The organism is Acidovorax sp. Root275, assembly GCF_001428965.1.
GTDB classification, from domain to species: Bacteria; Pseudomonadota; Gammaproteobacteria; order Burkholderiales; family Burkholderiaceae_C; genus Acidovorax; species Acidovorax radicis.
In genome coordinates, this window is sequence record NZ_LMJH01000010.1 from 283,245 (window position 1) to 339,220 (window position 55,976).

The window sequence follows — 55,976 nt, forward strand, 5'->3', positions numbered from 1 at the left end:
TTACCACGACGCGAAAGCCACCTTCCGGGTACGGGTTGCAGCCTTGCTCCAAAGCCAGCTGGGGCGCCAGCGCCATCATGCGCCCCAGAACCCCCGCATGCTCTGCGGTGACCTGCGCCATCGAAGGGATATGCAGCTTGGGAACCATCAGAAAGTGCACCGGCGCCCAGGGGTGGATGTCGTGGAAGGCGAAAATTTCTTCGTCTTCATAAACCTTCTTCGAAGGAATCTGGCCCGCGATGATCTTGCAGAAAAGGCAGTTCGGATCGTGCATGAGAAAAATGTCGGTACGAAGTTAACAGTTCACCGGTCGCTGCTCACCACCCCAAGCCGTCGAAACCGGCGAGCCTCAGGGCCAGCGCCACCGTGGAACTGGCTCCGCCAGGCCACGGGTGGCGTCCCCCTTGGGGGGAAGGCGCCGCAGGCGACACAGGGGGCTCACGCATTGTCAGCGATCTTGATGGTGGGCCGCACGCCCACATCCTTGCGGTGCGCGTGCAGCCACTCCTGCCCGGCCGTGCGGCCCAGGGCGAACAGTTTGCGCACAAAGGCCAGGTCCGCACGGGACTTGCTGTCGGCGCCAAAGGGCGCCAGCACCGCGCCACCGTCAATGCGGTGCATGCGCACGTTTTTGTAGCGGCGCGCATCCAGCTTGCCCTCGGCCAGCAGGCGGCGCACGAACTCGATGGCGCGCAGCTCGGCCAGCAGGCTGGCGTTGAAGGTGACTTCGTTCATGCGTTCCATGATTTCCTGGCCTGAATCGGGCAGTTCCAGGTGTTCGATGGGGTTGATCTGCACGAGCAGGATGTCGGAGGTTTCGGTCTGATAAATGAGCGGATGCAGCGCCGGGTTGCCCGAGTAGCCGCCGTCCCAGTAATGCTCGCCATCGATCTCCACCGCCTTGAACAGCAACGGCAGGCAGGCCGATGCCATGACGGCATCCGCGCTCAGCCGGGAGCCCGAGAAAATTTCACCGCGCCCGGTGCGCACGTTGGTGGCGCACACAAACACCTTGGGCCCGCCCGCCGCAGCGCTGGCGCGGCGTACGGTGCACAGCAGGTCAAAGTCCACCTCATGCTCCAGAAGGCGGCGCAGCGGGTTGATGTCGAGCGGATTGGTCTGGTAGGGCGACAGCCACTGGCGCATCAGGCCCATCATCGGGTTGGCAGCCGACAGGGGGGAGCCCCACATGAGGCTGCCCAGCGTGCCCACCCCCTCCCACAGCCGGGTGAGCGTTTCACGCGCCTGGGCACAACCGGCCAGGTGCGCTTCGTGCGGATCCTTGTGCTCCTGTGCGGCTTTGGCAAAGCCATGCGCCATGGCCACGGCATTCATCGCGCCAGCGCTGGTGCCGCTCACGCCATCAAACTGCCACTGGCCATCCTCCAGCAGCGCATCCAGCACACCCCAGGTGAGCGCACCGTGGGAGCCTCCGCCCTGCAGGGCCAGGTTCAGCCGTGGCAAGGAGGGCAAGTGCGGCCGGGGCGCTGTGGGTTCAGGCATCCACCGCCTGGTTCTTGCTCATGGCCAGCATGCCGCGCACGATGCGGTACAGGAACCACAAGGAAATGATGCCCCAGGCGATCCAGCCCGGCGCAATCAACAACAGCCACAGGGGCGAGGTCACCACATACAGCACACCGGCCCAGATCGTCGAGCGGATGCGCCACGAAAAATGATTGGCCTGCCAGGTGCCCTCGGCATCGCTGCGTTTGACCAGATCGATCACCAGCGCAATGACCAGCAGCAGGGCGCTGGCTTGCGCACCCGGCAGCACAGCCCCCACGGCCACGATGAGGTGCAGCACATAGCTGACCCAGCCGACGTTCTTGAGGCCCTGGGCCTTCTGCTCATTGCTTTGCACGTCGATGATGTCGTTCATGGAGCCCCTTCTTCGGCAGTGCGCGCAACGGCCTTGCGCAAGGCTTTTTCCTCGATGCCGCTGGTGCCCTCGCGGCGCTCCAGCTCGGTCAGCACATCAGCAGGCGTCAACCCGTAATGGGCCAACGCCACCATGGAGTGGAACCACAGGTCGGCCACTTCGTAGACCAGCTTGGACTTGTCGGCGCCGTGGTCCACGTCCTTGGCCGCCATGACGACTTCGGTGGCTTCCTCGCCGATCTTCTTCAAAAACGCATCAGGGCCCTTGTGCAGCAGGCGCGAGACGTAGCTCTTGTCCGGGTCACCGCCGTTGGCAGGCTTGCGGCTTTCAATGATGGCCGCCAGGCGCGCCAGAGAATCGTTGGAACTCATGGCTCTTACTTGTAGATGGATTCAGGGTCTTTCAAGACCGGGTCGATGGCACTCCAGGCACCATCCTTGAGCACACTGAAGAAGCAGCTGTGGCGGCCCGTGTGGCAGGCGATGCCGGGCTCGTGGCCAAGCTGGGTGACCTTGAGCAGCACCACATCGTTGTCGCAGTCCAGGCGGATCTCGTGCACGGTCTGCACGTGGCCGGATTCTTCGCCCTTGAACCACAGCTTCTTGCGCGAGCGGCTGAAGTACACGGCGCGGCCGAGTTCTGCCGTCTTGGCAAGGGCCTCACGGTTCATCCAGGCAAACATCAGCACGTCGCCCGTACCCTGCTCCTGCGCAATCACGGGCACCAGGCCCTGCGCGTCCCATTTCACTTCGTTGAGCCAGTTCATGGGCGGGATTGTCGGTGATTTGAAGGACCGGCCCGCCTGCCGGGCGAGCGGATTGAAGGTCATTTTTGCCTCTAGCGCTTATCCATCAAGCGCTAGCAGCTATCAAAATGAGAGTTCCATGAAAAACCAGACGCTCCATCGGGCAGCTTGCGTCCAGGTGAGGCACTGCGCAGTTTGCAATTTTCGCTACAAAAATAATAGCTATTGACGCTTTGCCATCAAGCGCCAGAACCAATTTTTATCAAAGATTTACTTCGCCACGGTCAAAAACACCCACTTGCGATCCCAGTTCTTGCGGCCCAGGTACTTGATGGCAAAGGCATAACGCCCCGGGGGCAGAAAATCCTGCGTGAGGGTTTCCTGCTGCGTCACCACGGGCTGGCCATTCACGCGCACGCTTTGCTGCGCCACCAGCTCCGACTCGCTCTCCAGGTCCTGGCCGTCGAGGGCATAGACGGTGACATCGGGCTCTTCCTTCTCATCGCCCACCAGCGGCAGACCCAGCGCGTTGGCGCGGGTTTCCACGTCCAGCGCCAGCGTGCCCAACACGGGTTCGCGCACGATCCAGTGCACGTCGCGCACATTGCTGTTCAGCGCCTGCAGCAGGGCCTTGAGCTTTTCGAATTCGGCCTTGTCGGCAATCACCTCCACCGGCTTGCCGCCGATGGTCGCATCAAAACACCGGCCAATGCGGTGCACACAGGGCAGTCGCTCGGAAAAACTCGCATACGACGGTGGCGGCACCTGCGCCGCAGCGGGCAGCGCCGTGGCGACGAGGGCCACCGCCAACGCCCAGCGCGCGCCTGTGAGCCGCGCCATCACAGGCGCACCGGAATGCCGCGCTCGGCCATGCGGGCCTTGGCCTGGCCCACGGTGTATTCGCCGTAATGGAAGATGCTGGCGGCCAGCACCGCGTCGGCGCCACCGGTCTGGATGCCGTCTGCCAGGTGGTCGAGATTGCCCACGCCGCCCGAGGCGATCACGGGCACGCTCACGGCGTCACTTACGGCGCGGGTCAGCTCCAGGTCAAAACCTGCCTTGGTGCCGTCGCGGTCCATGCTGGTCAGCAGGATTTCGCCCGCGCCGCGCTGCGCCATCTCGGTGGCCCAGGCAATGGCGTCCAGGCCCGTGTTCTTGCGCCCGCCGTGGCTGTAGACATCCCAGCCCGCGCCCACGGGCTGGCCGTGGGCGCCGATGCGCTGGGCATCCTCGGCCGAGCGGCGTTTGGCGTCAATGGCCACCACGATGCACTGCGCGCCGTACTTGGCCGACACGGCGTTGATCACCTCGGGGTTGGCGATGGCGGCCGAGTTGAAGCTGGTCTTGTCCGCACCCGCATTGAGCAGCCTGCGCACGTCTTCCACGGTGCGCACGCCGCCGCCCACGGTGAGGGGAATGAACACCTGGCTGGCCACGGCCTCGATGATGTGCAGGATCAGGTCGCGGCCATCGCTAGTGGCGGTGATGTCCAGAAACGTGAGTTCGTCGGCCCCCTGGGCGTTGTAGCGCGCAGCGATCTCGACGGGGTCGCCCGCGTCGCGCAGTTCGACAAAATTGACGCCCTTGACCACGCGGCCTCCGGTGACGTCGAGGCAGGGGATGATGCGTTTGGCGAGCATGTCGGTCAGTCAGTCAGCGATTCGTTGATGGGGCGCTGCCGAGGCCAGCAAACGCCGTGGAACTGGCTCCGCCAGGCCACTGGCGTCGGTCCCCCTGGGAGGAAGCGGCGCAGCCGCTCAGGGGGTCACCCGTTCAGTTCGTCAGCCCGCGCTTGCGCAGCTGCAAAGTCCAGGTCGCCACTGTAGATGGCGCGGCCGCAGATCACGCCTTCAACGCCCTCGCCTTCCACCGCGCACAGCTGCTCGATGTCGGCCATGTTGGACAGGCCGCCCGAGGCGATCACGGGGATGCTCAGCGCCTGCGCCAGCTTCACCGTGGCATCGATGTTGATGCCCGAAAGCATGCCGTCGCGGCCGATGTCGGTGTAGATGATGGATTCGACGCCCCAGTCCTCGAACTTCTTGGCGAGGTCCACCACTTCGTGGCCGGTGAGCTTGCTCCAGCCGTCGGTGGCGACCTTGCCGTCCTTGGCATCCAGGCCCACGATGATGTGGCCGCCAAAGGCACTGCACGCGTCCTTCAGGAACCCGGGGTTCTTGACCGCGGCCGTGCCGATGATCACGTAGCGCAGGCCGCCGTCGATGTATTTCTCGATGGTGTCCAGGTCGCGGATGCCGCCGCCGAGCTGCACGGGGATATCGTCGCCCACCTCTTGGAGGATGGACTTGATGGCGCTGTAGTTCTTGGGCACGCCCGCGAACGCGCCGTTCAGGTCCACCAGGTGCAGGCGGCGCGCGCCGGCATCCACCCACTTGCGCGCCATGGCGGCCGGGTCTTCGCCAAAGGTGGTGGATTGGTCCATATCGCCTTGTTTGAGGCGAACGCAGTGGCCGTCCTTGAGGTCGATGGCGGGGATGAGCAGCATGGTGGTGAAGTTCGGGAGGAAAAGGGCGAGGCAGGGCTCGGCCCGAACGGGTGGATGTTAAGAGATCAGGGGTTCCAGTGCAGAAAGTTGCGGTACAGGGCCAGGCCGTGCTCCGCACTTTTCTCCGGGTGAAACTGGGTGGCAAAAATATTATCGCGTGCAATGGCGGCGGCGAACAAACCGCCGTAGTCCGTTTGACCCGCGCAATGGACGGAATTCTGCGGCACAGCATAGAAACTGTGCACAAAGTAGAAGTAACTGTTGTCGGGCACCCCGGCCCACACCGGGTGCACGGCACCTGCATGGGGCATCTGCCGCACCTGGTTCCAGCCCATCTGGGGCACCTTGAAGCGGCTGCCGTCGGGCTGGGTGCGGCCTGCCAGGTCGAACTTGCGCACATCGCCGGGGATCAGGCCCAGGCCCGGGGTGTCCCCCTCGGCGCTGTGGTCCAGCAGCATCTGCATGCCCACACACACGCCGAACATCGGCTTGCTGGCAGCGGCTTCCAGCACCGACTCATGCAGGCCCGATTCGCGCAGCTCGCGCATGCAGTCGGGCATGGCGCCCTGCCCTGGCAGCACGATGCGCTGCGCCGCGCGCACGTCTTCTGGGCGCTGGGTAACGACCACGGTCCAGCCGGAGCCCTCGGCGGCGGCCTGCACAGCCTGCGACACCGAGCGCAGGTTGCCCATGCCGTAGTCCACGACGGCGACGGTTTTCACTTCCATATTCATAGCTGCTAGCGCTTATCCATCAAGCGCTAGCGCCTGATTTGATTCAAAAAACTCACAAGGAACCCTTGGTGGACGGGATGACGCCTACCGAGCGCGGGTCGCGCTCCAGCGCCGCGCGCAGCGTGCGCCCGAACGCCTTGAAGATGGTTTCGCACTGGTGGTGGGCGTTGATGCCCTTGAGGTTGTCGATGTGCAGCGTGACGCCCGCATGGTTCACGAAGCCCTGGAAAAACTCGTACACCAGCTGCGTATCGAGCTGGCCGATGCTGCCGGCCGTGAACTTCACGTCGATGTGCAGCCCCGGGCGGCCCGAAAAATCGACCACCACGCGCGACAGCGCTTCGTCGAGCGGCACGTAGGCGTGGCCGTAGCGGCGGATGCCCTTCTTGTCGCCCACGGCGCGCGCAAAGGCCTGGCCCAGCGTGATGCCCACGTCTTCGACCGTGTGGTGGCCGTCGATGTGCAGGTCGCCTTCGCAGTCGATGTCGAGGTCGATGAGCCCGTGGCGGGCGATCTGGTCGAGCATGTGGTCGAAGAAACCGATGCCGGTGTGCAGTTTGGCCAGCCCCGTGCCGTCGAGGTTGATGCGCACGCGGATGCGCGTCTCGGCGGTGTTGCGGCTGACTTCGGCGATGCGGTCGGCCATCGGATCGGGCGTGGCGCCGGACGGATTGGAGGTAACGAGTGCGGAGGAAGTCATAGGGAGGCTTGCAGGGCGGCCAGCATCTGCGCATTGTCATCGGCATTGCCCACCGTGAGACGCAGGCAGTTGGCCAGCATGGGGTGCATTGTAGAAACGTTCTTGACCAGGACCTTGCGGTTTTTCATCCCGTCATAGGCCTTGGCGGAATCCGCCACACGGATCAGGATCATGTTGGCCTGGCTGTCCCAGCATTTTTCGACACCGGGCATCTGGCGCAGGGCCGCCAGCACCTTCGTGCGCTCGGCGCGGATCTCGGCCGCCTGGGCCGCGAACACCTCGGCATGCTCCAGGGCGAACAGCGCGGCCTCGCAGTTGAGCACGCTCACGTTGTAGGGCGGGCGCACCTTGTCGATCTCGCTCACAAAGGCCGCGGGGCCGATGAGGTAGCCCAGGCGCACGCCCGCCAGGCCGAACTTGCTGAGCGTGCGCATGAGCAGCACGTGGGCATTGCGCGCAGGCTCGGCCCGCATGCGGTCGATGAAGGTGCGGCTGGCAAACGGCTGGTAGGCCTCGTCCATGACCACGATGCCGCCCTGCGCGCCCGCGGCGTCGATGATGCGCTGCACCGCGCCCTCGTCCCACAGCGTGGCCGTGGGGTTGTTGGGGTAGGCGATGTAGGTGATGGCGGGGTTGTGCTGCGCGATGGCAGCCAGCATGGCGGGCTCGTCCAGCTCGAAATCAGCGGTGAGCGGCACGCCGACAAAGTCCAGGCCCTGCAGCTGCGCCGACAGCGGGTACATCACAAAGCCCGGCATGGGCGCGAGCATGGTGGCGCGCTGGCCCGTGCCGGGTTGCGCGCAGGCCAGGGCCAGCAAGGTGATGAGTTCGTCCGAGCCGTTGCCCAGCACGATGCCGTAGCCCTCGGGCAGGCCGGCGTATTGGGCCAGCGCCGCCTTCAGGTCCAGCAGGCGGTCGCCGGGATAGCGGTTGAGCGCCACCGCGCCCAGGCGCTGGCCCAGCGCGGCCTGCAGATGCGCGGGCAGGCGGAACGGGTTCTCCATGGCGTCCATCTTGAGCATGCCGGTGGAGGGCTGCACGCCGTACGCGTGCATGGCGCGCACGTCGGGGCGGATACGGGCCAGGGCTTGGAGAGGAGACGACGCAGGAGTAGTCATTCGGTAGTGTCCAGTTCGTTGGGGGTGACAAGAAAAGGGTTGATGGGCCGCACCGCGTCCATCGGCTCACCATGCGGTAGCGCCTCGGTCAGCAGGTAGCGGCAGCCTTGCTGGTGGGCGGACGAAAGGATGAGCGCATCCCAGTAGCCCAGGCGGTAGCGGTCCTGCAGGTCCCAGGCGCCGTCCACGGTGTAGGAATCGAGGTGCGGCGGCAGCCACACGCGCAGGCGGCGCACCTGGGCACGCACCTGCTGCAGCACGTGGGGACCGTCAAAGCGCTGGATCGCCTGGTTGTACAGCTCGTTGAGCACCTGCGAGCTGATGCGGCCGCTGCGCGTCTGCCAGCAAAAGCTCATCCACTCACGGGCGCGCGCCTGGCGCTCGGCATCGCGGTCATCCACGCTGGCGAGCAGGATCTCGGTGTCGACAAAGATGGGAACGGTGCTCATGGGCTCTCTACCGTTCAGCGCAGAAACAAGGTTTCGCGGGGCACGTACGGCCCGGTGGACGCGCCCCAGGATTCAAAACCCAGCGCCTCGCGCATCGCCTGGGCATAGGCGTCTTCCTGGCGCATCTTTTCGGCCAGCCATTCACCGAGCAGGCGCGACACGCTGCTACCGCGCTTGGCGGCCTCCACGCGCACCCATTCGGCTACGGTGTCGTCCATGGTCACGGTGACATTTTTCATGGGATTGAGTTTACACGAACTTCGTGTGCCACGAAGTTCGTGTAATTTATTTTGTTATTCTGGCGGCGATTTCAGGCGGCCTGCCGCTGGCTTTGCAGCATCTGCGTGGCCATGTCGCCCACCGTGCGCAGCGCCTCCAGGTGGGCGGGCGACCAGTCGCCCCCCACCCCGATGCGCAGGCAGTTGCGAAAGCGCCCGCTGGTGCTGAACACCGTGCCCGGCGCGATCAGGATCTGCCGGGCCAGGCAAGCCTCGTGCAGCTGCACCGAATCGAGCGCGCGCGGCAACTCCAGCCACATCAGCAAGCCGCCGGGCGGGTCGCTCACCCGGGTGCCCTGCGGAAAGTGCGATGCGATCACGCGGCGCGCCTCGTCCATGCGCGCCGCCACGCCCGCGCGCAGCTGGCGCATGGCGGCGGCGTGGCCCGCCTGGGTGATGAGGTCGGCCAGCGCCAGTTCCAGCACGGCCGACTGGCCGCCCGCCTGCAGGTCCTTGATGCCGCGCACCTTCTCGGTCCAGCGCCCGGCCTCCAGCCAGCCCAGGCGCAGCCCCGGCGCCAGCGTCTTGGAGAACGAATCGCACAGCATCACGTGGCCCGTGGTGTCGTACGACTTCACGGTGCGGCGCATCTCGTCGACCTCGACCAGGTCGTTGTAGATCGCGTCCTCGATCACTGCCATGTCGTGCCGCGCCGCCATCTGCGCCAGCCGCTTGCGCTCGGCCTGCGGCATGCAGCTGCCCAGCGGGTTGCTGAGCGTGGGGACGATCATCACGGCCTTGACCGGCTGGGTGTCCAGCGCCAGCTGCAGCGCGTCCAGCGACAAACCGTGGCGCGGGTGCGTGGGGATCTCCAGCGCGCGCAGGTGCAGGCCCTGCAGCACCTCCAGAAACGAAAAATGCGTGGGCGACTCCAGCGCCACCACGTCCCCCGGCTGGGTCACGGCCCGCAGGCACAGCGCAATGGAGTCCATGCAGCCGCCGGTGATCACGATGTTCTCGGGGTCGAGGCTGCACCCCATGCCGACGGCATAGCGGGCCAGGGCGCGGCGGGCATCCTCGTGCCCCGCCGACGTGGGGTAGGTGCACAGCAGATTGCGATGGCGCTGCGCGGCGCGCACCACGGCGCGGCGCACGCGGTCGGGGTTGAACAGCTCAAAGCCTGGCGTGCCGCTGCTGAAGGAGATCATGTCCTCAGGCTGGTTGCGCCCCAGGATGCGCTGGCCCAGCCAGTCCACCGCCACCTCGCGCGGGCGGCGCATGGGGCGCGGCGTGCTGGGCTCGGGCAGGCTCACCGGCCGCGCCGCCACGAAGAAGCCGGAGCGCGGGCGCGCGGTGATCAGGCGCGCATCTTCGAGCCAGTGGTAGGCCTGCACCACCGTGGTCTGCGCCACGCCGTGCTGGCGGGCCAGCTCGCGCACCGACGGCAGCTTTTCGCCGCGCGCGAGCGTGCCATTGCGGATCAGCTGCGCGAGCTGTTCGGCGATCTGGAGGTAGAGCGGGGGTGCGTCGTCGGTGGAGGCCATGGCTGCATTCTGTACTGGCAGCCGCAAAAAAAGCCAGTACAGAGCAGGTGCACCCCGTACAGTACAGATGGCCAGTACAGCTCATCTGTACTGGCTCAGGTCGTGCGAGCCTGTCCGTGGCGCCGCGCGCCGCCTGGCCGCACAGTGAAGGCATGAACACGCTGCACACCCCCACCCCGCCGTCGCCCACGCTGCCGAGCCAGCTTGCGGTGCCCCTCACCCTGCAATGGAAGCGCCAGCCGCTTCCGCCGCTGCAGGCCGTCCAGGTGCTGGACTTCCGCGCGGGCGAGATCGCCTTGCTCGAAGTCGAACAAGGCCGTGTCTGGGTGACCTGCGACGGCCTGCTGGAAGACTATTTTCTGGAGGCCGGCCAGCGCCTGTCGTTCGCTGGGCCCGTGCGGCTGCGGGTGAGCGCCGAGGGGCACCGCCCTGCGCGGCTGAACTGGGCGCAGCACCGGGCACCCGAAGGCGCCGCGCACCCGCCCGCACCCGTGGCGGCACCACAGCCGATGGCGGTGGTGCCGCGCACCGCCCCATCGGGCGCCGCGCTGCCCCTGAACGCCGTCAGCGCGGCTTGAGCGGGGTCTTCAGGCGCATCTCAGCCGCCTGCGCGTGGGCCTGCAGGCCCTCGCCGTAGGCCAGCTCGGCGGCGATGGTGCCCAGCACCTGGGCACCGGCCTCGCTCACCTCGATGAGGCTGCTGCGCTTTTGGAAGTCGTACACGCCCAGCGGGGACGAGAAGCGCGCCGTGCCGCTGGTGGGCAGCACGTGGTTGGGTCCTGCGCAGTAGTCGCCCAGGCTTTCGGAGGTGTAGGCCCCCAGAAAAATCGCGCCGGCGTGGCGCAGCAACGGCTCCCAGCGGTGTGGGTCGGTGCTGCTCACTTCCAGATGCTCGGGTGCGATGCGGTTGCTGATCGCGCAGGCTTCTTCCATGTCCTTGGTGAGGATCAGCGCGCCCCGGCCATTGAGGCTCTTGGCGATGATCTCGGCGCGCGGCATGGTGGGCAGCAGGCGGTCGATCTCGCGCTGCACGGCGTCGAGGTAGACGGCGTCGGGGCACAGCAGGATGCTCTGGGCCAGCTCGTCGTGCTCGGCCTGGCTGAAGAGGTCCATCGCCACCCAGTCGGGCGGCGTGCTGCCGTCGGCCAGCACCAGGATTTCGCTGGGGCCCGCGATCATGTCGATGCCCACCGTGCCGAACACGCGCTTCTTGGCGCTGGCCACGTAGGCGTTGCCCGGGCCGGTGATCTTGTCCACCTTCGGAATCGTGGCCGTGCCGTAGGCCAGCGCGGCAACGGCCTGCGCGCCGCCGATGGTGAAGGCGCGCGTGACGCCCGCCACGTAGGCAGCCGCCAGCACCAGGTCATTGCGTTCGCCCTTGTCGGATGCAAGCTGCGCGCCCGAGCCCCCCGTGGCCACGCTGCCGCGCACGGGCGTGGGCACGACCATGATGATCTCCTGCACGCCGGCCACGTGGGCCGGGATGGCGTTCATCAACAGGCTGGACGGGTACGCCGCCTTGCCCCCGGGCACGTAAATGCCCACACGGTCCAGCGGCGTGACCTTCTGGCCCAGCAGGGTGCCGTCTTCGTCGCGGTAGCTCCAGCTTTCGCCAGAGGCTTTTTTCTGCGCCTCGTGGTAGCTGCGCACGCGCTTGGCAGCGGCCTGCAGGGCGTCGCGCTGGGCCTGCGGAATGGCGTCGAACGCGGCCTTGAAGTCGGCCTGGGTCAGCTCCAGCGCCGCCATGTCGGGGGCCGAGAGGCCGTCGAACCGGGCGGTGTACTCCAGCACGGCGGCATCGCCACGCTTTTGCACGTCGGCCAGGATGTCGGCCACGCGCTGCTCGATGGCGGCGTCGGTGTCGGCAGACCAGTGCAGGCGGGCTGCGAAATCAGCCTCAAAAGTGGCTGCAGCGGTGGACAGACGGGCGGGAGCAGCTACCAAAGTCATAGTGTCAGTCGGTCGATGGATCGGGTAAGGGTCAGTTCTTTTCCGCAGGAATCGCCGAGGCAAACGCATCGATGATGCGCCGCAGCGGCGCCTGCTTGAGCTTGAGCGCGGCCTGGTTGACCACGAGATACGAGCTGATGTCCATGATGCGCTCGACCTCCACCAGGTGGTTGGCCTTGAGCGTGTTCCCGGTGGACACCAGGTCGACGATGGCGTCGGACAGGCCGATGAGCGGCGCCAGCTCCATGCTGCCGTAGAGCTTGACCATGTCCACGTGCACGCCCTTGGTGGCAAAGAAGTCGCGCGCGATCGAGGTGTACTTGGTGGCCACCTTCAGGCGCGAGCCCTGCTTGACGGCCCGTTCGTAGTCGAAGTCGTTGCGCACGGCCACGCTCACGCGGCACTTGGCGATGCGCAGGTCCAGCGGCTGGTACAGGCCCTGGCCGCCGTGTTCGATGAGGGTGTCCTTGCCGGTCACGCCGATGTCGGCGCCGCCGTACTCCACGTAGGTCGGCACGTCAGTGGCGCGCACCAGCACCACGCGCACGTTTGGCTGGTTGGTGGGCAGGATGAGCTTGCGCGACTTCTCGGGGTCTTCCAGCACCTCGATGCCGGCGGCGGCCAGCAGGGGCAGGGTTTCGTCGAAGATGCGGCCCTTGGAAAGCGCCAAGGTGATCATGTTGCTGCTCATGCTTTTACTCGTTCAATGTCGGCGCCGATGCCGCGCAGTTTGGCTTCCATGCAGTCGTAGCCACGGTCCAGGTGGTAGATGCGGTCCACCACGGTTTCGCCGTCGGCCACCAGGCCGGCAATGACCAGGCTGGCCGAGGCGCGCAGGTCGGTGGCCATCACGGTGGCGCCCGACAGGCGGGGGGCACCCTCGATCACGGCCACCTTGCCATCGGTCTGGATCTTGGCACCCAGGCGCACCAGCTCGTTGACGTGCATGAAGCGGTTTTCAAAAATCGTCTCGGTCACCGTGGCCGTGCCCTGGGCGATGCAGTTGAGCGCCATGAACTGGGCCTGCATGTCGGTGGGGAAACCGGGGTACTCGGTGGTGCGAAAGCCCTGCGCCTTGAGCGTGGCGCCACCGGCGCTTTGCACACGGATGCCGCCGTCCACCGTTTGCACATGGGCACCGGCCTCGCGCAGCTTTTCGATGACGGCGTCCAGGTGGTCTGCACGCCCATGGCGCAACACCACATCGCCGCCCGTGGCCGCCACGGCGCACAAAAAGGTACCCGCCTCGATGCGGTCGGCCACCACGCGGTGGGTGCAGCCGTGCAGCTTTTCGACACCCTGGATGCGGATACGGCTGGTGCCATGGCCTTCGATCTTCGCGCCCATGGCGATCAGCATCTCGGCCAGGTCCGAAATTTCGGGCTCTTGCGCAGCGTTTTCGAGCACCGTCTCGCCCTCGGCCAGTGCGGCGGCCATGAGGAAGTTCTCGGTGCCCGTCACCGTGACCATGTCGGTGGTGATGCGGGTGCCTTTCAGGCGCGTCCACCCTGCGGGCAGCTTGGCGATCATGTAGCCGTGTTCGACCACGATCTCGGCGCCCATGGCCGTCAGGCCCTTGATGTGCTGGTCCACCGGCCGCGAGCCGATGGCGCAACCGCCGGGCAGCGACACCGTGGCCTCGCCAAAGCGCGCCAGCAGCGGGCCCAGCGCCAGCACCGAGGCGCGCATGGTCTTGACCAGCTCGTACGGCGCCTCGGGCGTGTTCAAGCCGCTGGCGTCAATGCACACCGTACCGTCATCGGCGCGCTCGGCCGCCACGCCCATGTTGCGAATGAGCTTGAGCATGGTGCTCACATCCTGCAGCTGGGGCACGTTGAGCAGGGTCACGGGTTCGGCCGTGAGCAGCGCCGCACACAACTCCGGCAAGGCGGCGTTCTTGGCGCCAGACACCAGCACCTCGCCTTGCAAGGTGCGTCCGCCGCGAATGAGGAGTTTGTCCATCTCTAACCACCAGAAATATGAATGAAAATGGCCTCTAGCGCTTATCCATTAAGCGCCAATAGCTATCAATAAATGAGTAATCAGGCAATCTGCATCACTGCGCCTGCGCCGCCCATTCGGCGGGGGTGAAGGTCTTCATCGACAGCGCGTGAACCTCATCCGTGTGCATTTTCGCGCCCAGCGTGGCGTACACGCGCTGGTGGCGCTGGATGGCGCGCTTGCCTTCGAACTCGGCCGAGACGATGGTGGCGTACCAATGGCGCCCATCGCCCTCCAGCGTGATGTGTTCGCAGGCCAGGCCGGCGGCGATGATGTCTTTGAGTTGGTCAGCAGTCATGTCAATTCCGAATTTTGTAGCCGGTGCGCAGCAGGTGCACGGCGAGAAAGCTCACGGCCAACCAGGCGATGCCCACGATACCGAGGCTGAGCCAGGGCGAGGTATCGCTCTGGCCAAAGAAGCCATAGCGAAACCCGTCAATCATGTAGAAAAACGGGTTGAGGTGGCTCACGGTCTGCCAGAACGGTGGCAGCGACTGGATGGAATAGAACACGCCCGAGAGGAACGTCATGGGCACCACCACGAAGTTCTGGAACGCGGCGAGCTGGTCAAACTTGTCGGCCCACAGCCCCGCAATCAGCCCCAGCGTGGCCAGCAGGCCCGCCCCCAGCACCGCAAACGCCACGATCCACAGTGGCGCCGCAAACTCTGGCCGCGCAAAGGCCAGCGTGACCACAAACACCCCCAGACCCACCACCAGCCCACGCACCATGGACGAGCCCACATAGGCCACAAACCACGCCCAGTGCGATAGCGGCGTGAGCAGCACGAACACCAGGCTGCCCATGATCTTGCTCTGGATCAGGCTCGACGAGCTGTTGGCAAAGGCGTTCTGCAGCACGCTCATCATCACGAGGCCTGGCACCAGGAAGGCGGTGTAGCTGATGCGGTCATACACCTTCACATGGTCTTCGAGCACATGGCCGAAGATCAGCAGATACAGCACGGCGGTGAGCACGGGCGCGGCCACGGTCTGGAAGCTGACCTTCCAGAAACGGAGCACTTCCTTGTAAAAAAGAGTCTGCCAGCCGGTCATCGTTGTGCCCCCCCGCTCGACACTGCCGTGTCCTCGCTGCCCCCCAAGGGGGCCGCGCCTTTCTTGGGGCGGCCCGGCGCGGCGGCGGACGTCACCTCCGACATGGGAATGTTGGACACCGAGGTGCCAGACATCACCTGCAGGAACACGTCCTCCAGGTCAGGCCGGCGAATCTCCATGTCATGCACGTCCACGCCCGCTACACGCAGCGCGGCCAGGTGGCTTTCGATCTCGGCGGCGTCGTGCGCGGGCAGCTGCACGATGCGGCCCGTGACCCGCGCCACGCCGGCCAGTGCGGGCGGCAAGGCAGCATCTGTCTTGAACTGCAGGATGCTGCCTGAGGCCGCCTGCAGCAGCTCGCTCGTGCGGTTGAGTGCCACGATGCGGCCCGACTTGAGCATGGCGATGCGGCCACACAAGGCCTCGGCTTCTTCCAGGTAGTGCGTGGTCAGCAGCACGGTGTGGCCTTCCTTGTTCAGGCGCGCCACAAAGTGCCAGAGCGTCTGGCGCAGCTCCACGTCCACACCGGCCGTGGGTTCGTCGAGCACGATGATGGGCGGCTTGTGCACCAGCGCCTGCGCCACCAGCACGCGGCGCTTCATGCCGCCCGAGAGCTGGCGCATGTTGGCGTTGGCCTTGTCGGTGAGACCCAGGTTCTCCAGCAGCTCGTCGATCCAGGCGTCGTTGTTTTTGACGCCGAAGTAGCCCGACTGGATGCGCAGCGATTCGCGCACGTTGAAGAAGGGGTCGAACACCAGCTCCTGGGGCACCACGCCAAGCTTGCGGCGCGCCTCGGCAAAATCGGCCTGCACGTCACTGCCCTGCACCAGCACACGGCCGCTGCTGGCGCGCGCCAGGCCTGCAAGGATGCTGATGAGGGTGGTTTTGCCGGCACCGTTGGGGCCGAGGAGCCCGAAGAACTCCCCCTCCTCAATGTCCAGGTTGACCTGGTTCAGTGCCTGAAAAGGGCCTTTGGGCGTGGCAAAGGTCTTGGAGATGGCTTGGAAGGAGACTGCGGGCATGAAGCCCCTGATTTTACGGCCTTGCCCCGAACTGCGTTGGGGTGGGGGTGAGCAGGGAGCACCGGTCTACCGGTGCGGGGCCAAAGGGCCGGCCCGCCAAGGCACAAAAAGCGCCCGCAGCGTCAGGAAACGGGCGTGAGCAAGGTGCCCACGCCATACAAGCCCGCCATGCCACGCAGCGCCGTGGGCAGGCCCTGCACGGCAAAGGTCTTGCCCACTGACAACGCCTCGCGCCGGCATTCCAGCAGCACTGCCAGCGCCGAGCTGTCGAACACCGCCATTGCGCTGGCATCCACCACCACACCACTTTCGCGGTGCACCCGCAGCCCCTGCAGAAGCATCTGCAGACAGGCCGTGGCCTGGCGGTGGGTCAGTTCAGAGGGAAGTACCAGCATGGAGAAGGCTCAGCCCTTGGCGGTATTGGCCTTGTTGCGCGCAGCCAGGGTCTCGATCAGCCCATCGATGCCCTTGGCATTGATCTCCTGGGCAAACTGGCCCCGGTAGGTCTCCACCAGCCAGACGCCCAGCACGTTCAGGTTGTAGATCTTCCAGCCTGCACCGTCGCCAGGCGTCTTTTCGAGGCGGTAGTCCAGCTGGATGGGGTCGCCGCGGCCCACGATCTCGGTGCGCACGAGCACGTCCTTGTCTTCCGGCGCAGCGCGCAGGGGCTTGACCTGGATGCTTTGATCGTTGACCTGGGCGAGCGCACCCGCGTAGGTGCGCACCAGCAAGATCTTGAACTCGTCCTGCAGGCGCTTTTGCTGCTCGGGCGTGGCCTGGCGCCAGCCCGGCCCCACGGCAGCGGCGGTCATGCGGCGGAAGTTGACGTTGGGCATCACGGTCTTGTCCACCAGCGCGATCACCTTGGTCAGATCGCCGCCCTGAATGGCCTTGTCGGACTTCACAGTGTTGAGCACGTCGGTGGACAGGCGCTTGATCATCGCGTCCGGCGCCTCGTCCGCCGCCAGCGCGGACAGCGGCATGCCCAGAGACACCACAGCGGCAGTGCACAGAGCCAGGTGGCCCAGGGAACGTCGGTTCATCATGTCCTCTATCCTCTACTTTCTCGTTCAGTCATGGGGCCGCCATCCGGCATGCCCGTGTTTCATTGTGGCGGTCGCGGCAGCGGTGTATGCGTCGCTGGGATTGCGGATTGCAAGCAAGTGCAACATGAGCGCCCGCGCCCTGCCCGTCATCGGCGGGCAGATGCCACCCGCAAACCTCTCAACGGGGAGGCTCTTGCGGCAACACGCCATCGTTGGTGTTCTTGTCGTCCGCGCCATTGCCGTTCTGCGGCTCACCCGCTTGGCTGCGCACCTGCAGGAAAACGTCCCGCGTGAAGCTGTACTTGTCCAGCGCGGCGCTGTCCAGCACGGAACCTGCCCGCAGGAGGTTGGCGCGCGTGTCCACCACACGCAGTGCGTACAGCGTATTGCGGGCCGAGACCGGGTCCACATAGCTCACCACATTGCCCTTCATATCGACAGGCAGTGCAAAGGTGTCGCGCACCGTGGACGGCCCGAGGACCGGCAGCACCAGATAGGGCCCTGTGCCCACGCCCCATCGGCCCAGCGTGAGGCCGAAGTCCTGCTTGTAGCGGTCTATGCCCAGCTCGCTGGCGATGTCCAGCACCCCTCCGATGCCCATGAAGGTGTTGACATTGACGCGCATGAACGTGGAGGCAGCCGCTTCCGCGCGCAGCTGCAGCACGTTGTTCACAAACGACCAGACATCGCCGATGTTGGCAAAAAAGTTGCTCACACCCGTGCGCACGGGTGCGGGCGCGATGTCCTGGTAGGCAATCGCCACGGGCTTGAGCACCATGGCATCGACCTGCTCGTTGAAGTTGGTCATGCCACGGTTGTAGGACTCCAGCGGATCACGCGGATCGGGGTTGGCCACGGTGGCGCAGCCCGAAAGCAGCGCCCCAGCCAGCAGCAGCGCGAGGCCACCCAGCGCACGTGGCAAAACCTGCTGCGGCCCGGAGCCCTCCCCGGCCAAGGTTGTTTTTTTAAAGTTCTTCATTTCTTGTCACCTGCCCCTGCGGGCTTACCGCCGTCTTCGGCTTTGCTGTAGAGAAACTGTCCAATGAGGTTTTCAAGCACCACAGCCGACTGGGTCGAGGTGACCATGTCGCCCGCAGCAAGGTTCTTCTCGTCTGCCCCGGCCTCGATACCGATGTACTGCTCACCCAGCAGGCCGCTCGTGAGGATCTTGAGGGAACTGTCCTTGGGGAAAGCGTAGCGGTTTTCCATCGCCAGCGTCACCCGTGCCTGGTAGGTCTTGTCGTCGAACGTGATGGACTCCACGCGCCCCACCACCACGCCGGCACCGCGCACCGCAGCCTGGGGCTTGAGCCCACCGATGTTGTCAAAGCGCGCCGTGATGCGATAGCCGGACTGGAAATTCAGGCTCAGCAGGTTGGCCGACTGAAGTGCCAGAAACACCAGCGCCACGGCCCCCAGCATGACGAACAGCCCTACCCAGAGATCGTTTTTGGAGCGTTGCATTGTTTGATTCCTCTTCACTGCCAGCATCGCCAGCCTCAGATACTGAACATCAGGGCCGTCAGGACGAAGTCCAGCCCCAGCACCGCCAGGCAGGCCATCACCACGGTGCGGGTGGTTGCGCGCGACACCCCCTCGGGGGTGGGCTTGGCGGTGAAGCCCTGCAGCAGCGCCACGAACGTGACCGCAACACCGAACACCACGCTCTTGAGCACACCATTGCCCACGTCTTTCCACACATCAACGCCACCCTGCGTCTGGCTCCAGAAAGCGCCGGGGTCGATGCCGATCATGAGCACGCCCACGCTCCAGCCCCCAATCACCCCCACCGCGCTGAAGACCGCAGCCAACAAGGGCATGGCGATCACCCCGGCCCAGAAGCGGGGCGCCAAAATGCGCTGGACCGGGTCCACCGCCATCATTTCCATCGCGCTGAGCTGCTCGCCAGCGCGCATCAAACCAATTTCTGCCGTCAGCGACGTGCCCGCCCGCCCCGCAAACAGCAGGGCCGTGACCACGGGGCCGAGCTCTCGCACCAGCGACAACGTGACCAGCAATCCCAGGGCTTCCGAGGAGCCATAGCGCTGCAGGGTGTAGTACCCCTGCAGACCCAGCACCAGCCCTACAAACAGACCGGACACCGCAATGATGGCCAGCGAGTAGTTGCCCAGAAAATGCACCTGGTCACTCACCAGCGAAGGCCGCCGGAAGGTGGCCCCCACCAGCCGCACCAGTCGCACAAAAAGCCGCGCACCCATGCCGATGTCGGCCAACTTTTGGCGCACCGCAAAACCGACATCGGAGGGGTTGTACCAGCTCACCGTGCACGCCCTCCCGCAGGCCCGAAGTCCTGCGCCTCGTCCGGGCCGGGATAGTGGAAGGGCACCGGCCCCGTAGGCAAGGCATTCACAAACTGGTGCACCAGAGGGTCGGTGCTGGCACGCACCTCATCCGGCGTGCCCTGAGCGGCCACAACACCCGCCCCCAGAATGATCACGTGGTCCGCCAGTCGGAAGGTTTCTTCCAGGTCGTGCGACACCACGATGCTCGTGAGGCCCATGGCGTCATTGAGCTGGCGGATCAATTGCGCAGCCGTTCCCAGGGAGATGGGGTCCAGCCCTGCAAAAGGCTCGTCATACATGACCAGCTCCGGGTCGAGCGCAATGGCCCGGGCCAGGGCCACGCGCCGCGCCATTCCGCCCGAAATCTCGCTGGGCATGAGATCACGCGCACCCCGCAGGCCCACGGCATGCAGCTTCATGAGGACCACGTCGCGGACCAGCGCTTCGGACAAGTCTGTGTGCTCCCTCAGCGGGAAAGCCACGTTTTCAAAAACACTCAGGTCGGTGAACAGCGCGCCAAACTGGAACAGCATCCCCATGCGGCGGCGAACGGCGTACAAGCCAGCGGCATCCAGACGCCCCACATCCTGCCCATCAAACAGGACTTCACCGCCCTGGGCCCGTTGCTGGCCGCCAATCAGGCGCAGCACCGTGGTCTTGCCGCCGCCCGAGGCGCCCATCAGCGCCGTGACCTTGCCACGTGGCACGGTCAGCGAGACATCGCGCAGGATGTCGCGGTCTCCATAGGAGAACGTGGCATTGCGCAGCTCGGCAAGGATGGAGGTTTCAGGCATGCGGGAAAGGTTCAGGGTTCCGGGTCCGGCAGTCGCCGTGCAATGGTTCTTCCGGCCAAAAGAAGCCGCGATGGTAGCTGAAGAAGCAAACATACATACATGTATGTTTGCATTTTGAAGCATCTGTATCGCAGGCTGGATGGCCTTTAAGGCGCCAGGCAACCCCGGATTGACAGAACCCTCGATTGTGCCAATAAAGACATGCGGGCGTGAAAGCGAGGCCATCGACCTGGACTGGCGGGCCTGCCACATCACCAGCCGGCAATACCGTTCGGCGCCCTCTTTGGCCTCCCCCTGCCACGGGGGGCAGACCCTGCGACTGCGCGCGTCTTGATCACAACCTCATGAAAAAACGGCGCCGCAGCGCCGTTTTGCCCAAAAGATCAGACCCCGCGATCAGCGCGGCAAGTCCGAATAGCCCATGAGGAACTCATCGACCGAACGTGCAGCCTGGCGACCCTCGCGGATCGCCCAGACGACCAGCGACTGACCCCGCCGGATGTCACCTGCAGCGAACACCTTGGGCACATTGGTGGCATAGCCACCATCAAAATCCGTGGTGGCGCGCGCATTGCCACGGGCGTCCTTGTCCACGCCAAAAGCTTCCAGCACGGCAGCCACCGGGCTCACGAAGCCCATGGCCAACAATACGAGGTCCGCCTTCAGGAGCTTCTCGGACCCGGCCACCTCGACCATCTTGCCATCCTTGAACTCCACGCGCACAGTCTTGAGGCCGGTGACCTTGCCTTTTTCACCGATGAATTCCTTGGTGGAGATGGCGAATTCGCGTTCACAACCCTCTTCGTGGCTGGAGCTGGTGCGCAGCTTGATGGGCCAGTAGGGCCAGGTCAACGGGCGGTTTTCCTCTTCGGGCGGCTGAGGCATCAGTTCGAACTGCGTAACGCTCGTAGCGCCGTGGCGATTGCTGGTGCCCACGCAGTCGCTGCCGGTATCGCCGCCACCGATCACGATGACATGCTTGCCTTCGGCGCGAAGTTGGCCCTTGAGCTTGTCGCCGGCGTTGACCTTGTTCTGCTGGGGCAGGAACTCCATGGCGAAGTGAATGCCATCCAGGTCGCGGCCCGGCACCGGCAAGTCGCGCGACTGCTCGGCACCGCCGGTCAGCAGCACGGCATCGAATTCCTTGTGCAGTTGCTCGGGCGTGACGGTTTCCTTGGCCCAGTTGGTGACCTTGGAATCCTTGCCCAGACCGTCTTTGGCGGCGCCCACAAACACACCCGTGCGGAAGACCACGCCTTCGGCCTCCATCTGCTTGACGCGGCGGTCGATGTGCGACTTTTCCATCTTGAAGTCAGGAATGCCGTAGCGCAGCAGCCCACCCACGCGGTCGTTCTTCTCAAACAGCGTGACGCTGTGACCCGCCCGTGCCAGCTGCTGGGCCGCCGCCATGCCTGCAGGGCCAGAGCCCACCACGGCGACCTTCTTGCCGGTTTTGTGCTTGGCCACGCGGGGTTGCACCCACCCCTCGTCCCAGGCGCGGTCGATGATCGCGTGCTCGATCGACTTGATGCCCACGGCGTCGTCGTTCACGTTGAGCACACAGGCTGCCTCGCAGGGTGCGGGGCAGATGCGGCCCGTGAACTCCGGGAAGTTGTTGGTGCTGTGCAGCACCTCGATCGCACTTTTCCAGTCGGCGTGGTACACCAGATCGTTGAAATCTGGAATGACGTTGTTCACCGGGCAGCCGTTGTTGCAGAACGGCGTGCCGCAGTCCATGCAGCGCGCGCCTTGCACCTTGGCCTGGGTCTCATCGAGGCCGATGACAAATTCCTTGTAGTGTTTGAGGCGCTCGGGCACGGGCTTGTAGCCCTCTTCGATGCGCTCGTATTCCATGAAGCCGGTAGTTTTTCCCATGACGATGTCCTTGTCTATGAATGCTGTGCGGAGGTCTGCGGCGCGGCCTTATTTGGCAGGCACCGCTTCTTTTTTGGTAGCAGCTACCGCTGGCGTAGCGGACTCTTCCAGCACTTTTCGTTCATAAATTTCGGACAACGCACGCTTGTACTCTGTCGGGAAGACCTTGACGAATTTGCTGCGTGATGCCGCCCAGTTGTCCAGCAGTTCGCGTGCACGCTTGCTGCCCGTCCAGCGGTTGTGATCTTCCAGCAGCTTCCTGAGCTGGGCTTCGTCGGTCTGGCCGCTGTGCCAGATCGAGCGTGGCACCGTGGCCTCCTGCTCCGTGGCGGGCAGGATGCGCTCCAGCGTCACCATGGACATGTTGCAGCGGGTGTCGAACTGGCCATCTTCGTCATACACGTAAGCCACGCCACCACTCATGCCTGCAGCAAAGTTGCGGCCCGTCTTGCCCAGCACCACCACGGTACCGCCCGTCATGTACTCGCAACCATGGTCGCCCGTGCCTTCCACCACCGCAGTGGCACCCGACAGGCGCACCGCAAAGCGCTCACCGGCCACGCCGCTGAAGAAGGCCTCACCCGTGGTGGCACCGTACATCACGGTATTGCCCACGATGGTGTTGCGCACCGCATCGCCCCTGAAGTCGATGCTGGGGCGCACGACCACGCGGCCACCCGACAGGCCCTTGCCCGTGTAGTCGTTGGCATCGCCAATCAGGTACAGCGTGATGCCACGCGTGAGGAACGCACCGAACGACTGTCCGCCCGTCCCTTCCAGCTGGATGCGGATGGTGTCATCCGGCAGGCCTTCAGGGTGCACACGGGTCACCGCGCCGGAGAGCATCGCGCCCACAGAGCGGTTCACGTTGCGGGCCACCTCGATGAACTGCACGCGCTCGCCCTTTTCGATGGCAGGCTTGCTGCGCTCGATGAGCTTGCGGTCCAGCGTGTGCTCGATGTTGTGGTCCTGCACATCCACATGGAAACGGGGCACATCGGCAGGCACATTGGGCTGCGCGAACAGGCGGCCAAAATCCAGGCCACGTGCCTTCCAGTGCTCCAGGCCCTGGCGGGTGTCGAGCAGGTCGGTGCGGCCGATGAGGTCGTCGAACTTCTTGATACCCAACTGGGCCATGATCTGGCGCACTTCTTCGGCAATGAAGAAGAAGTAGTTCACCACGTGCTCGGGCTTGCCGGAGAACTTCTTGCGCAGCTCAGGGTCTTGCGTAGCCACGCCCACGGGGCAGGTGTTGAGGTGGCACTTGCGCATCATGATGCAGCCCTCGACCACCAGCGGGGCCGTGGCAAAGCCGAATTCGTCAGCACCCAGCAGCGCGCCGATGGCGACGTCGCGACCCGTCTTCATCTGGCCGTCTGCCTGCACGCGGATGCGGCCGCGCAGACGGTTGAGCACCAGGGTCTGCTGGGTTTCGGCCAGGCCAATTTCCCAGGGGCCGCCTGCGTGCTTGATGGACGACCAGGGCGATGCGCCCGTGCCGCCGTCGTGCCCGGCGATCACCACGTGGTCGCTCTTGCACTTGGCCACGCCTGCCGCGATGGTGCCCACGCCCACCTCAGACACCAGCTTGACGCTGATGCCAGCGTGCGGCGCAACGTTCTTCAGGTCGTGGATCAGCTGGGCCAGATCTTCGATCGAATAGATGTCATGGTGCGGTGGTGGCGAAATCAGGCCCACACCCGGCACGCTGTGGCGCAGCTTGCCGATGTAGTTGGACACCTTGCCACCGGGCAATTGGCCGCCTTCGCCGGGCTTGGCGCCCTGGGCCATCTTGATCTGGATCTGGTCGGCCGACGACAGGTATTCGGCCGTGACGCCGAAGCGGCCCGAGGCCACCTGCTTGATGCGGCTGCGCAGCGAATCTCCGTCCTGCAGGGGCAGGTCCACCTCGACGTTCTCGGCACCGATCACGCTCTTCAAGGTGTCGCCCTTCTTGATCGGGATGCCCTTGAGTTCGTTGCGATAACGCGCCGCGTCCTCGCCGCCTTCGCCGGTGTTGCTCTTGCCGCCAATGCGGTTCATGGCCACAGCCAGTGTGGCATGTGCTTCGGTGGAGATAGAGCCGAGCGACATGGCGCCGGTGGCAAAACGCTTGACGATTTCCTTGGCGGGCTCCACCTCGTCCACCGGGATCGCCTTGGCAGGGTCTATCTTGAACTCGAACAGGCCGCGCAGCGTCATGTGGCGCTTGCTCTGGTCGTTGATGATCTGGGCGTATTCCTTGTACGTGTTCCAGTTGTTGGCGCGCGTGCTGTGCTGCAACTTGGCAATCGCATCGGGCGTCCACATGTGGTCTTCCCCCCGGGCGCGCCAGGCGTATTCGCCACCAGCGTCCAGCATGGTCTCGAGCACAGGGTCATCACCAAAGGCCGCCTTGTGCATGCGGATGGCTTCTTCGGCGATTTCGAACACGCCGATGCCTTCCACGCGGCTGGCGGTACCGGTGAAGTACTTACCCACGGTTTCCGTGTTCAGGCCGATGGCCTCGAACAGCTGGGCGCCGCAGTAGCTCATATAGGTGCTCACGCCCATCTTGGACATGATCTTCGACAGGCCCTTGCCAATGGCCTTGACGTAGTTGTAGATCGCCTTGTCGGCCGACAGGTCGCCGCCCAGGTCCTTGTGCATCTCGGCCAGGGTTTCCATGGCGAGGTAGGGATGCACGGCCTCGGCGCCGTAACCCGCCAGCACAGCGAAGTGGTGCACTTCACGGGCGGTACCGGTTTCGACCACCAGGCCGGCCGTGGTGCGCAGGCCTGCACCCACCAGATGCTGGTGGATGGCAGACAGCGCCAGCAGTGCGGGGATCGCCACTTGCGTGGCACTTACGGCGCGGTCGCTGACGATCAGGATGTTGGCACCACCCTTGATGGCGTCCACGGCCTGTGCGCACAGCGAGGCGAGCTTGGCTTCCACGCCTTCACGGCCCCAGTCCAGGGGGTAGGTGATGTCGATGGTCGCGCTCTTGAACTTGCCTTGCGTGTATTTTTCGATGTCGCGCAGCTTGGCCATGTCGGCAAAGTCGAGCACGGGCTGGCTCACCTCGAGCCGCATCGGTGGGTTGACTTGGTTGATGTCCAGCAGGTTGGGCTTCGGGCCGATGAAGCTGTTGAGCGACATCACGATGGCCTCGCGGATCGGGTCGATCGGCGGGTTCGTCACCTGGGCGAACAGCTGCTTGAAGTAGTTGTACAGCGGCTTGTTCTTGCCAGAGAGCACGGCCAGCGGGCTGTCGTTGCCCATGGAGCCAATGCCTTCTTCGCCGTTCTTGGCCATGGGCGCCATCAGGAACTTGATGTCTTCCTGGGTGTATCCGAAGGCTTGCTGGCGGTCGAGCAGCGGCAGATCGGCAGGCTGGGTCACAGCCACTTGCGCGCCCGCATCAATGCTGTCGAGCTTGATGCGCAGGTTCTCGATCCACTGCTTGTAGGGCTTGGTGTTGACGACGTTGGCTTTCAGCTCATCGTCGTCGATCATGCGGCCTTGCTCCAGATCGATCAGGAACATCTTGCCGGGCTGCAGGCGCCACTTGCGCACGATCTTGTTTTCAGGAATGGGCAGCACGCCCGACTCCGAGCCCATGATGACCAGATCGTCATCGGTGATGCAGTAGCGCGAGGGGCGCAGGCCGTTGCGGTCGAGCGTAGCGCCGATCTGGCGGCCGTCGGTGAACACGATAGAGGCCGGGCCGTCCCACGGCTCCAGCATGGCGGCGTGGTATTCATAGAAGGCGCGGCGGCGCTCGTCCATGGTGGTGTGCTGCTCCCAGGGCTCGGGGATCATCATCATCACGGCCTGGCTGATGGGGTAGCCGGCCATGGTCAGCAGTTCGAGACAGTTGTCGAAGGTGGCGGTATCGGACTGGTCGGCAAAGCTGATGGGGTACAGCTTTTGCAGGTCGGCCGCGAGCACGGGCGAGGCCATCACGCCTTCGCGCGCCTTCATCCAGTTGTAGTTGCCCTTGACGGTGTTGATTTCGCCGTTGTGCGCCACGTAGCGATAGGGGTGGGCCAGCGGCCACTCGGGGAAGGTGTTGGTGGAGAAGCGCTGGTGCACCAGGCCGATGGCCGAGACGCAGCGCTCGTCAGACAGGTCCTTGTAGTACACGCCCACCTGGTCGGCCAGCAGCAGGCCCTTGTAGACCACGGTGCGGCTGGACATGGACGGAACGTAGTATTCCTTGCTGTGCTTGAGCTTGAGCGCCTGGATGTTGGCGCTGGCCGTCTTGCGGATCACGTACAGCTTGCGCTCCAGCGCGTCCTGCACGATCACGTCGTTGCCACGGCCGATGAACACCTGGCGCAGGATCGGCTCCTTCTTGCGCACGGTGGGCGACATGGGCATGTCCACATTCACCGGCACATCGCGCCAGCCCAGCAGCACCTGGCCTTCGGCCTTGATGGCTCGCTCCATCTCCTGCTCGCAGGCCAGGCGCGAGGCATGCTCCTTGGGCAGGAAGATCATGCCCACGCCGTATTCGCCGGCCGCAGGCAAGGTCACGCCTTGCTTGGCCATTTCTTCACGGTACAGCGCGTCAGGGATCTGGATCAGGATGCCGGCGCCGTCACCCATCAGCGGATCAGCACCCACCGCACCACGGTGGTCGATGTTTTCCAGGATCTTCAAGGCCTGCGTCACGATGTCGTGGCGCTTGATGCCCTTGATGTGGGCCACAAACCCGAGGCCGCAGGCGTCGTGTTCGTTACCCGATGAATACAAACCGTGTTGTTGCAGATGCTGGATCTCGGCAGCCGTGGTCATGGCGCACTCCTCATATTTTTCGCAGGGAGTGGAAGATTAGTGCATTGCAACATCTTTTGGCAAGCAGATTAATTAGGGTCAGATTCTTAATTAATCACAACAGGGTTTTTTCTGGAATTTATAAGGGACACATCAAATTTGATAGCAAAATATTCGATCAATACAAGCGATAGAGCTTTTTTTATAAAGATTTTCTGTGGATAGCAGGGCGACCGGCCTGCCCCCTGGTCACACGGCGTGGCGTGTGCTTTTGCAACTCTTGCAAAAATACAGGATCGCCCAACGCCCAGCCGCTCAGGGCGGACGAGGTCAACGCAGCTTGTTCTTGCGATCCGATGCCCGCCTGCACCAAAGCGGCGTACGCCGCCTCGCGCGCGAACGGCGTATTGCCGAGCGCCCAGTACAGGGAATGGGGCGTGAGTAAGCGGTCATGGCGCAGGCCCAGCCAATGGGCGTGGCTCGACCACGCATAGTCGGAAGCCTGCACCACCTGCCCCGCGCGCACCGGGTTCAAATCAAGGTAGACCATGCAGGGCAGCAGATACCGTTCTGGCTGCAGCACCGTGGAGCGATAGCGCCCCTCCCACAAGGTGCCCGTGCGCGCATGGCGCCGGTTGAAATACTGCACATAGAGCCGCCCCACCGCCTGCATCATCTGCGGGAGGCTATCGGCAGTAATGGGTGTGGCCAGCAGATGAAAGTGGTTGTCCATCAGCACATAGGCATGGACAGCCACCCCGTATTTCTGCGCGTTGTCCGCCAGCAGCGAGAGCATGGTCTCGAAGTCTTGGCGATCTACGAAGATACTTTGGCGGTTGTTTCCGCGCTGGATAACGTGGTGCAGATGACCCGGCAGGGTCAGGCGCGGCAGGCGGGCCATAGGCATCGATAGAAGCAAGGGGTGAACGCGATCATAAATCCGTCCCCGATTTGTCCCTGCCCAGGCAGCCGCCTGTGGTCGACGGTCAGTGCGGCAATACGTCCACTGCAACCTGAGTATCGCTAGCCTCCGAGCTCAGCCCGAAGCGCGCCCCCAGCACCTTGTCGAGGCCGAACTCTTCCAGAATGGCGCGAAGACGCTCCGAGGCGCTGCGCTTTTTCTGCCCCGTGTAGCGGGCGATGATCAGCTCGTTCTTCATGCTGTGCTCCCACCCCACCAGCTCCGTCACCGTGACCTGGTAGCCATTCGCCTCCAGGTACAGGCAGCGCAGCACATTGGTGACCTGGCTGCCCAGTTCGCGCGTGTGCAGCGGATGGCGCCACAGCTCGGCCAGGGGCGTGCGCGCCAGCTGCAGGGCTTTGCCCTGGCGCAAGCAGGCGGCCATCTCGGCCTGACAGCATGGCACCAATACCATGGCCCGGGCATTCTTCTGCAGACCAAAGGCGATGGCATCGTCCGTCGCCGTATCACAGGCATGCAGGGCAGTGACGATATCGATCCGGGCCGGCAATTCATCCGCACCGGTGGATTCCGCCACCGACACATTCAGGAACGACATGCGCCCAAAGTCCAGCTTCTGTGCCAGCACCCGGGATTTCTCCACCAGCTCGGCGCGCGTTTCCACCCCGTAAATGTGGCCACGCCCCAGGGCCTTGAAATACAAGTCATACAGGATGAACCCCAGATACGACTTGCCCGCCCCATGGTCTGCGAGCGTTGGCCCCTTCTCTGTGGTGGACAACTCGGTGAGCAGTGGTTCGATGAAATTGAACAGGTGGTACACCTGCTTGAGCTTGCGCCGCGAATCCTGATTGAGACGCCCATCGCGCGTGAGGATGTGCAACTCTTTGAGCAGCTCTATCGACTGACCCGGCCGCAACTCGAGCAGCTCCGCAGGCTCGACTTTCGAGGCTGCTGCCTTGGGGCGCGATGCATGGGGCTGCTGCGTGCGGGCTACGGGGGTGTCTTTGGCATTTTTCATCATCGCACTTCCTTGTTCGCAGCCAGTGACATTGGCTCGCCCGAATGAGGACCGACATCGAGTGCGGCCCACCCCTGCATGCCGAGCGCTTGCAGCACCTCGATGTTCCGCTCGAAGATCATCTCCGCCTCTGGGAACACCTCCACGGCCCGGTCAATGCTCTCCTCCCGCAGCAGGTGCAACGTGGGGTAAGGCGAGCGATTGGTGCAGTTGGTCACATCATCCGAGTCGGTGCCCGCAAACTGAAACTGGGGGTGAAAACTCGCGATCTGCAGCGTCCCATCGAGGTCCATTGCCTCCAGCAGTGCCTCCGCCTCTCCCAGAAAATCGTTGAAATCAAGAAAATCCTGGAGGCAGTAAGGGAGTATCACCAAGGTGGTATCCCGCGTTTCGGCAGAGGCCGCCACCAGGGCTGACAGCTCACAGCGCAGGAGATCCAGCACCTCCGTCAAGTCTTCGGTCGGCGCGACCACATAGTGGATCTGCCCCTTGACATGAACGCCCTTGGCAAAAGGGCACAGGTTGAGCCCGATCACTGCGCGCTCCAGCCAATGGACGGTGTTGCGAACGAACAAATCGGCACGCTCCGAAGAGGCCGCCGAGACAGCAAAGGGGGGGGTGGAAGTCATGAAACAGGCGCGCGGGGCGCTAAGAAGTGCGGGTGAATTTTACCGGGCGCCCTGCCCGCCCCAATGCAGCTCAGTCGAAAAGCCGCCGCCCCGTCAGGCGCTCATGCTCCCGCGCTGCAAACCGGTCTGTCATGCCTGCAATGAAATCCGCCACAGCCCTTGCCCGCAGCGGGCCGCAATCCACAGAGGCCTGCTCGGCAAACGCCGCCTTCATTTCTTGGGGGGAGGCCGTGTACGCTGCAAACAGGTCACGCACGACCTCCTGTGCACGGCCCGTGGTCTCCATTACCTGGGGGTGACGGTACAGGTTCTTGAAGAGGAACTGCTTGAGTTCCAGAGAGCGCGCACGCATGGCATCGCCAAACATCACGAGCGCTGGTGACTGGCGCACGGCTTGCACATCAGGCGGCGCGTGCCTGGCCAGCGCAGCCTGCGTGGCATCAATCACGTCATAGACCTGCGCGCTGAGCATGCGCCGTATGGCTTCGAACAGCAGCCGCCGCTGCCGCAGCGGCTGTGCAAGATCCGGATACTCGGCCTGGGCCGCAGCGCGGTACTGGTCGAACAAGGGCACGTCCTGCAACTGCGCTAGCGTGATCAGCCCAGAGCGCACGCCATCATCGATGTCGTGCGCGTTGTAGGCGATTTCATCGGCCAGGTTGCACAGCTGCGCCTCCAGGCTGGGTTGCTCCCGGCGCAAGAACCTCGCACCGACGCCACCGGGTTCTTCGTTCTCCAACTGTTGTGCGTGCAACCTGGAGCAGTGCTTGAGCACGCCTTCGCGCGTCTCAAAGGTCAAGTTCAGTCCGTCGTACTGCGGATACCGCTCCTCCAGCTTGTCCACTACACGCAAGCTCTGCAGGTTGTGCTCAAAACCTCCGTGCTCCGCCATGCAACCGTGCAACGCATCCTGGCCAGCATGCCCAAAAGGCGTATGCCCCAGGTCGTGGGCCAACGATATGGCCTCTACCAAGTCCTCGTTGATGCGCAGTGAGCGTGCAATGGATCGCCCCAACTGGGCGACCTCCAACGAGTGGGTCAGTCGCGTACGGAACAGGTCGCCCTCGTGGTTGAGAAAAACTTGCGTCTTGTAGACCAGCCGCCGAAAGGCCGTGGAGTGCACGATCCGGTCCCGATCACGCTGGTATTCGGTTCGCGTTGGTGCAGGTGTTTCTGGGTAGCGCCGCCCCTTGGTCGCTGCAGGGTGGCAGGCGTACGCCGCCAGATCAGAGATCGGATTCAAATTTGCCGCCAGCGCCTATGCATAAAGCACAATTAGCTATACTATTTATAGCAAACGATGGAGAAATTCTAGATACAACAGGCATCGATCACTTCGCGCACCAGGTCGTCCGGTGCTGAGCGCACCACCGCCTTGCCCGGGCCATCGATCAGCACAAACCGAATCTCACCGGCTTCGGACTTTTTGTCGACACGCATCAGCTCCAAGTAACGGCCCGCGTTGTCTGCAGCGTCCAAAACCGCCCCCTTCGTGGGCAGCCCCGCGCGCTGAATCAGCAGATTCAGACGCGCCACAAACCCGTCGTCCACCAATCCGAGCCGGCGAGACAGCTCGGCCGCCATCACCATGCCGGCACTTACACCTTCACCATGCAGCCATACACCATAGCCCATGCCAGCCTCGATAGCATGCCCGAAGGTATGACCAAAATTGAGGATGGCACGAAGGCCTGTTTCCTTTTCGTCCTGGCCAACAACCCAAGCCTTGATCTCGCAACTGCGCCGCACGGCGTGCGCCAGGGCATCGCGGTCGTGCGCGATCAGGGCGTCCATATTGCGCTCCAGCCAATCTAAGAAGGCCATGTCCGAGATGGGTCCGTACTTGATGACCTCGGCAAGACCAGCACTGAACTCACGCTTGGGCAACGTATCGAGCACCGCAAGATCGCACACCACCAACTGCGGTTGGTAAAACGCACCGATCATGTTCTTGCCCAACGGATGGTTGATGGCCGTCTTGCCGCCCACCGAAGAATCCACTTGTGCAAGCAGCGTGGTGGGCACCTGCACAAAGGGCACACCCCGCATGTAGCTGGCGGCGGCAAAACCTGTCATGTCGCCCACAACACCACCGCCGAGCGCAAAGATGACCGTCTTACGATCGCAGCCATTGCTCAGCAGCGCATCAAAAATGAGCTGCAGAGTCTCCCAGTTCTTGAACTCCTCGCCATCTGGTAGCTGCAGCTCATGAATCTGCGCATACCGGCCCGCCAGCGCTGCTCGTAAAGCGGATGCATACAAGGGAGCAACCGTGGTGTTACTAACAATGAGCGCAGTGCTGGCGCGGGGCAAACCATCGTAGGACGTGGCATCAGCCAACGGACCGTCACCAATGGCAATGCGATAGCTTCGCTCAGGCAGATTAATAAGGACTTCTTGGATAGTCATGGGACACGATATGTACTTAAGCTTTGAATTAAAGGTGGCGGTGAATTGCCACTCCCTGTCTATTTTGCCTGAGCCTGACCGAAAAACCGACTGATGTGGCATAGCGCTTAGCCATCGCAATGGGTGACTGCCTAATAGGACAAACGAATCAGGCCCCCCTACGTCACCAAGGAATTCATCTCAACGTTTCGCAAAACCAATCGCTCTTGTCGCGTGGGACGGCCCAAGCACCCGCGGTAGCAGCCGACTCAAACAAGAGCACTGAGCCTCCGACCTCCTAAATTTTTCATCGAAACGAGTCGATATTACTATTTATGCAATTCCAATACCGAGGAAAAAAAATCCCCGGGGAGGCCGGGGATTCGAATCAGAGACTTTAATTTAGAAAGCGCTTTCAGATGCGCTTCCTATACTAAATCAACTAAGGACACGTGTACTCGATAGGGTCCCCACCCGGGGGCGTAGCACCTGTCACAACGGTAATACTAAACGTCCGAGTAATCGAAGCAGAACCCTTCGTTGCTGTCACCAAAAATCGCTGACTGCCGCAGTTATTCACCTTGGGTGTGCCATTGAGAACACCCGCAGAGCCCGTTGTCCCACTGGTCAGCCATGCAGGCAAGCTCGTAAACCTCCAAGTCACATCACTTACCGATGCGACAAATGAGTAAGTAAAGCTAGTACCTACGGGAGCAGAACCAAGTGAACATACCGCATTAGAATTGCAATCACCAATAGCAAAATCCTCTGGCAATCCACCCACCACTTTGAGCTTGATAGTACCGGTTGTAGAAAGTTTATTCTTGTCAACCACTGTGACCGTCGCACGATAGTCACGCTCTTCCGCAGTACTACTAACCGTTCCACTGAGCATACCGGTACTGGCATCAACGGACAATCCCGCAGGCAATCCCGTAACAGACCACACAAAGGGCGGCAAACCGCCACTTACTGTTAATAGGGAAGTAAAAGGAACTCCTTTAGTCACAGTGCCCAGATCCACATCAGTAAAATTGATCGGCGTAGTTACCCCTTCAATAACAGAAATTTGCTCAATAATAGAAATAGGATCTTGAATACCATTTGCAACATTGTTATCGAAGCGATCCGTCGTAAATTCCATGAAAATCGGACCGGTTTCTTCACCACTCAAAAGACTAAACAGTGCAACACCTCCAATCGAAGACAACTGAAGAATACTACCCGATTGATTTCCAGACACCAAACGTGCACCCACTGCCGCCTCCGTACCGGCCAGAATACGAATCTGAACTTTAGCGCCCGAGCCATCGGGAGTAGGCTGATTACCATCGTCCAGCACTAAAGCTTGCATGCCGACCTGATTAATAATGCGATTAGGGTTGGATTTTGTCCCCAAATACCCCAGCCGTTCGAACTCAGGCGTCTGAGCGATGACTCGCACACTTGCAGGCTTGCCAGTCGCCGCACCCGCACCCACCGTAATATTTACGCTTGCTCTTTCGACGCGACCAGACCTGGGATCAGTTACCGAGCAAGTGATCGTAGCTGTTCCCGCTTGATTACCTGCATGAAAATGAAAAGAGTTTCCTCCAGAATTTGCCCCCAGGGTAATACTGCGAAATGCAAGAGGATTGCCATCATCATCTTCATGTGCTGGATCCCCATCCAGATAATACAATGGCCCAGAACCCAGACCATATTCTGTATTGCAGCCAAATATATTTGGACCGCCAGGGATTGGCGCGCCACCCTTTGTGGCATTCACATACAAAGTCGTAGTAAACGGCGCATAGACCCCAATGCCCGCGGGATAATTACCCACATTAACAGGCAAAGTAACTTTTTCAGTACGCAAAGTTATAGCGTAATTTTCATCCGTTTGCCCTGGGTTTCCGCCTCCGCCGCCACACGCTGAGAGTGCAGCAGCTACCGCAAGCATCAGGAATTTGACTTTTTTCAACATTGATTTTCCTATTCAAATTTTTAATTACCGAATCGCAGCACGTTCAGTTAAAACTTTGGGCGTAATAAATATTAGCATTTCCTGCTTGTTCGCCTGCTTGGTCTTCGTTTTAAACAAGTTTCCAACCCCTGGAATATCACCCAAGAATGGGACTTTTGCCTCTGCATCATCTTCGAAAAGCTCGAAAATTCCGCCAATAACAACTGTACCTCCATTCTCGACTAATACCTGTGTCTTGATGTGTTTGGTGTTAATAGCACGCACATTTTGCAGAATTTCACCGGGGCTATCTTTATTGACATCAAGATCTAAAATAATATTACCCTCTGGAGTTATTTGAGGCAAAACCTCCAACTTCAAGACCGCCTTCTTGAACGCAATAACTGTTCCACCATTCGGCGCTGTCACGGGGTATGGAAACTCAGTTCCCTGCTCAATAGATGCCTTGGTCTGATCTGCAGTCACAACCCTAGGACTAGACACAATCTTACCTTTGCCATCAGCCTCCATGGCAGATATTTCCAGATTCAAGAATCTGTTAGCAGCTGAGTTAAAAATTGAAATAGCAAAACTTGCAGGATCAAATCCACCTTGAGCTTGTGCAGGCAGATTGACAAAATTACCTGATGTATTAACACCTCCACCCGCCCCAGATGAGGCTACCGCGTTGGTATAGCTGGTTCCAAAGGCGACGCTGTTACCCCCGCCAATATTGTACCCGCCCGTACCACCACGATTCGCACGCAAATCGGTTCCGCCTAGACGGACCCCCAACGAGCGCCCAAAAGTATCAGAAGCCTCTACAATTCGAGCCTCAATCATTACTTGCCGAACCGCAACATCCAAAGTTAAAAGTAATTGACGTACTTCTTCCAACTTACCTGCTGTATCAGTGACAAACAATTGATTTGTTCTAGGTTCTGCAATCGCGCTTCCTCTTTCAGAAAGAAATCTGTTCGACGTCCCCCCCCCGCCTCCACTACTCGAAGCCGACAACTGCGCGACCATATCGACGGCTTTAGCATAATTCATTTGGAATGCCTGAGTTCGCAGCGGCTCCAATTTTTGAATAGCCAAGGCAGCCTCATAGTCTTTTTTCGTACGATCGTCTATCTCATCTTTCGGAGCAATCCATAAAACTGTACCTGACTTGCGCATGCCAAGGCCTTTAGCCTCCATAATAATTTGCAGAGCTTGATCCCAAGGTACATCCTTAAGGCGCAATGTAAGTGACCCAGTAACAGTGTCAGAAGTAACAATATTGAAGTTAGTAAAATCAGCGATCACTTGTAAGAGCGAACGAACTTCAATATTCTGAAAATTGAGGGATAACTTTTCCCCACTATATCCAGGGCCTTGGGTGAGTTTGTTGAGATCAACTTTCTTCTGACGAATCTCAATCACAAACTGACTGTCGCTTTGGTATGCGCTGTGCTCCCATTCACCAACAGGATCGATGGTCATCCGAACCCGTTCACCCTGCTGCACTGTAGTGATAGATTGAACCGGCGTACCAAAATCACCCACATCCAAACGACGACGCAATCCTTCAGGCAATGCCGACTTCAGAAAATCCACCACCAAGCCTTTACCCTGTTGGCGAATATCAACACCAACCTGACTAGATGGAAGTATTACAACGACTCGCCCAGAACCATCTGCACCTCGCCTGAAGTCCACATCTTTCAGCGTCTGCACATCAGAACTTATGGGATCAGCAAACACCGGTGCCTGCGTAGGGACCACAGAACTAGTTGAAGAAGCCGCACCCAAAGAAATTAACAACGACTTTCCTTGAATGTCCGCCTGATAAGAAGTTGCCTGCTTGAGGTTAAGAACAACGCGGGAACGATCACCAGCCTGAACTACATTCACCGATTTAATATTTCCTTGATTTACATCAAAAGCACTTCTTCCCGTCGCATTAGATGCACCAGGAAAATCCAAAGCAATGCGAGGCGGGGATTGAATGGAGAAACCGGTAGGTACCACCTGCAGAGGCTCAGCAAAGTCAATGCGCACTACATCCATGCCATTCTGTACGCTTCCTGTCACAGACTGAATTACTACTTGAGCCGACGCATCAAGGGGAATCAATATCGCAAAGAAAATCCCCGCCACCATTTGGAAAATTTTAGTTGCATGAATTTTTGAGTATTTCATTTTTTGCCCTCTTGCAGATCCAGCAAAGCCGTCCGCTCAATCCAATCACCAGTAGCATCTTGCACAATTTCACGCAATTGGATTGAATTTTCGGTAATTTTGATTATTTTCCCGTAATTTTGCCCAATATAGCTACCCACTCGTACTTGATAAATTAATTTATCCACCCTCAACAGGGCCGTCGGCATTCCTTTTTTATCCAAACTCCCTACCATAGCCATCACATCCAATGGATAGGCCTCGAGCGGCTCTTTTCTCCGCGCCATCTCCGGCGCAATTAATGCTGCATTTGAAGCTGATTGAGTAGATTCTTTTCTGAGTGCCTGTGTCAGCTTTATTGGATTAAAAGGCTCGACACCAGAATCCATCGCATACATCTGCGGCAAAAACTGTTTTGGTTCAGTCAATGGCGTCACATGAGGTTTTGTAGTTGCACGCAAATCAGTCATCCACTGCTGCAACTCCTCATCACCCGACGAACCGCACCCACACAATGCAGCAGAAATGAGAACCAATGAAATCAGTTTATTTGATATCATTTTTTCACTGCTCCTGCGGCTTGTTTCTGCGCTTGAATTTCCTCAGGATCGAGATATCTAAATGTGCGAGCCGTTGCATCCATGGTCAAAGTTCCACCGTCTTTGTCCTTGCCGAATGGAGCTATTGATATATTATTCAGCGTAACAATTCTCGAGAGATGTGCAATATCCGACGCAAATGACCCCATATCGTGATATTTACCAGTCACACGAACTTCAATAGGTAATTCAGCGTAGTACTCTTTCACCACCACCTGTCCAGGTCGAAATAAATCAAACTGCAAACTCCGCCCGAGACCAGCCTGATTTATATCGGAAAGAAGCGCAGCCATTTCAGCCTTGCTAGGCAATTGCTTTTCGAGTTGAATCACATATTGTTGAACCTGTTCTCTTTGACGCTTTAATGCATCCAAACTCACAGCCTTCGTTAACTTAACTTGATAATCTTGACGAAGAGTTTGCTCTTTTGCAACCTCCGCAGCGAGTTCAACTTCATATTCATTGATTTTTGCGAACCATAGAGCTGCAGCCACAATGACTGCAATAAAAATGCACAATAAAATCTTTGGCGCCACTGGCCACAAAGAAGGATCCTTAGGATCCAAATTTCGGAATTGCCTAGAGATATTTTCCTGCAGGGCAACGAAATCAACATCTTTCTTTGATTTTTTTGCCATATCTATTTCCCAATCGCCGCACTGGCAGTATCTTTGGCTTTTTGTGCCTCGCCGGTTCGCATTAGTCGGAAGCGCAAATTGAATGTAGACACTCGGCGCTGATCCCTAGACGTCAGTGCAATGTTACTCGCCACAATTTCCACCAATTCCGGCTTGGACAACCACGGAGTGTTATCAGTCAAATTTCGAAGCATTTCAGACACACGCTCGTTAGACTGAGCAACACCTTGCATGGCAATAACCTGCTCAGTTTGCTTAATACTAGTCACGTACGCTCCCTCCGGTATCTGGCGCACAAGTTCATTAAGTAAATGAACAGGGAGGTTGCGATCAGACTGAAGATCTTCTACAGCTTTCTGCCTAGCCCGCAAAGCAGCAATCTCGTCTTCAATGGTTGCAATTTCCTTGATTTGTTCTTCAAGGACTTTAATTTCGCTCTGCAGGAATGTATTGCGCTGTTGCTGAGCGGTGATCATCATCTGGAACCACCAATAGACCGCGCCAGCGATGGCGAGGCCAATCAGAAAGGAAGCGAACATCGTCGCCTGAAAGGCTTCCTTTCGACGCTTGCGCGCGGCTTCCCGGTGAGGAAGTAAATTGATCAAAATCACTGCAGGAACCTCCGCATGGCCAGACCGCACGAGGTCAAATAGGATGGCGCTTCACGCACCATTTTTTTCAAACGAACGGAACTTCCAATTTCCATCCCATCAAACGGATTGACTGCACTGCAAGCAAAGCCCGTTTGCTGGGTAACAGCTTCCGTCAAACCAGGCAGTGGCGCCGAACCGCCAGCGAGCATGATGTGATCCACACGGTTATGGGGCGTACTAGTGAAGAAGAACTGCAGAGCACGACCAATCTCCTGGGCCATGCTGTCGACAAACGGCCGAAGCACGGCAGATTGATAGTCTTCTGGGAGATCGCCATTTCGCTTTTTACTTTCAGCTTCTTCCACCGAGAAACCGTATTGGCGAACGATCAACTGGGTCAGCTGGGCTCCACCGAAGGCCTGGTCACGGTCGTACATCACTTCTTCGTTGCGAATGACCTGCATGCTGGTGGTGAGCGCACCCACCTCAAAAAGCGCGACCATTGCGTCTACGCCTTTCTTGGGCAACGCCTCTATCAAGCGCCCTGCGGCCAATCGAGAAGCGTGGGATTCAATGTCAACCACCACAGGCTTGAGACCAGCTGCTTCCGCCAGCCCTTGGCGGTCCTGGACTTTTTCACGCCGTGACGCCGCAATGAGAACGTCTACGTCGCCTGGCGCATTTTTGCTGGGCCCGATCACGCAGAAATCCAGACTCACTTCGTCAAGCGAAAAAGGAATGTACTGATTGGCCTCCGATTCGACCTGAACTTCGAGTTCTTGCTCGGTCATGCCGCCCGGCAACGTGATCTTCTTGGTGATGACCGCCGAGGGCGGCAACGCCAAGGCAACGTTCTTGGTCCGCGTGCCACTTTTCTTTACCAGGCGGCGCAATGCATCCGCCACTTCGTCGAATTTTTCGATGTTGCCATCTGTAATCCAGCCACGCTCCAGCGGTTCGATCGCGCAGCGCTCGAGAACCAAGCCGCCCGCTTTATCGCGCCCGAGTTCCACCAGTTTGACACTGGAGGAGCTGATGTCGATTCCCAGCAGTGGCGGAGACTGGCGACTGAACAAAGACCCCATTGAGCTCAAGATTGGTCCCCTGTAACTTGCCAAAATGAGGCAACAAAACTTAACACTTCACATGAATGCTATCAGTAAGATAGTTCTCCAGCAAAGATTTTTCCCCGCGTAACACTTGCGGAGCGTTGCCAAAAGCAGACGATTTTTGGATGGCTTGCAACACCGTTCGGCGACGGTGGGGCGCCTTTTGGCGCCCAGGCACGGACGGCGCATTGCGATTTTTAGAGCCGGGGAGCGGACATTTTTATAATGGGCGCTCTTACCCCTTCGGAGCGATATGCCGCCCTCTTCATCAAAGTCCTCTGACAAGCCGGACTCCTCCTCCGCTCCTGCGCGCGCCACGTGGCTCCGCTGGCTTGTACGCGCCGCCCTCTGGATGGCAGGACTGGCAACCGCAGCCGCGTTAGGGGTGGCATTGACCATCGCTGTGGCATTGGCCGTGGCTTATCCGAACCTGCCAGATGTCTCTGATCTCGCGGACTACCGGCCCAAGCTGCCGTTGCGCGTCTACTCTGCCGAAGGCGCTCTGCTGGGCGAATTCGGCGAGGAGCGTCGCAATCTCACCCCCATCGGAGAAATTCCCCAAGTCATGAAAGACGCGGTATTGGCCATTGAGGATGCCCGCTTCTTTCAGCACGGTGGGGTTGACTACAAAGGGGTTATTCGCGCGGGTTTGGCCAACCTCGGCCGTGTAAAGAGCCAGGGCGCCTCCACTATCACAATGCAGGTAGCGCGCAATGTTTACCTCTCCTCAGAGAAAACATTTACACGCAAAATTTACGAAATCTTACTGACATTCAAGCTGGAGCATTTACTGACCAAAGATCAGATTCTTGAGATTTACATGAATCAGATTTACTTGGGCAACCGTGCATATGGCTTTGCGGCTGCGTCAGAAGCGTATTTTGGCAAACCCCTGAAATCTGTGTCGGTGGCTGAAGCGGCCATGCTGGCGGGCCTTCCCAAAGCACCCTCCGCATACAACCCTATCAGCAACCCGAAACGGGCGCGGTCCCGGCAGCTCTACATCATTGAGCGCATGGAAGAAAACGGCTTCATCACCACCGAGCAGGCCACAGGCGCCAAGAAGGAAGAACTCAAAATCCGCTCCGGCCCGGACAACACCCGAATTCACGCAGAGTATGTTGCCGAGATGGCGCGCCAGTTGATCTTCACGCAGTATGGCAACGAAGCCTACACACGCGGACTCAACGTCTACACCACCCTCAATGCGGCAGAGCAAGAGGCTGCGTATGGGGCGCTGCGCCGGGGCATCATGGACTACGAGCGCCGCCAGCAATACCGCGGCCCAGAGAAGTTTGTGGTTTTGCCGACTGCCGCCCAGGAAGTCGAAGACGCCATTGATGACGCGCTGGCCAATCACCCGGACAACGGCGATGTCCTCTCCGCCGTCGTCCTTGAGGCCTCGCCCCGCAAGATCGTGGCAGCCCGCGCCAGTGGCGATACGCTCGAAATCACCGGCGACGGCCTGAAACCCGCGCAATCTGGCCTGAGTGACAAGGCGCCACCCAATATCAAGATCCGCCGTGGCGCCGTGATCCGGGTGGTGAAGACACCCAAGAACGCCTGGGAAATTACGCAGCTCCCCGAAGTGGAAGGCGCCCTGGTGGCATTGGACCCGCGCAGCGGAGCCATCCGGGCCCTGGTGGGCGGCTTTGACTTCGACAAGAACAAGTTCAACCACGCCGCCCAGGCATGGCGCCAGCCCGGGTCGAGCTTCAAGCCTTTCATCTACTCCGCAGCACTGGAGAAGGGGTTCACGCCCGCCACGGTCATCAACGATGCCCCTCTGTTCTTTGATGCCGGCGTGACGGGTGGCCAGCCATGGGAACCCAAGAACTACGATGGAAAGTACGACGGCCCGATGAGCATGCGCACAGGTCTCGCCAAGTCCAAGAACATGATCTCGATTCGCATCTTGCAGGCCGTGGGGCCCAAGACCGCACAGGAGTGGGTATCCCGCTTTGGCTTCGATGCGGAGAAGCACCCTGCCTACCTCACGATGGCCCTGGGTGCTGGCTCCGTCACCCCCCTCCAGATGGCCACGGCTTACTCCGTGTTTGCCAACGGCGGATATCGCGTGAACCCCTGGTTGATCGCCAAGGTCACCGACCACAAGGGCCGCGTCATCTCCGAGACCACTCCGCCAGTCACCTCCGAGCAACCGCGTGCAATTGATGCCCGCAATGCCTTCGTCATGAACAGCCTTTTGCAGGAGGTGACCCGGTCGGGCACCGCCGCGCGGGCTCAAGCCACGCTGAAACGGCCAGATCTCTACGGAAAGACGGGGACCACCAACGACTCTGTGGACGCATGGTTTGCTGGCTATCAGCCCACGATCGCTGCGGTGACCTGGATTGGCTATGACACCCCACGCAACCTGGGAAGCCGCGAAACAGGTGGCGGTCTCAGTCTGCCGGTGTGGATCAGCTTCATGGAGCGCGCGCTCAAGGGCGTGCCCGTCATGGAGCCCACGGTGCCTGCTGGCGTGGTGAATGTGGGCGGGGAATGGTTTTACGAGGAATACGCACGCAACAGCGGTATTCCAAGTGTGGGCCTGGATGACCGCTCGGCATCACCTGCAGTTGCGCCGCACGCACCACCCCCGACGGAAGAGCGAAACCGCATCCTGGATCTCTTCCGCAACTGACAGGACCGCGCGTTCTGCAAACCGCCCAAGAGCCTATTTACGATCTCGCGGGGGTCGGGTCGCGCAGCGGTCCTGGCGGGATGGGATGCTAGGCGCGGCGCTTGTGGATAGCCCGGCTATCAACAAGCGCCGCAACGCCGCAGACCGCCCACCCAGACCTCTGCCCGAAGGGTTGGAGCGAAATCGGGCGAGATCGTAAACAGGCTCTAAGCTACTTGTGCCACCCGGGCAGAGGTTCAGGCCGAAAACTCCAGCGGCAATCCCGCTTGCCGGGCTGCGTCGCGGCTCAGGCAGTCAAAGAACTCGCCGGCACCTTTGGTGTCCTGCCAGGCCTGGCCGTCAAAACGGTAGTGGTATCCACCGGACCGGGCTGCCATCCAGACCTCGTGCAGCGGCTTTTGCAGATTGATAACGATCTGGGAACGGTTGGGAAAGGTCAGTGTCACCATGCCCCCGGAACGCTGGGCGTCCACATCGGCATCCGTCGCATCGTTGATGCGATCACAGCTGCGCTCGACGGCGAGGAGCAGTTTTTCGGCGTGGTCCATGAATTCGAGGTCGGTCATTACAATTTGCGCATGTTGAAAGCTTCCCAAATTCTAGTCAGGACGCTTGTCCTTGCTGCCAGTGCGGCAGCCCTTGCAGGTTGCGGTCAACGGGGCCCTCTGCATTTACCCAGTGGCCCGGCGGCCGCGCAGCGTGCCACGCTGCCCCAGACGCTGACCCCCAACGTCGGAACCTCCGCCCCTGCCGAGGCCCCCGCAAACGCAGCCTCTGCGCCGCGCTAAAACGCTGCAGACGGACCGGGGCACCCGCTCCGGCAGCCAATACCCAGGGCACTTGATTTCTATCAAGGAGGCCTCGCAGGGTCAATCGTACAGTTCGTGCTTTATTGCACCGCAGGATGGCCATGGCCCTCGAACTCTACCGCGACAAGAACCACGCTTGCCTGATGTTCACCGACCTCATCGAGGAGGACGGCCAGGCCGTTCAGGCCAATCAGTTCTTGATCGTGGACGACGATACCGGCGCCATCATCGACCCCGGTGGCAACCTGGCTTTCAACGAGCTGTTCATGGGAATGACCAAACATTTCCCACCACACAAGCTTTCGTACCTCATCGCCTCACACGCCGATCCAGACATCATTGCCTCGCTGGACCGCTGGATGACGAGCACCAAGGCCGACCTGGTGATCTCGCGCGTCTGGGAACGTTTTGCCCCCCATTTCACGAAGGTGGGCAAGACGGAGAACCGCGTCATCGGCGTGCCCGACAGTGGCGGTCACTTGCCGCTGGGCCGCCATGAACTGGTGCTGTTGCCCGCGCATTTCATGCATTCCGAGGGCAACTTCCACTTCTATGACCCGGTGAGCCGCATCCTCTTCACCGGTGACCTGGGCGTGTCCATGATGTCGGGCGCCGAGGCGCGCGTGCCGGTGACCGAGCTCAAGGCCCACATCCCGCGCATGGAGGGGTTTCACCGCCGCTATATGGTCTCCAACAAGATCCTGCGGCTGTGGGTCCGCATGGTGCGGCAACTGGATATTTCCATGCTGGTGCCGCAGCATGGCGCACCCATCATGGGCAAGCAGGCGATCAGTGATTTCTTCACCTGGATCGAGAACCTCATGTGTGGCATCGACCTGTTCGACGATCGGGCCTACCAGATTCCCACCGGCTACATCGACCCCGTAACCCGGCAGACGCGCCCGGGACCTGAGCGATAACCGCAGGCACCATAAATTCGAATGAAACTCACCTCTAGCGCTTGTCCATCAAGCGCTATTAGCTATTATTTTTGGAGCATACCCCACACAGAGACTACCGTGCGCGCGCGCCCGACACCTTTGCACCCGCTGCGCCCGGCACCGCCTGCCGCTTGCGCATGCGGTGCCATAACCGCCAGCCCAGCAGGGCTGCAAGAACCAGCGCATACACCGCCACCTCGCCAAAGTTATTCTTGCCAGCACGCATCCAAAAGAAGTGCAGGATGGCCAGCCCCGCCACTGCGTACACGCTGCGATGCAATGCCTGCCAGCGCTTCCCGCCCAGTGCTTTGATGGCGCGGTTGAACGATGTAGCGGCAAGCAGCGTGAGCAGCAGCAGCGCCAAAGACCCCACCAGGATGAACGGCCGCTTGACGATGTCGCGCACGATGTCCGGCACGTCAAAGCCCATGTCGAACCATGCGTAGCTCAGCAGGTGCAGCAGGCCGTAGAAGAACACGAACAAACCCAGCATGCGCCGAAAGCGCGCCAGCTGGGGTGTGGAGGTGATCACGCGCAGTGGCGTGATGGCCAGTACCAGGCACAGGGCACGCAGTGTCCAATCGCCGGTGGCGCGGATCAGCGCTTCGGCCGGGTTGGCGCCCAGTTCGTTGGCCGCCGTGGCGTAGACCAGCCACACCAGCGGGAACAGGCACAGCACAAAGACCACAGGCTTGGCGGCGGGATGGAGCAGAAGTTTGCGCATGGCGATCCGTGCCCTCTTCTGCCACCAGAACGACAGCCCGAGCGGAAGAAAAAAGGGCAAAAAGGGCGTACGGCGATCAGTAGAACTTTTTGAGGTCCATGCCCGCGTAGAGCTGGCCCACCTGGGCTTCGTAGCCGTTGAACATCAGCGTCTTGCGCTTTTTCGCGAACAGGCCGTCTTCGCCGATGCGCCGCTCGGTGGCCTGGCTCCAGCGGGGGTGGTCCACCTCGGGGTTCACGTTCGAGTAGAAACCGTATTCCTGCTTGGCCGCCTTGTTCCAGGCCGTGCCAGGCTCCTTCTCGACAAAGCGGATCTTGACAATGCTCTTGGCGCTCTTGAAACCGTACTTCCACGGCACCACCAGGCGCACGGGCGCGCCGTTCTGGTTGGGCAGCACCTCGCCATACATGCCAAAGGCGAGCAGCGTGAGGGGATTCATCGCCTCGTCCATGCGCAGACCCTCCACATAGGGCCAGTCGAGCACACGAGAGCCCACAAAAGGCATCGTCGCCTTGTCCGCCAGCGTCACAAATTCCACATACTTGGCGCTGCCTTGTGGCTCCACACGTTTGATGAGTTCTGCCAGCGAGTAGCCCACCCAGGGGATGACCATAGACCAGCCCTCCACGCAGCGCAGGCGGTAGATGCGCTCTTCCTGTGCGCTGAGCTTGATCAGGTCTTCGATGCCGTACTTGCCCGGTTTCTTGACAAGGCCCTCAACCTCCACCGTCCAGGGGGTGGTCTTGAGGGTATGGGCGTTGCGTGCAGGGTCGGCCTTGTCAGTGCCAAACTCATAGAAGTTGTTGTAGGTGCTCGCGTCCTTGTAGTCGGTGAGCTTCTCCATCGATACCGCCCCGGCCACGGTGGACTTGGCGCCCGCCAGCGCGGCGAGCTTGTTGGGCCGCACCACCTGCGCCTGCTGGGCCAGCGCCTCGCGGCCCGCCCACGTGGCGAGCGCGGCACCCGCCGCACCGCCTGCCATCAGCCGGAGCATCTGGCGCCGGTCTTCGTAGACCGTGCGGGGCGTGATTTCGGAGGAGTGGGGGTGGTTAAAACCCGAATCGCGCGATGGAATCAGCATGGGAGGCTCCGGTCATGGTCTGGTTGAAACAGCTGCTGCGGTAGAGCAGGACAACTGTTAGTTCGTTCCCTGGACCGCTCAGGTTACACCGAAGACGCAATAGTTGTTGCCCTGCCCCCTATGCCCGGCATCCCCGTCACTGCATCACTGCATCACTGCATCACAGCATCACAGCGTACCGTAGCTGTGCAAGCCGCTCAGGAACATGTTCACACCCAGAAACGCGAACGTGGTCACCGCCAGGCCCACCAGCGCCCACCAGGCGGACACGGTGCCACGCAGGCCCTTCATGAGGCGCATGTGCAGCCAGGCGGCATAGTTCAGCCAGACAATCAGCGCCCAAGTCTCCTTCGGGTCCCAGCTCCAGTAGCCGCCCCACGCCTCGGCCGCCCACAGGGCGCCCAGCACGGTGGCGATGGTGAAGAACGCAAAGCCCACGGCGATGGACTTGTACATCACGTCGTCGAGGATCTCGAACGACGGCAGGCGCGCCGCGATGCGTTTGCGGCCCAGCAAGATGCCCGCGACGATCAGTGCGGAGATGCCGAAGTACACCATCCAGTAGCTGCCGCCATTCTCGGTGGCCCCCTGGCGGAAGACGATGGGCTCGAAACACAGCACCACGCCCAGCAGCCACAGCGGCGCCAGCTTGTACCAGCGGGTCTCGGTGGCCTGTTGCTTGATCAGGTAGGCAAAGGCCACCATCGCAGCCAGCGCGAACGTACCGTAGCCGATGAAGTTGGCCGGCACATGCAGCTTCATCCACCAGCTCTTCAAGGCCGGCACCAGGGGCTGGATCTCGTGCGCTTCGCGCACCACGGTGTACCAGAGCAGAAAGCCCACGGCCGCACTGACCACCAGCATCACAAAGCCGCCCAGTGCCCGCGTGTCGTACTGCTGTTCGTAGTACAGGTAGAACGCCGCCGTCATCCAGCAGAACAGCACGAACACTTCATACAGGTTGCTCACCGGGATGTGGCCGATGTCCGGGCCGATGAGATAACTCTCGTACCAGCGCACCAGCGTGCCGATGAGCGCCATGGCCACAGCCACCCACGCAATGCGGGAGCCCAGCATGCTCATGGTCTTGCCCTCTCCGCGCGAGAACATGCCGACCCAGTAGAAGATGGTGCTCATGAAGAACAGCATGCTCATCCAAAGGATGGCGGACTGGCTGGACAGGAAATACTTGAGGCCGAACACCGTGTCGGCCCGCGCCAGGCTGCCCGCACCATCTTGCTGGTAGAGGCCGATGGCCAACAGGGCCACGGCCGCCACGATCAGCATCAACGCGCGCAGCGGGCGCCAGAACCAGCCCAGCCAGATGGTGCACGGGATGGCGCCCAGCAGGATGCCCTTCTCGTACACATCCATGAAGCTGCCGTAACGCTGCAGCGCATACAGCCCCCCTGCCACGACGATGGCGGCAAACAGCCAGTCGAACCAGTTGCGGCGGGCAAAGAAGCCCTCGTTCAGGGTGATTGTGGTGGCCGTGGAGGAAGAAGTCGCGGTGTTCATGCGGTGCCTTCGCGGGGCGATGCCCCGATCAGTTTCTGTGCAAGCTGGACAAACTCCTGGTCGCCGTCCATGGTCTTGCGATTGGTGGACAAGGCCATGGTGGCGTGGGTGTGACCACCCTGTGGCGCCACCCAGACCCAGACCCGCCGTTCGCGCACGTAGAGCATGGCAAAAACGCCCAGGATCAGCAAGGCACAACCCAGATAGACAACATTCTTGCCAGGGGCTCGGGCCACCTGGAAGACGCTGGCCTGCACCTGGGTGAAGTCCTTGAGTTCAAACGCCAGCGGCGCGGGGTAGATCTGCGCGTCGGACAGAGAAAGGACCGCCTGGGTCATGAAACCCTGGGTCTGGTCGTCTTGTGGCAGCGGCGGCAGGCCGGCACGCTGGCGCGAAAGCTGTGCCACCTCGAACAGCGTGCCGTTCAGAATGCGCACCAGTACCTCGCCCGCCCGTGCGCGCTCGGCTTCGGGCACATTGGCTTCCATAAAGTCCGACACCGCCTGCAGACCCCCGGTCGGTTTGCCATCCACCATGCCCCGGCCCGCGAACAGCGCCAAGGCCCGCGACGCCGATTGCTGCAGCTGCTCGGCCAGGTCGGTGCGCGAGGCATCGATGGCCTGTGCCACATAGCGGCGCACCGCCTGTTCGCGCGCTTCGGGATCGGCCAACACCGCCTTCATGCGCATGAAACCGTCCATGCTGCCCTTGTCATCGGCCGGCACCCGCAGGTACCGGAACGGCTCCGCAGGGGTTTCGCGCACACCCAGCAGAAACACCGGCACGCCGTCGCCCGTGTCCACGGGCAGCATGTAGTTGTGAAACTCGCGCGCCTGGCCCGCAGCGTCCCGCAGCTTGTAGCTCACGCTGGGGCCCACGTTGCGCAGCTCTTTTTTGGTGACGGTCTTGTTGGCAGCGCCCAGGCGGGACTCCACCGACTCGCGCAGGTCCACCTTGCGCACATCCACACCGCTGCCTCCGGGGCCTGCGCCCCCGAAGTTCTCGACATTGATGGTGCGCAACGCCGTGAATTCCAGCGTCAGCGTGCCGCTGCCCGGAGCGCCCCCGTTATTGGTCAGCTGGGTGGAGTTGCCCACCACCCCTTCCACCTCAATGGGCTTGGCTTCGGCCACCATGGGCACGCCACGCAGCTTGAGGTGCGAGCCACCGTCGTCAAAGCTCGACTGGTAGATCTCGATGCCTTTGTAACTGGCCGGGTGGTTCACCTCCACGCGCGCCGGAATCTTCTCGCCCGTGGCCTTGTCATGGATGACGATCTCGCTGGCGAATAGCTTGGGCATGCCCGTGGAGTAATGCTCCACGATGAACTTCTTGAGTTCGATGGCAAACGGCAGGTCCTGCAGCAGGACGCCATCGGACTGGTTCAGGATGGCTGTGCTCGACTGCGTGCCTTCAGCCACCAGCAGGTTGCCCCGGAAGGTAGGGTTGCGTTCGGACAGCCGGTGCTCGGGCTTCACATCGGCAATCAGCCCGCCGCCTTGGTAGGGGGTTTTGCCACCCAGCAGCATCTGTGCGCGCACGATGAGGTCGCCGTCCAGCAGGCCGCCCACACACACCAGCACGATGGCGCTGTGCGCGGCGATATAGCCGAGCTTGTTGGCAGCACCCGCCTTGGCCGCCACCATCCAGCCCGTGCCGGGACCTGCGGCCGTATCGCGCTGCTGCAGGCGCACCTTCCAGCCACCGCCGGCCATCAGCGTACCGATGCGGCGCGCCTCGGCCTCTGCGGAACCGCTGAGTTCAGCCTCTGCCTTGTGGTGAAACGCCTTGAGGCTTTGTTCGCGGATGTTCTCCTTGTAGACCTTGAGGTCGATGAGGATCTTGGGCGTGTTGCGGGCGATGCACAGCGAAGTGCTGATCACCAGAAACGCCAGGATCATCAAGAACCACCAGGCGCTGTACACCGCATTGAGCTGGATGGCGCCAAACAACTCGGCCCAGAAGGGGCCGAACTGGTTGACGTAGTTGACCGCGGGCTCGTGCTGCTTGAGCACCGTGCCGATCACCGAGGCAATGCAGATCACCGTCAGCAGCGAGATAGCGAACCGCATGGAGGACAGCAGCTCGATCCCGGCGCGCCAGGCCCGGGAGCCAGACTGGATGCGAAGGCCTTGGGTGAGGTCGGACATGGATGGAAGAAGGAGAGGCGAAGACGCGCGAAAGAGGGAAAGGAAAAGGGCGGGACCATCTGTGCGATGGGCCCGCCCTTTTTGGGATTGTTATTGGCGGTAGGTTCCGTGCGGCCCGACCAGAGGGACCACAAGATTGACGAAAATCAAATCAATCAGCGCAGACCGGCAATGTAGTCCGCCACGGCCTTGATTTCCTTGTCATTCAGCTTGGCGGCCACTTGCGTCATCTGGATGCTGTTGGCACGCGAGCCATCGCGGAAGGTGTTGAGCTGGGCCACCGTGTAGTCGGCGTGCTGGCCCGACAGGCGGGGGTACTGGGCGGGAATGCCCGCACCGTTGGGACTGTGGCAGCCAGCGCAGGCAGCGATCTGGCGGTCGGCAATGCCGCCGCGGTAAATCCGCTCGCCCAGGGAGACAAGGTCCTTGTCCTTGGCGAAACCGGGTTTGGCAGACTTGGAAGCCACCCAGTACGCAATGTTCTTCATGTCGTCATCCGACAGCGCGGTGGCAAAGCCCTTCATGACGGCGTTGTTGCGCTTGCCGGACTTGAATTCCTGCAGCTGCTTGACCAGGTATTCGGGGTGTTGCTGCGACAGCTTGGGATTGGCCGCAATGGCCGAGTTGCCATCGGCGCCGTGGCAGGCGGCACACACTGCGGTGTAGCTGGCCTCGCCCTTGACGAGATCCGGCTTGGCCGCTTTGGGGGCATCGCCCGCCGCATAGGCCGAAAAAACAGGTGCTGCCAGTGCGGCAGCCGTCAGCAAAGAGGCGAGCAACTTCATATCGAGGGTCTGTGTTTATGTGCGCAAAACCTCGCGATTCTACAATGAGGCTTCCTTGTAGCCCAATTCCCCATGACGACCACCTCTACCGCGCCAGTTGCTGGCTCCCTTCCGCCCGCTCCCGACGCCAAGATCGCCATGGGCTGGATGCACACAGCCAGGTTCCTGACCACGGCCGCGCAGCTGCACCACCTGCCACCCATCCACGTGCCCGAGATTGCTTTTGTGGGCCGTTCCAACGCGGGAAAATCCACCTGCATCAACACGCTCACGCAGCAAAAGCAGCTCGCCTTTGCCTCCAAAAGGCCTGGGCGCACGCAGCACATCAACCTTTTCTCTCTGGGCAAGCACGGCGTGACCGATGCAGTCCTGGCTGATCTGCCGGGCTACGGCTACGCGAAGGTGTCGCGCTCCGACAAGGTGCGCTGGCAGCAGGTGATGGTCAACTACCTGGTCAGCCGCCCCGGGCTCACCGGCATCGTCTTGCTGTGTGACCCCCGGCTCGGGTTGACCGAGCTGGACGAGGCCCTGCTTGAAGTGCTGCGCCCACGGGTCGAGGAAGGCCTGAAATTCCTCATCGTGCTGACCAAGGCGGACAAGCTCACACGCTCGGAGCAAGCCAAGATCCTGTCGATTACGCGACTGAACGCGGCCGGCGGAGAGGTGATGATGTTCTCGGCCCTCAAGAAACAAGGCGTGGACGAGGTGGCACAGCTGCTGTGGCAGTGGGCGCACCCGGCGCAAGGGCCGATCGATGCAGACCCGGCCCCCACGGATGAGCCCCCACCGCTCGATGATTCTGAGGATATTCAGTCAAATTAGGCCCTAGCGCTTACCCATCAAGCGCTATTAGCTATTAAATGCATAGCGCCATGCTCCAGACCCTGTCGACCCCCCTGCCCCACGGAACCACCCTCCACTGCCGCGTGAGCGGCGTGGCAGGCCGCCCGGTGCTGCTTTTTTTGCACGGTTTCCCCGAGGGTGCCTTCATCTGGGACGAGCTGCTGCTGCATTTTTCCCGGCCGGAAAACGGCGGCTACCGTTGCGTGGCACCCTATCTGCGCGGTTTTGGTCCCTCCAGCAGCCCGGCCGAGGTGGACGCCTACCGCGCCAAACACCTGGTGCAGGACCTGGTGGCGCTGATTGCCCACGAATGCCCTGGCGGCGCACTGGAATGCCTGGTGGCGCACGACTGGGGCGGCGCCGTGGCCTGGAACCTGGCCAACCAGCAGCCGCAATTGATGAAACGGCTGGCCATCATCAACTCCCCGCATCCCGGCGCCTTCTTGCGCGAACTGCAGCACAACCCCGCCCAGCAGGCGGGCAGCCAGTACATGCATTTTTTGTGCAGGCCGGATGCCGAGGCACTGCTGGCCGAAGACGACTTCCGCCGCCTGTTTGCTTTTTTCAACGCCCCGGACGGCAGCGCCCCCGCGTGGCTGACCGACAGCGTGCGCGCCCAGTACCGCGCCGTCTGGCAGCAGGGCCTGACCGGCGCCTGCAATTACTACCGCGCCACCCCCCTGCGCCCGCCGCGACAGGCAGAAGATGGGAATGACCCGGGCGCCCAGGCCATCACCCTGCCCGAATCGATGCTGACGGTGACGGTGCCCACGCTGGTGCTCTGGGGCATGGACGACCCGGCCCTGCTGCCCGGCCTGCTCGACGGCCTGCCGGGCTGGGTGCCGCAGCTGCAATTGCGCCAGGTGGAGAAGGCCTCGCACTGGATCGTGCACGAGCACCCCGAGCGCGTGGCCATGGAGCTGCAGCGCTTTTTGCAATCAAAACAATAGCTACCAGCGCTTGATGGGCAAGCGCCAGGAGCCCATTTGATTTAAATTTTTAGGCGTAAAAAGACGGCTCGCCCTCGGGCCGTGTCTTGAAGCGCTTGTGCACCCAGTAGTACTGGCCGGGCGACACGTCGATGTAGCTTTGCAGCCGCGTGTTCATCAAGGCGGTATCGGCCTCGGCGTCGTCCGTGGGGTAATCGGCCCAGACGGGCGAGATCTCGGCGCAGTACCCCGTGGGCGTGAGGCGGGTGACCATGGCGATCACCTTGGCCCGCCCCAGGCGTGCAAACCGCGAGAGCGACGGCACAGTGGCGGCCTGCACGCCGTAGAACGGCACGAAAAGCGAGTCGTTGCGGCCAAAGTCCATGTCCGGCAACAGGTACAGCAGGCCTCCCTTGCGCAGGTTGGCAATGATGGGTTTGACCCCGTCGTTGCGGTTGAGCATGCGCACATCGCCAAAGCGCTGGCGCCCCTCGCGGAACCACGCGTCCACGGCCGGGTCGGGGTGGGTGGAGAAGATCGAGGTGAACGCGCGCGGCGTGTGCAGCGTGAGCGCCGAGCCCCCTGCATCCATGCCGTAGAAATGGGGCGCGAAGATGATGGTGGGGGTGTCGCCCTCCAGCTCCTGCAACGCGCCGGTGAGCTTGACCCGGTCCAGCACCACATCCCGTGGCGCAAACCACAGCCAGCTGCGGTCCAGCCAGGATTGGCAGAACACGACAAAAGTCTCTTGCGCCCAGGCGCGGCGCTGGGGCTCGGTGGCTTCGGGGTAACACAAGGCCAGATTGCGCAGCGCCACGCGGCGGCGCGGCCCGGCCAGCACGAACAGGACGCGCCCGATCAGCCAGCCCATGCCGCGCAGCACCGGCAGCGGCAGGCGCGCCAGCACCCGCATGAACCACACCCCCAGCCGCCCCATCATGCGGCCACCCCTGCAGGGTTCGCGGCCTCGGCACGGGGCTGCTTGTAGCGGGCGTAGCCCCAAAGGTATTGCTCGGGGCATTGGCGAATGAGGTGTTCCATGGCCTGGTTGATCTGCACAACGGCAACGTCCAACTGGTCCGACAGCGGTTGCGCCAGCGGCTCGAAATGGGTGACAAAACCCCGTCCCCAGGGCAGGCGCTCGCAGCGCACCAGCACCACGGCGGCACCCGTCTGCTGCGCCAGCCGCACGGCCAGGGTCATGGTGTAGGCATCGCGGCCAAAAAACGGCGCCCATTGGCCCTGCCCATCCGGCGGGACCTGGTCCGGCAGCAGGCCGACGGCCTCGCCCCGGCGCAGGGCCTTGATCATCTGCCGCACACCCGCCAGCGTGGTGGGCACGGCCAGCATGCCGGGGCGGTTGCGCGCGGTCTCCATCACCTTGGCCAGCCAGGCTTGGCGCGCGGGGCGGTACAGCACGGTGATGGGGCCGCGCTCGGCGCTCCAGCGCCGGGCGGCGGCCTGTGCCGACAACTCGAAACAACCCTGGTGCGGCGTGAGGTACAGAATGCCGCGCCCGGCTGCGTAGGCCTGCTCCACACAGGCCTCGCCTTCGATGCGACAGGGCATCGGTGCGCCCAGCCACAGGCGCGGCAGCTCGGCCACCATGCGGCCGGCATGGGCCACGGCTGCACGGACGGCGCTGAACGAATAACCGGCCAACGTCGAGTTGGCCAGGAACCGGCGCCGGTACGTGGGCGACGCACAAAAAGCCACCCAGCCCATCGCCGCACCCATGATGTGCAGCAACCACAGCGGAAATACGGAAAAGAATCGAAAGACGACTGGCATTAAAATAGCGGGGTCGCTGAGTTAAATGAGCAACTTGCAGGGCGACGTTAAAAAAATCTGCTAAAGCGTTCGCCAAAGCTCCTTCGGGGTGAGGGCAACGCCCCAAATGCCGGAACACAGGAGTTTATTCAAATGGCGAACGACTTTCTCTTTACCTCGGAATCCGTCTCCGAAGGCCACCCCGACAAGGTGGCCGACCAGATCTCGGACGCGATTCTCGATGCCATCTTCAAGCAGGACCCCCGCAGCCGCGTCGCCGCCGAAACGCTGACCAACACTGGCCTCGTGGTGTTGGCCGGCGAGATCACCACCAACGCGCATGTAGACTACATCCAGGTGGCGCGCGACACCATCAAGCGCATCGGCTACGACAACACCGACTACGGCATCGACTACAAGGGCTGTGCCGTGCTCGTGGCGTACGACAAGCAGTCCAACGACATCGCTCAGGGCGTGGACCACGCGTCCGACGACCACCTGAACACCGGCGCCGGCGACCAGGGCCTGATGTTCGGCTATGCCTGCGACGAGACGCCGGAGCTGATGCCCGCGCCCATCTACTACGCCCACCGCCTGGTCGAGCGCCAGGCCCAGCTGCGCAAGGACGGCCGCCTGCCCTTCCTGCGCCCCGACGCCAAGTCGCAAGTGACGATGCGCTATGTGGATGGCAAGCCCCACAGCATCGACACCGTGGTGCTGTCCACCCAGCACCACCCCGACCAGAGCGAAACGCAAACCAAGATGAAGGCTTCGTTCACCGAAGCCATCATCGAAGAGATCATCAAGCCCGTGCTGCCCAAGGAATGGCTGCAGAACACGCGCTACCTGATCAACCCCACCGGCCGTTTTGTCATCGGCGGCCCCCAGGGCGACTGTGGCCTCACCGGCCGCAAGATCATCGTGGACACCTACGGCGGCGCCTGCCCCCACGGCGGCGGTGCGTTCAGCGGCAAAGACCCAACGAAGGTGGACCGCTCGGCCGCCTACGCCGCCCGCTACGTGGCCAAGAACATCGTGGCTGCCGGCCTGGCGCGCCAGTGCCAGATCCAGGTGGCCTACGCCATCGGCGTGGCCGAACCGATGAACATCACGGTGTACACCGAAGGCACGGGGGTGATCTCCGATGAGCGCATTGCCGCGCTGGTGAAGGAACAGTTCGACCTGCGCCCCAAGGGCATCATCCAGATGCTCGATCTGCTGCGCCCGATCTACGAAAAGACGGCAGCCTATGGCCACTTCGGCCGCGAAGAGCCCGAGTTCAGCTGGGAGAAGACCGATAAAGCGGCGGCACTGCGTGCTGCCGCCGGGCTGTAAAGCCCGCCGCGCGATAGCGCGGTTTTCGGTCTTCGGGCGCAGTTCATATCGCGGAAGCGATGTGAACGGAGACCAAGGTACGGACAAGGCTGCTGCACTGCGTGCAGCAGCAGGGCTGTAAGCCCTCCGCGCGGTTCGCGCGGCTTTCCGTACGTGGGCGAAGCTCATATTGCGCAGCAATGTGAGCGGAGACCAAAAGATTAGCTGTGCAGTCACAAGGCCCAAGCCGCAACGCTCCGCGTTGCGGCTTTTCTTTTTGGCGCGCCACGCCGGCCCCTGCGGGCGGCCCCCTCCTACACCCGCAGCCCGCCCACACTGACGGCGGCGGCGACGTCCCGTCGGTATCGTTCCTGCACACCCTTTCGCAGCCCCGCGCTGCCTGAACATCCACCGCAAGGAGCGACCACCATGTTGAAGTACGCCATCATTTTTGCCCTGATCTCCCTCGTGGCCGGGGCCCTGGGTTTCAGTGGTGTCGCCGCCGGCGCGGCGGGCATCGCCAAGGTGCTTTTTGTGCTGTTCCTGGTGATTGCCGTGGTGTTTGTCGCGCTGGCAGCCATAGGCGTGGGTGCCGCGCGCAAGGTGCTCAAGTAGTTCACCGCACCTTTGCAACCGCCTAAAAATTCGCCACACACCCCACCATGACCGACACCACCAACATCTTTGAAGCCTTGCGCGAAAGCCACGAGCGCCAACGCGCGCTGTACACCGCGCTCACCGACACCAGCGGAGCCACCCCCGAGCGGCGCGAGCTGTTTGACGAACTCAAGACCGAGCTGGCGGCCCATGCCATGGCCGAGGACCGCCATTTTTATGTGCCACTGATGGCACACGACGCGGGCATTGACCTGTCGCGCCACGCCATTTCAGAGCACCACCAGATCGACGAACTGGTGGAATCACTCGAAGAGACCGAACCATCGAGCCCTGCCTGGTTGCCACTGGCCAAGAAGCTGGCCGAAAAGGTGGAGCACCACCTGAAGGAAGAGGAACACCGCTTCTTCCAGATGGCTGGAAAGCTGCTGACGGAGAAGCAGAAAACCGCGCTGGCGGCGAGCTACCGGGCAGACTACGAGGACGCCAAGGCCACCCCGGCTTGACCCTCACCCGCGCGCGCGCAGCGCCGCAGGGGATTGCGTCCCTTCACACTGCTTCCTTGGCCTGCACCACGCAGTTGCGGCCGCTGGACTTGGCCACATACAAGGCCGTGTCCGCGCGCTTGATCAGGGCGTGGCTGTCTTCCTTGTGGTCCCAGGTGGCCACGCCAAAACTGGCGCTGACATGGCCCACCGCGTCGAAAGGCACGCCTGCAATGCGTGCGCGCACCGCCTCGGCCATCGCCATGGCGGCGTCCACTGGGGTTTCCTTGAGCAAGATGATGAACTCCTCGCCCCCGAAACGCGCAGCGCAGTCGGACGACCGCAGCAGTTCGCGCACGCGCAGCGCCGTGCTCTTGAGCACCACATCCCCCGAGTCATGCCCAAAGGTATCGTTGATGCGTTTGAAAAAGTCGATGTCAAACATCACCACCGACAGACTGCCCTTCTTGATGCGGGTGTCGGCCATCTCGGTCTCCAGCCTCTCAAAGAAGCGGCGGCGGTTGACCAGATCCGTCAGGAAGTCCTTGGTGGCCAGGTCTTCCAGCTTGCGGTTGAGCCGCGCCATGGGCTCGATCACCAGCGACGACAGCGACAGGTTGAGCCCGACGAACAGCAGCACAAAACTGCCCACCAG

At 61.8% G+C, this 55,976-nt stretch carries 57 protein-coding genes (2 of these 57 cut by a window edge); 9 read left to right on the forward strand and 48 right to left on the reverse strand.

Annotation, left to right across the window (positions count from 1 at the left end):
• The 14 genes from ASE52_RS20725 to ASE52_RS20790 form a co-directional block, all read right to left on the reverse strand.
• On the reverse strand, window positions 1-274 hold the 5' portion of the coding sequence (locus ASE52_RS20725) for a histidine triad nucleotide-binding protein (protein WP_057228893.1). 83 nt of this gene lie to the left of the window's left edge; 274 of the gene's 357 nt are visible here — the first part of the coding sequence; its start codon is at window positions 272-274; its stop codon lies off the left edge, out of view.
• A 164-nt stretch (window positions 275-438) separates the two neighbouring features.
• The gene (locus ASE52_RS20730; protein WP_057228895.1) at window positions 439-1,503 is read right to left on the reverse strand and encodes a patatin-like phospholipase family protein; all 1,065 of its coding nucleotides are present in this window, start codon (window positions 1,501-1,503) and stop codon (window positions 439-441) included.
• Window positions 1,496-1,882 (reverse strand): membrane protein, encoded by a 387-nt coding sequence (locus ASE52_RS20735; RefSeq protein WP_010462065.1) that lies wholly within the window; start codon window positions 1,880-1,882, stop codon window positions 1,496-1,498. Before ASE52_RS20735 ends, ASE52_RS20730 begins: the two co-directional genes overlap by 8 nt.
• Complete coding sequence (locus ASE52_RS20740) at window positions 1,879-2,253, reverse strand: phosphoribosyl-ATP diphosphatase (RefSeq protein ID WP_010462066.1); 375 nt, start codon at window positions 2,251-2,253, stop codon at window positions 1,879-1,881. Before ASE52_RS20740 ends, ASE52_RS20735 begins: the two co-directional genes overlap by 4 nt.
• Window positions 2,254-2,258: 5 nt before the next feature.
• Window positions 2,259-2,657, reverse strand: a complete 399-nt coding sequence (hisI, locus tag ASE52_RS20745) for a phosphoribosyl-AMP cyclohydrolase (RefSeq protein ID WP_181147543.1) — start codon at window positions 2,655-2,657, stop codon at window positions 2,259-2,261.
• 240 nt (window positions 2,658-2,897) lie between these two features.
• Entirely contained in the window at window positions 2,898-3,467 is a 570-nt protein-coding gene (locus ASE52_RS20750; RefSeq protein WP_057228897.1) for a hypothetical protein, read from the reverse strand.
• Window positions 3,467-4,267 carry an imidazole glycerol phosphate synthase subunit HisF gene (gene hisF / locus ASE52_RS20755; RefSeq protein ID WP_057228899.1) on the reverse strand — a complete coding sequence of 267 codons (801 nt, stop codon included), beginning with the start codon at window positions 4,265-4,267 and terminating at the stop codon, window positions 3,467-3,469. The genes ASE52_RS20750 and hisF overlap by 1 nt, the downstream gene beginning before the upstream one ends.
• A 125-nt stretch (window positions 4,268-4,392) precedes the next feature.
• Window positions 4,393-5,133, reverse strand: coding sequence for a 1-(5-phosphoribosyl)-5-[(5-phosphoribosylamino)methylideneamino]imidazole-4-carboxamide isomerase (gene hisA, locus ASE52_RS20760; protein ID WP_010462075.1), 741 nt, complete (start codon window positions 5,131-5,133; stop codon window positions 4,393-4,395).
• 65 nt (window positions 5,134-5,198) lie between these two features.
• On the reverse strand, window positions 5,199-5,867 hold the full coding sequence (hisH, locus tag ASE52_RS20765; protein WP_057228901.1) for an imidazole glycerol phosphate synthase subunit HisH: 669 nt from the start codon (window positions 5,865-5,867) through the stop codon (window positions 5,199-5,201).
• Window positions 5,868-5,919: 52 nt separating this feature from the next.
• Window positions 5,920-6,567 carry an imidazoleglycerol-phosphate dehydratase HisB gene (hisB, locus tag ASE52_RS20770; protein WP_057228903.1) on the reverse strand — a complete coding sequence of 216 codons (648 nt, stop codon included), beginning with the start codon at window positions 6,565-6,567 and terminating at the stop codon, window positions 5,920-5,922.
• Window positions 6,564-7,685, reverse strand: a complete 1,122-nt coding sequence (hisC, locus tag ASE52_RS20775; RefSeq protein ID WP_057228906.1) for a histidinol-phosphate transaminase — start codon at window positions 7,683-7,685, stop codon at window positions 6,564-6,566. Before hisC ends, hisB begins: the two co-directional genes overlap by 4 nt.
• Window positions 7,682-8,134 carry a PIN domain-containing protein gene (locus tag ASE52_RS20780; protein WP_057228908.1) on the reverse strand — a complete coding sequence of 151 codons (453 nt, stop codon included), beginning with the start codon at window positions 8,132-8,134 and terminating at the stop codon, window positions 7,682-7,684. The genes hisC and ASE52_RS20780 overlap by 4 nt, the downstream gene beginning before the upstream one ends.
• 14 nt (window positions 8,135-8,148) lie before the next feature.
• Window positions 8,149-8,373 (reverse strand): hypothetical protein, encoded by a 225-nt coding sequence (locus ASE52_RS20785; protein WP_010462084.1) that lies wholly within the window; start codon window positions 8,371-8,373, stop codon window positions 8,149-8,151.
• Between the two features lie 71 nt (window positions 8,374-8,444).
• On the reverse strand, window positions 8,445-9,896 hold the full coding sequence (locus ASE52_RS20790; RefSeq protein WP_057228911.1) for a PLP-dependent aminotransferase family protein: 1,452 nt from the start codon (window positions 9,894-9,896) through the stop codon (window positions 8,445-8,447).
• Window positions 9,897-10,048: 152 nt separating this feature from the next.
• Between ASE52_RS20790 and ASE52_RS20795 the strand changes: the two genes are divergently transcribed.
• Window positions 10,049-10,474, forward strand: coding sequence for a DUF2917 domain-containing protein (locus ASE52_RS20795; RefSeq protein WP_057229643.1), 426 nt, complete (start codon window positions 10,049-10,051; stop codon window positions 10,472-10,474).
• On the opposite strand, the gene hisD is transcribed toward ASE52_RS20795, so the two are convergent.
• The 25 genes from hisD to ASE52_RS20905 form a co-directional block, all read right to left on the reverse strand.
• On the reverse strand, window positions 10,461-11,846 hold the full coding sequence (hisD, locus tag ASE52_RS20800; protein WP_057228913.1) for a histidinol dehydrogenase: 1,386 nt from the start codon (window positions 11,844-11,846) through the stop codon (window positions 10,461-10,463). The two genes, ASE52_RS20795 and hisD, sit on opposite strands and share 14 nt — an antisense overlap.
• 31 nt (window positions 11,847-11,877) lie before the next feature.
• Window positions 11,878-12,537 (reverse strand): ATP phosphoribosyltransferase, encoded by a 660-nt coding sequence (gene hisG, locus ASE52_RS20805; protein ID WP_241777070.1) that lies wholly within the window; start codon window positions 12,535-12,537, stop codon window positions 11,878-11,880.
• Entirely contained in the window at window positions 12,534-13,808 is a 1,275-nt protein-coding gene (gene murA, locus ASE52_RS20810; RefSeq protein ID WP_057228915.1) for a UDP-N-acetylglucosamine 1-carboxyvinyltransferase, read from the reverse strand. The genes hisG and murA overlap by 4 nt, the downstream gene beginning before the upstream one ends.
• 94 nt (window positions 13,809-13,902) lie before the next feature.
• A complete protein-coding gene (locus ASE52_RS20815) occupies window positions 13,903-14,145 on the reverse strand; it encodes a BolA family protein (RefSeq protein WP_010462096.1) in 243 nt (80 codons plus the stop codon).
• A 1-nt stretch (window position 14,146) separates the two neighbouring features.
• Window positions 14,147-14,902 carry an ABC transporter permease gene (locus ASE52_RS20820; RefSeq protein WP_057228917.1) on the reverse strand — a complete coding sequence of 252 codons (756 nt, stop codon included), beginning with the start codon at window positions 14,900-14,902 and terminating at the stop codon, window positions 14,147-14,149.
• Window positions 14,899-15,924: an ABC transporter ATP-binding protein gene (locus ASE52_RS20825; RefSeq protein ID WP_057228919.1), complete on the reverse strand. Its 1,026-nt coding sequence runs from the start codon at window positions 15,922-15,924 to the stop codon at window positions 14,899-14,901. Before ASE52_RS20825 ends, ASE52_RS20820 begins: the two co-directional genes overlap by 4 nt.
• A gap of 122 nt (window positions 15,925-16,046) precedes the next feature.
• Window positions 16,047-16,319 carry an STAS domain-containing protein gene (locus tag ASE52_RS20830; RefSeq protein WP_010462102.1) on the reverse strand — a complete coding sequence of 91 codons (273 nt, stop codon included), beginning with the start codon at window positions 16,317-16,319 and terminating at the stop codon, window positions 16,047-16,049.
• 9 nt (window positions 16,320-16,328) lie between these two features.
• Window positions 16,329-16,970 carry an ABC transporter substrate-binding protein gene (locus ASE52_RS20835; RefSeq protein ID WP_057228921.1) on the reverse strand — a complete coding sequence of 214 codons (642 nt, stop codon included), beginning with the start codon at window positions 16,968-16,970 and terminating at the stop codon, window positions 16,329-16,331.
• 178 nt (window positions 16,971-17,148) lie between these two features.
• Window positions 17,149-17,949 carry a VacJ family lipoprotein gene (locus tag ASE52_RS20840; protein ID WP_057228923.1) on the reverse strand — a complete coding sequence of 267 codons (801 nt, stop codon included), beginning with the start codon at window positions 17,947-17,949 and terminating at the stop codon, window positions 17,149-17,151.
• Window positions 17,946-18,434 (reverse strand): outer membrane lipid asymmetry maintenance protein MlaD, encoded by a 489-nt coding sequence (gene mlaD / locus ASE52_RS20845; RefSeq protein WP_057228925.1) that lies wholly within the window; start codon window positions 18,432-18,434, stop codon window positions 17,946-17,948. Before mlaD ends, ASE52_RS20840 begins: the two co-directional genes overlap by 4 nt.
• A gap of 35 nt (window positions 18,435-18,469) precedes the next feature.
• Window positions 18,470-19,252 (reverse strand): lipid asymmetry maintenance ABC transporter permease subunit MlaE, encoded by a 783-nt coding sequence (gene mlaE / locus ASE52_RS20850; RefSeq protein ID WP_057228926.1) that lies wholly within the window; start codon window positions 19,250-19,252, stop codon window positions 18,470-18,472.
• Window positions 19,249-20,067 carry an ABC transporter ATP-binding protein gene (locus ASE52_RS20855; RefSeq protein ID WP_010462113.1) on the reverse strand — a complete coding sequence of 273 codons (819 nt, stop codon included), beginning with the start codon at window positions 20,065-20,067 and terminating at the stop codon, window positions 19,249-19,251. The genes mlaE and ASE52_RS20855 overlap by 4 nt, the downstream gene beginning before the upstream one ends.
• Window positions 20,068-20,463: 396 nt before the next feature.
• Window positions 20,464-21,942: a glutamate synthase subunit beta gene (locus tag ASE52_RS20860; RefSeq protein ID WP_057228928.1), complete on the reverse strand. Its 1,479-nt coding sequence runs from the start codon at window positions 21,940-21,942 to the stop codon at window positions 20,464-20,466.
• A gap of 48 nt (window positions 21,943-21,990) precedes the next feature.
• Window positions 21,991-26,724, reverse strand: a complete 4,734-nt coding sequence (locus ASE52_RS20865) for a glutamate synthase-related protein (protein ID WP_057228930.1) — start codon at window positions 26,722-26,724, stop codon at window positions 21,991-21,993.
• Window positions 26,725-26,905: 181 nt separating this feature from the next.
• A complete protein-coding gene (locus ASE52_RS20870; protein ID WP_029413902.1) occupies window positions 26,906-27,604 on the reverse strand; it encodes a transposase in 699 nt (232 codons plus the stop codon).
• Window positions 27,605-27,689: 85 nt separating this feature from the next.
• Window positions 27,690-28,646 (reverse strand): SAM-dependent methyltransferase, encoded by a 957-nt coding sequence (locus ASE52_RS20875; protein ID WP_057228932.1) that lies wholly within the window; start codon window positions 28,644-28,646, stop codon window positions 27,690-27,692.
• Window positions 28,646-29,275, reverse strand: a complete 630-nt coding sequence (locus tag ASE52_RS20880; RefSeq protein WP_057228934.1) for a DUF1415 domain-containing protein — start codon at window positions 29,273-29,275, stop codon at window positions 28,646-28,648. The genes ASE52_RS20875 and ASE52_RS20880 overlap by 1 nt, the downstream gene beginning before the upstream one ends.
• Window positions 29,276-29,345: 70 nt before the next feature.
• Window positions 29,346-30,518 (reverse strand): deoxyguanosinetriphosphate triphosphohydrolase, encoded by a 1,173-nt coding sequence (locus ASE52_RS20885; protein WP_198928140.1) that lies wholly within the window; start codon window positions 30,516-30,518, stop codon window positions 29,346-29,348.
• Between the two features lie 68 nt (window positions 30,519-30,586).
• On the reverse strand, window positions 30,587-31,684 hold the full coding sequence (gene aroB / locus ASE52_RS20890; protein WP_057228939.1) for a 3-dehydroquinate synthase: 1,098 nt from the start codon (window positions 31,682-31,684) through the stop codon (window positions 30,587-30,589).
• Between the two features lie 421 nt (window positions 31,685-32,105).
• Window positions 32,106-33,629: a putative Ig domain-containing protein gene (locus ASE52_RS25340; RefSeq protein WP_082606969.1), complete on the reverse strand. Its 1,524-nt coding sequence runs from the start codon at window positions 33,627-33,629 to the stop codon at window positions 32,106-32,108.
• A gap of 24 nt (window positions 33,630-33,653) precedes the next feature.
• On the reverse strand, window positions 33,654-35,753 hold the full coding sequence (pilQ, locus tag ASE52_RS25345) for a type IV pilus secretin family protein (protein ID WP_082606970.1): 2,100 nt from the start codon (window positions 35,751-35,753) through the stop codon (window positions 33,654-33,656).
• A 35-nt stretch (window positions 35,754-35,788) separates the two neighbouring features.
• Window positions 35,789-36,331: a pilus assembly protein PilP gene (locus ASE52_RS25350; protein WP_082606971.1), complete on the reverse strand. Its 543-nt coding sequence runs from the start codon at window positions 36,329-36,331 to the stop codon at window positions 35,789-35,791.
• Window positions 36,328-37,008, reverse strand: coding sequence for a type 4a pilus biogenesis protein PilO (locus tag ASE52_RS25355; RefSeq protein WP_082606972.1), 681 nt, complete (start codon window positions 37,006-37,008; stop codon window positions 36,328-36,330). Before ASE52_RS25355 ends, ASE52_RS25350 begins: the two co-directional genes overlap by 4 nt.
• Before the next feature lie 2 nt (window positions 37,009-37,010).
• Window positions 37,011-37,619 carry a PilN domain-containing protein gene (locus tag ASE52_RS20900; RefSeq protein ID WP_057228943.1) on the reverse strand — a complete coding sequence of 203 codons (609 nt, stop codon included), beginning with the start codon at window positions 37,617-37,619 and terminating at the stop codon, window positions 37,011-37,013.
• Window positions 37,616-38,695 carry a pilus assembly protein PilM gene (locus ASE52_RS20905; protein ID WP_010462139.1) on the reverse strand — a complete coding sequence of 360 codons (1,080 nt, stop codon included), beginning with the start codon at window positions 38,693-38,695 and terminating at the stop codon, window positions 37,616-37,618. Before ASE52_RS20905 ends, ASE52_RS20900 begins: the two co-directional genes overlap by 4 nt.
• A 268-nt stretch (window positions 38,696-38,963) precedes the next feature.
• Between ASE52_RS20905 and ASE52_RS20910 the strand changes: the two genes are divergently transcribed.
• Window positions 38,964-41,357 carry a penicillin-binding protein 1A gene (locus tag ASE52_RS20910; protein ID WP_057228944.1) on the forward strand — a complete coding sequence of 798 codons (2,394 nt, stop codon included), beginning with the start codon at window positions 38,964-38,966 and terminating at the stop codon, window positions 41,355-41,357.
• 236 nt (window positions 41,358-41,593) lie between these two features.
• Here the strand turns inward: ASE52_RS20910 and cyaY are convergent, their stop codons facing one another.
• Window positions 41,594-41,923, reverse strand: a complete 330-nt coding sequence (gene cyaY / locus ASE52_RS20915) for an iron donor protein CyaY (protein WP_010462142.1) — start codon at window positions 41,921-41,923, stop codon at window positions 41,594-41,596.
• 12 nt (window positions 41,924-41,935) lie between these two features.
• Here cyaY and ASE52_RS25360 point away from each other — a divergent pair, with 12 nt between their 5' ends.
• Both ASE52_RS25360 and ASE52_RS20920 read left to right on the forward strand, forming a co-directional pair.
• Window positions 41,936-42,145, forward strand: a complete 210-nt coding sequence (locus ASE52_RS25360; protein ID WP_081474608.1) for a lipoprotein — start codon at window positions 41,936-41,938, stop codon at window positions 42,143-42,145.
• Window positions 42,146-42,267: 122 nt separating this feature from the next.
• Complete coding sequence (locus ASE52_RS20920; protein ID WP_057229645.1) at window positions 42,268-43,086, forward strand: MBL fold metallo-hydrolase; 819 nt, start codon at window positions 42,268-42,270, stop codon at window positions 43,084-43,086.
• Between the two features lie 94 nt (window positions 43,087-43,180).
• Here ASE52_RS20920 and ASE52_RS20925 read toward each other — a convergent pair whose 3' ends face one another.
• The 5 genes from ASE52_RS20925 to ASE52_RS20945 form a co-directional block, all read right to left on the reverse strand.
• Entirely contained in the window at window positions 43,181-43,831 is a 651-nt protein-coding gene (locus ASE52_RS20925) for a protein-methionine-sulfoxide reductase heme-binding subunit MsrQ (protein WP_057228946.1), read from the reverse strand.
• Window positions 43,832-43,907: 76 nt separating this feature from the next.
• Window positions 43,908-44,912 carry a protein-methionine-sulfoxide reductase catalytic subunit MsrP gene (gene msrP, locus ASE52_RS20930; protein WP_057228948.1) on the reverse strand — a complete coding sequence of 335 codons (1,005 nt, stop codon included), beginning with the start codon at window positions 44,910-44,912 and terminating at the stop codon, window positions 43,908-43,910.
• Window positions 44,913-45,080: 168 nt separating this feature from the next.
• Entirely contained in the window at window positions 45,081-46,430 is a 1,350-nt protein-coding gene (gene ccsB / locus ASE52_RS20935) for a c-type cytochrome biogenesis protein CcsB (RefSeq protein WP_057228950.1), read from the reverse strand.
• Entirely contained in the window at window positions 46,427-48,580 is a 2,154-nt protein-coding gene (locus ASE52_RS20940; RefSeq protein WP_057228952.1) for a cytochrome c biogenesis protein ResB, read from the reverse strand. The genes ccsB and ASE52_RS20940 overlap by 4 nt, the downstream gene beginning before the upstream one ends.
• Window positions 48,581-48,735: 155 nt before the next feature.
• Complete coding sequence (locus ASE52_RS20945; RefSeq protein WP_010462150.1) at window positions 48,736-49,365, reverse strand: c-type cytochrome; 630 nt, start codon at window positions 49,363-49,365, stop codon at window positions 48,736-48,738.
• Between the two features lie 72 nt (window positions 49,366-49,437).
• On the opposite strand from ASE52_RS20945, the gene yihA reads away from it, so the two are divergent.
• Window positions 49,438-50,187, forward strand: coding sequence for a ribosome biogenesis GTP-binding protein YihA/YsxC (yihA, locus tag ASE52_RS20950; protein ID WP_082606973.1), 750 nt, complete (start codon window positions 49,438-49,440; stop codon window positions 50,185-50,187).
• 50 nt (window positions 50,188-50,237) lie between these two features.
• On the forward strand, window positions 50,238-51,158 hold the full coding sequence (locus ASE52_RS20955) for an alpha/beta hydrolase (protein ID WP_057228956.1): 921 nt from the start codon (window positions 50,238-50,240) through the stop codon (window positions 51,156-51,158).
• 49 nt (window positions 51,159-51,207) lie between these two features.
• On the opposite strand, the gene ASE52_RS20960 is transcribed toward ASE52_RS20955, so the two are convergent.
• Together ASE52_RS20960 and ASE52_RS20965 are read right to left on the reverse strand one after the other, a co-directional pair.
• Window positions 51,208-52,077 (reverse strand): lipid A biosynthesis acyltransferase, encoded by an 870-nt coding sequence (locus tag ASE52_RS20960; RefSeq protein ID WP_057228959.1) that lies wholly within the window; start codon window positions 52,075-52,077, stop codon window positions 51,208-51,210.
• A complete protein-coding gene (locus tag ASE52_RS20965; RefSeq protein ID WP_057228961.1) occupies window positions 52,074-52,928 on the reverse strand; it encodes a lysophospholipid acyltransferase family protein in 855 nt (284 codons plus the stop codon). The genes ASE52_RS20960 and ASE52_RS20965 overlap by 4 nt, the downstream gene beginning before the upstream one ends.
• A 132-nt stretch (window positions 52,929-53,060) precedes the next feature.
• On the opposite strand from ASE52_RS20965, the gene metK reads away from it, so the two are divergent.
• The 3 genes from metK (at window position 53,061) to ASE52_RS20980 (ending at window position 55,342) form a co-directional block, all read left to right on the forward strand.
• Window positions 53,061-54,242 (forward strand): methionine adenosyltransferase, encoded by a 1,182-nt coding sequence (gene metK / locus ASE52_RS20970; RefSeq protein ID WP_010462160.1) that lies wholly within the window; start codon window positions 53,061-53,063, stop codon window positions 54,240-54,242.
• 408 nt (window positions 54,243-54,650) lie between these two features.
• Window positions 54,651-54,836, forward strand: a complete 186-nt coding sequence (locus ASE52_RS20975; RefSeq protein ID WP_057228964.1) for a DUF1328 domain-containing protein — start codon at window positions 54,651-54,653, stop codon at window positions 54,834-54,836.
• Between the two features lie 47 nt (window positions 54,837-54,883).
• Entirely contained in the window at window positions 54,884-55,342 is a 459-nt protein-coding gene (locus ASE52_RS20980) for a hemerythrin domain-containing protein (RefSeq protein ID WP_057228966.1), read from the forward strand.
• A 43-nt stretch (window positions 55,343-55,385) separates the two neighbouring features.
• Here the strand turns inward: ASE52_RS20980 and ASE52_RS20985 are convergent, their stop codons facing one another.
• Window positions 55,386-55,976, reverse strand: the 3' portion of a protein-coding gene (locus ASE52_RS20985) for a diguanylate cyclase (RefSeq protein ID WP_010462166.1). The gene runs 651 nt beyond the window's last position; 591 of the gene's 1,242 nt are visible here — the last part of the coding sequence; its start codon lies off the right edge, out of view; its stop codon occupies window positions 55,386-55,388.

Bases quoted from the DNA above. Each gene is read 5' to 3' on its own strand.
- ASE52_RS20920 (WP_057229645.1), top strand. From the start codon at position 42,268: ATGGCCCTCGAACTCTACCGCGACAAGAACCACGCTTGCCTGATGTTC.
- ASE52_RS20835 (WP_057228921.1), bottom strand. From the start codon at position 16,970: ATGATGAACCGACGTTCCCTGGGCCACCTGGCTCTGTGCACTGCCGCT.
- ASE52_RS20830 (WP_010462102.1), bottom strand. From the start codon at position 16,319: ATGCTGGTACTTCCCTCTGAACTGACCCACCGCCAGGCCACGGCCTGT.
- ASE52_RS20815 (WP_010462096.1), bottom strand. From the start codon at position 14,145: ATGACTGCTGACCAACTCAAAGACATCATCGCCGCCGGCCTGGCCTGC.
- hisD (WP_057228913.1), bottom strand. From the start codon at position 11,846: ATGACTTTGGTAGCTGCTCCCGCCCGTCTGTCCACCGCTGCAGCCACT.
- msrP (WP_057228948.1), bottom strand. From the start codon at position 44,912: ATGCTGATTCCATCGCGCGATTCGGGTTTTAACCACCCCCACTCCTCC.
- ASE52_RS20790 (WP_057228911.1), bottom strand. From the start codon at position 9,896: ATGGCCTCCACCGACGACGCACCCCCGCTCTACCTCCAGATCGCCGAA.
- ASE52_RS20855 (WP_010462113.1), bottom strand. From the start codon at position 20,067: ATGCCTGAAACCTCCATCCTTGCCGAGCTGCGCAATGCCACGTTCTCC.
- cyaY (WP_010462142.1), bottom strand. From the start codon at position 41,923: ATGACCGACCTCGAATTCATGGACCACGCCGAAAAACTGCTCCTCGCC.
- hisH (WP_057228901.1), bottom strand. From the start codon at position 5,867: ATGAATATGGAAGTGAAAACCGTCGCCGTCGTGGACTACGGCATGGGC.
- ASE52_RS20735 (WP_010462065.1), bottom strand. From the start codon at position 1,882: ATGAACGACATCATCGACGTGCAAAGCAATGAGCAGAAGGCCCAGGGC.
- ASE52_RS20740 (WP_010462066.1), bottom strand. From the start codon at position 2,253: ATGAGTTCCAACGATTCTCTGGCGCGCCTGGCGGCCATCATTGAAAGC.
- hisA (WP_010462075.1), bottom strand. From the start codon at position 5,133: ATGCTGCTCATCCCCGCCATCGACCTCAAGGACGGCCACTGCGTTCGC.
- ASE52_RS20925 (WP_057228946.1), bottom strand. From the start codon at position 43,831: ATGCGCAAACTTCTGCTCCATCCCGCCGCCAAGCCTGTGGTCTTTGTG.
- ASE52_RS20875 (WP_057228932.1), bottom strand. From the start codon at position 28,646: ATGAAAAATGCCAAAGACACCCCCGTAGCCCGCACGCAGCAGCCCCAT.
- ASE52_RS20880 (WP_057228934.1), bottom strand. From the start codon at position 29,275: ATGACTTCCACCCCCCCCTTTGCTGTCTCGGCGGCCTCTTCGGAGCGT.
- pilQ (WP_082606970.1), bottom strand. From the start codon at position 35,753: ATGGTGGCGGGGATTTTCTTTGCGATATTGATTCCCCTTGATGCGTCG.
- ASE52_RS20820 (WP_057228917.1), bottom strand. From the start codon at position 14,902: ATGACCGGCTGGCAGACTCTTTTTTACAAGGAAGTGCTCCGTTTCTGG.
- ASE52_RS20975 (WP_057228964.1), top strand. From the start codon at position 54,651: ATGTTGAAGTACGCCATCATTTTTGCCCTGATCTCCCTCGTGGCCGGG.
- hisC (WP_057228906.1), bottom strand. From the start codon at position 7,685: ATGACTACTCCTGCGTCGTCTCCTCTCCAAGCCCTGGCCCGTATCCGC.
- ASE52_RS20945 (WP_010462150.1), bottom strand. From the start codon at position 49,365: ATGAAGTTGCTCGCCTCTTTGCTGACGGCTGCCGCACTGGCAGCACCT.
- ASE52_RS20910 (WP_057228944.1), top strand. From the start codon at position 38,964: ATGCCGCCCTCTTCATCAAAGTCCTCTGACAAGCCGGACTCCTCCTCC.
- aroB (WP_057228939.1), bottom strand. From the start codon at position 31,684: ATGACTATCCAAGAAGTCCTTATTAATCTGCCTGAGCGAAGCTATCGC.
- ASE52_RS20960 (WP_057228959.1), bottom strand. From the start codon at position 52,077: ATGATGGGGCGGCTGGGGGTGTGGTTCATGCGGGTGCTGGCGCGCCTG.
- ASE52_RS20785 (WP_010462084.1), bottom strand. From the start codon at position 8,373: ATGAAAAATGTCACCGTGACCATGGACGACACCGTAGCCGAATGGGTG.
- ASE52_RS25355 (WP_082606972.1), bottom strand. From the start codon at position 37,008: ATGGCAAAAAAATCAAAGAAAGATGTTGATTTCGTTGCCCTGCAGGAA.
- ASE52_RS20980 (WP_057228966.1), top strand. From the start codon at position 54,884: ATGACCGACACCACCAACATCTTTGAAGCCTTGCGCGAAAGCCACGAG.
- ASE52_RS20865 (WP_057228930.1), bottom strand. From the start codon at position 26,724: ATGACCACGGCTGCCGAGATCCAGCATCTGCAACAACACGGTTTGTAT.
- hisF (WP_057228899.1), bottom strand. From the start codon at position 4,267: ATGCTCGCCAAACGCATCATCCCCTGCCTCGACGTCACCGGAGGCCGC.
- yihA (WP_082606973.1), top strand. From the start codon at position 49,438: ATGACGACCACCTCTACCGCGCCAGTTGCTGGCTCCCTTCCGCCCGCT.
- ASE52_RS25360 (WP_081474608.1), top strand. From the start codon at position 41,936: ATGTTGAAAGCTTCCCAAATTCTAGTCAGGACGCTTGTCCTTGCTGCC.
- metK (WP_010462160.1), top strand. From the start codon at position 53,061: ATGGCGAACGACTTTCTCTTTACCTCGGAATCCGTCTCCGAAGGCCAC.
- ASE52_RS20750 (WP_057228897.1), bottom strand. From the start codon at position 3,467: ATGGCGCGGCTCACAGGCGCGCGCTGGGCGTTGGCGGTGGCCCTCGTC.
- hisB (WP_057228903.1), bottom strand. From the start codon at position 6,567: ATGACTTCCTCCGCACTCGTTACCTCCAATCCGTCCGGCGCCACGCCC.
- ASE52_RS20825 (WP_057228919.1), bottom strand. From the start codon at position 15,924: ATGCCCGCAGTCTCCTTCCAAGCCATCTCCAAGACCTTTGCCACGCCC.
- ASE52_RS25340 (WP_082606969.1), bottom strand. From the start codon at position 33,629: ATGTTGAAAAAAGTCAAATTCCTGATGCTTGCGGTAGCTGCTGCACTC.
- mlaD (WP_057228925.1), bottom strand. From the start codon at position 18,434: ATGCAACGCTCCAAAAACGATCTCTGGGTAGGGCTGTTCGTCATGCTG.
- hisG (WP_241777070.1), bottom strand. From the start codon at position 12,537: ATGAGCAGCAACATGATCACCTTGGCGCTTTCCAAGGGCCGCATCTTC.
- ASE52_RS20940 (WP_057228952.1), bottom strand. From the start codon at position 48,580: ATGTCCGACCTCACCCAAGGCCTTCGCATCCAGTCTGGCTCCCGGGCC.
- ASE52_RS20795 (WP_057229643.1), top strand. From the start codon at position 10,049: ATGAACACGCTGCACACCCCCACCCCGCCGTCGCCCACGCTGCCGAGC.
- ASE52_RS20870 (WP_029413902.1), bottom strand. From the start codon at position 27,604: ATGGCCCGCCTGCCGCGCCTGACCCTGCCGGGTCATCTGCACCACGTT.
- ccsB (WP_057228950.1), bottom strand. From the start codon at position 46,430: ATGAACACCGCGACTTCTTCCTCCACGGCCACCACAATCACCCTGAAC.
- ASE52_RS20780 (WP_057228908.1), bottom strand. From the start codon at position 8,134: ATGAGCACCGTTCCCATCTTTGTCGACACCGAGATCCTGCTCGCCAGC.
- ASE52_RS20730 (WP_057228895.1), bottom strand. From the start codon at position 1,503: ATGCCTGAACCCACAGCGCCCCGGCCGCACTTGCCCTCCTTGCCACGG.
- ASE52_RS25350 (WP_082606971.1), bottom strand. From the start codon at position 36,331: ATGATATCAAATAAACTGATTTCATTGGTTCTCATTTCTGCTGCATTG.
- ASE52_RS20840 (WP_057228923.1), bottom strand. From the start codon at position 17,949: ATGAAGAACTTTAAAAAAACAACCTTGGCCGGGGAGGGCTCCGGGCCG.
- ASE52_RS20955 (WP_057228956.1), top strand. From the start codon at position 50,238: ATGCTCCAGACCCTGTCGACCCCCCTGCCCCACGGAACCACCCTCCAC.
- ASE52_RS20860 (WP_057228928.1), bottom strand. From the start codon at position 21,942: ATGGGAAAAACTACCGGCTTCATGGAATACGAGCGCATCGAAGAGGGC.
- murA (WP_057228915.1), bottom strand. From the start codon at position 13,808: ATGGACAAACTCCTCATTCGCGGCGGACGCACCTTGCAAGGCGAGGTG.
- ASE52_RS20965 (WP_057228961.1), bottom strand. From the start codon at position 52,928: ATGCCAGTCGTCTTTCGATTCTTTTCCGTATTTCCGCTGTGGTTGCTG.